At 63.4% G+C, this 57,671-nt stretch carries 33 protein-coding genes, 1 pseudogene and 1 riboswitch (1 of these 35 running past the window's edge); of the genes and pseudogenes, 23 read left to right on the top strand and 11 right to left on the bottom strand.

Annotated elements, in window-relative coordinates; all coding sequences use genetic code 11:
- The 3 genes from F8S13_07070 to F8S13_07060 all read right to left on the bottom strand — a co-directional run.
- A protein-coding gene (locus F8S13_07070; GenBank protein ID KAB8144624.1) for a peptidoglycan DD-metalloendopeptidase family protein crosses the window boundary here: on the bottom strand, positions 1–459 show its start. 729 nt of this gene lie to the left of the window's left edge; the window shows 459 of its 1,188 coding nt (coding positions 1–459); its start codon is at positions 457–459; its stop codon lies off the left edge, out of view.
- Positions 460–1,126: 667 nt separating this feature from the next.
- Positions 1,127–4,765, bottom strand: coding sequence for a methionine synthase (metH, locus tag F8S13_07065; GenBank protein ID KAB8144623.1), 3,639 nt, complete (start codon positions 4,763–4,765; stop codon positions 1,127–1,129).
- A 68-nt stretch (positions 4,766–4,833) separates the two neighbouring features.
- On the bottom strand, positions 4,834–5,448 hold the full coding sequence (locus F8S13_07060) for an NUDIX domain-containing protein (protein KAB8144622.1): 615 nt from the start codon (positions 5,446–5,448) through the stop codon (positions 4,834–4,836).
- A gap of 81 nt (positions 5,449–5,529) precedes the next feature.
- Positions 5,530–5,651, bottom strand: a riboswitch (SAM riboswitch).
- 1,259 nt (positions 5,652–6,910) lie between these two features.
- Between F8S13_07060 and F8S13_07055 the strand changes: the two genes are divergently transcribed.
- Entirely contained in the window at positions 6,911–7,999 is a 1,089-nt protein-coding gene (locus F8S13_07055) for an iron-siderophore ABC transporter substrate-binding protein (GenBank protein KAB8144621.1), read from the top strand.
- Positions 8,000–8,126: 127 nt separating this feature from the next.
- Here the strand turns inward: F8S13_07055 and F8S13_07050 are convergent, their stop codons facing one another.
- Positions 8,127–8,948: an arylamine N-acetyltransferase gene (locus F8S13_07050; protein KAB8144620.1), complete on the bottom strand. Its 822-nt coding sequence runs from the start codon at positions 8,946–8,948 to the stop codon at positions 8,127–8,129.
- Between the two features lie 147 nt (positions 8,949–9,095).
- On the opposite strand from F8S13_07050, the gene F8S13_07045 reads away from it, so the two are divergent.
- The 18 genes from F8S13_07045 to F8S13_06960 all read left to right on the top strand — a co-directional run bounded on the left by F8S13_07045 (position 9,096) and on the right by F8S13_06960 (position 40,639).
- Entirely contained in the window at positions 9,096–12,182 is a 3,087-nt protein-coding gene (locus F8S13_07045) for a PAS domain S-box protein (GenBank protein KAB8144619.1), read from the top strand.
- Positions 12,183–12,707: 525 nt separating this feature from the next.
- Positions 12,708–13,271: a DUF4255 domain-containing protein gene (locus F8S13_07040; protein ID KAB8144618.1), complete on the top strand. Its 564-nt coding sequence runs from the start codon at positions 12,708–12,710 to the stop codon at positions 13,269–13,271.
- Entirely contained in the window at positions 13,268–15,235 is a 1,968-nt protein-coding gene (locus F8S13_07035; protein KAB8144617.1) for an ATP-binding protein, read from the top strand. The genes F8S13_07040 and F8S13_07035 overlap by 4 nt, the downstream gene beginning before the upstream one ends.
- A gap of 31 nt (positions 15,236–15,266) precedes the next feature.
- Positions 15,267–18,020 carry a DUF4157 domain-containing protein gene (locus tag F8S13_07030; protein ID KAB8144616.1) on the top strand — a complete coding sequence of 918 codons (2,754 nt, stop codon included), beginning with the start codon at positions 15,267–15,269 and terminating at the stop codon, positions 18,018–18,020.
- Positions 18,021–18,034: 14 nt separating this feature from the next.
- On the top strand, positions 18,035–18,853 hold the full coding sequence (locus F8S13_07025; GenBank protein ID KAB8144615.1) for a DUF4255 domain-containing protein: 819 nt from the start codon (positions 18,035–18,037) through the stop codon (positions 18,851–18,853).
- A 15-nt stretch (positions 18,854–18,868) separates the two neighbouring features.
- A complete protein-coding gene (locus F8S13_07020; protein ID KAB8144614.1) occupies positions 18,869–20,425 on the top strand; it encodes a phage tail sheath family protein in 1,557 nt (518 codons plus the stop codon).
- Positions 20,426–20,520: 95 nt separating this feature from the next.
- The gene (locus tag F8S13_07015) at positions 20,521–20,961 is read left to right on the top strand and encodes a phage tail protein (protein KAB8144613.1); all 441 of its coding nucleotides are present in this window, start codon (positions 20,521–20,523) and stop codon (positions 20,959–20,961) included.
- Positions 20,962–21,031: 70 nt separating this feature from the next.
- Entirely contained in the window at positions 21,032–21,385 is a 354-nt protein-coding gene (locus F8S13_07010) for a phage tail assembly protein (GenBank protein ID KAB8144612.1), read from the top strand.
- 161 nt (positions 21,386–21,546) lie between these two features.
- Positions 21,547–21,981, top strand: coding sequence for a phage tail protein (locus F8S13_07005; protein KAB8144611.1), 435 nt, complete (start codon positions 21,547–21,549; stop codon positions 21,979–21,981).
- Between the two features lie 3 nt (positions 21,982–21,984).
- Entirely contained in the window at positions 21,985–25,605 is a 3,621-nt protein-coding gene (locus F8S13_07000) for a DUF4157 domain-containing protein (GenBank protein KAB8144610.1), read from the top strand.
- Positions 25,606–25,623: 18 nt separating this feature from the next.
- Entirely contained in the window at positions 25,624–26,277 is a 654-nt protein-coding gene (locus F8S13_06995; protein ID KAB8144609.1) for a LysM peptidoglycan-binding domain-containing protein, read from the top strand.
- Entirely contained in the window at positions 26,270–27,979 is a 1,710-nt protein-coding gene (locus tag F8S13_06990) for a VgrG-related protein (protein ID KAB8144608.1), read from the top strand. The genes F8S13_06995 and F8S13_06990 overlap by 8 nt, the downstream gene beginning before the upstream one ends.
- A 7-nt stretch (positions 27,980–27,986) precedes the next feature.
- A complete protein-coding gene (locus F8S13_06985) occupies positions 27,987–28,388 on the top strand; it encodes a hypothetical protein (protein ID KAB8144607.1) in 402 nt (133 codons plus the stop codon).
- A gap of 6 nt (positions 28,389–28,394) precedes the next feature.
- The gene (locus F8S13_06980; GenBank protein ID KAB8144606.1) at positions 28,395–28,790 is read left to right on the top strand and encodes a GPW/gp25 family protein; all 396 of its coding nucleotides are present in this window, start codon (positions 28,395–28,397) and stop codon (positions 28,788–28,790) included.
- Positions 28,791–30,788 (top strand): putative baseplate assembly protein, encoded by a 1,998-nt coding sequence (locus tag F8S13_06975; GenBank protein ID KAB8144605.1) that lies wholly within the window; start codon positions 28,791–28,793, stop codon positions 30,786–30,788.
- Positions 30,789–30,809: 21 nt separating this feature from the next.
- Complete coding sequence (locus F8S13_06970) at positions 30,810–31,709, top strand: FHA domain-containing protein (GenBank protein ID KAB8144604.1); 900 nt, start codon at positions 30,810–30,812, stop codon at positions 31,707–31,709.
- Between the two features lie 56 nt (positions 31,710–31,765).
- The gene (locus F8S13_06965) at positions 31,766–36,349 is read left to right on the top strand and encodes an FHA domain-containing protein (protein KAB8144603.1); all 4,584 of its coding nucleotides are present in this window, start codon (positions 31,766–31,768) and stop codon (positions 36,347–36,349) included.
- Between the two features lie 90 nt (positions 36,350–36,439).
- Positions 36,440–40,639 carry a protein kinase gene (locus tag F8S13_06960; GenBank protein KAB8144602.1) on the top strand — a complete coding sequence of 1,400 codons (4,200 nt, stop codon included), beginning with the start codon at positions 36,440–36,442 and terminating at the stop codon, positions 40,637–40,639.
- A 49-nt stretch (positions 40,640–40,688) separates the two neighbouring features.
- Here the strand turns inward: F8S13_06960 and F8S13_06955 are convergent, their stop codons facing one another.
- Complete coding sequence (locus F8S13_06955; GenBank protein KAB8144601.1) at positions 40,689–41,294, bottom strand: N-acetyltransferase; 606 nt, start codon at positions 41,292–41,294, stop codon at positions 40,689–40,691.
- Between the two features lie 68 nt (positions 41,295–41,362).
- Here F8S13_06955 and F8S13_06950 point away from each other — a divergent pair, with 68 nt between their 5' ends.
- Positions 41,363–42,706: an aminotransferase class III-fold pyridoxal phosphate-dependent enzyme gene (locus F8S13_06950; protein KAB8144600.1), complete on the top strand. Its 1,344-nt coding sequence runs from the start codon at positions 41,363–41,365 to the stop codon at positions 42,704–42,706.
- A gap of 267 nt (positions 42,707–42,973) precedes the next feature.
- Here F8S13_06950 and F8S13_06945 read toward each other — a convergent pair whose 3' ends face one another.
- The 5 genes and pseudogenes from F8S13_06945 to F8S13_06925 form a co-directional block, all read right to left on the bottom strand.
- The gene (locus tag F8S13_06945) at positions 42,974–44,977 is read right to left on the bottom strand and encodes an ABC transporter substrate-binding protein (protein KAB8144599.1); all 2,004 of its coding nucleotides are present in this window, start codon (positions 44,975–44,977) and stop codon (positions 42,974–42,976) included.
- Between the two features lie 737 nt (positions 44,978–45,714).
- Positions 45,715–46,716: pseudogene (locus tag F8S13_06940) on the bottom strand (hypothetical protein).
- A 303-nt stretch (positions 46,717–47,019) separates the two neighbouring features.
- On the bottom strand, positions 47,020–48,069 hold the full coding sequence (locus tag F8S13_06935; protein KAB8144598.1) for an SDR family oxidoreductase: 1,050 nt from the start codon (positions 48,067–48,069) through the stop codon (positions 47,020–47,022).
- A 46-nt stretch (positions 48,070–48,115) separates the two neighbouring features.
- Positions 48,116–49,297: a glutathione-dependent formaldehyde dehydrogenase gene (locus F8S13_06930; GenBank protein KAB8144597.1), complete on the bottom strand. Its 1,182-nt coding sequence runs from the start codon at positions 49,295–49,297 to the stop codon at positions 48,116–48,118.
- A gap of 48 nt (positions 49,298–49,345) precedes the next feature.
- Positions 49,346–50,206, bottom strand: coding sequence for a DUF2892 domain-containing protein (locus F8S13_06925; GenBank protein ID KAB8144687.1), 861 nt, complete (start codon positions 50,204–50,206; stop codon positions 49,346–49,348).
- Between the two features lie 274 nt (positions 50,207–50,480).
- On the opposite strand from F8S13_06925, the gene F8S13_06920 reads away from it, so the two are divergent.
- The 3 genes from F8S13_06920 to F8S13_06910 all read left to right on the top strand — a co-directional run bounded on the left by F8S13_06920 (position 50,481) and on the right by F8S13_06910 (position 52,713).
- Positions 50,481–51,014: a hypothetical protein gene (locus F8S13_06920; GenBank protein ID KAB8144596.1), complete on the top strand. Its 534-nt coding sequence runs from the start codon at positions 50,481–50,483 to the stop codon at positions 51,012–51,014.
- A gap of 127 nt (positions 51,015–51,141) precedes the next feature.
- A complete protein-coding gene (locus F8S13_06915) occupies positions 51,142–51,603 on the top strand; it encodes an SRPBCC family protein (protein ID KAB8144595.1) in 462 nt (153 codons plus the stop codon).
- Between the two features lie 63 nt (positions 51,604–51,666).
- Positions 51,667–52,713 carry a YihY/virulence factor BrkB family protein gene (locus F8S13_06910; GenBank protein ID KAB8144594.1) on the top strand — a complete coding sequence of 349 codons (1,047 nt, stop codon included), beginning with the start codon at positions 51,667–51,669 and terminating at the stop codon, positions 52,711–52,713.
- Positions 52,714–52,779: 66 nt separating this feature from the next.
- Here F8S13_06910 and gltB read toward each other — a convergent pair whose 3' ends face one another.
- Positions 52,780–57,453 (bottom strand): glutamate synthase large subunit, encoded by a 4,674-nt coding sequence (gene gltB / locus F8S13_06905; protein ID KAB8144593.1) that lies wholly within the window; start codon positions 57,451–57,453, stop codon positions 52,780–52,782.
- Between the last annotated feature and the right edge of the window lie 218 nt (positions 57,454–57,671).

Here is a 57,671-nt window from a genome sequence, read left to right as displayed (position 1 = left end):
GCCTCGGTCGCCCGCCTTGCCGATCTCATCGCCCTGGCGCACGCTGGCCCCTGGGCGCACCAGCGCCTTGGACATATGGGTGTACTGGGTGTAGAAGCCGCCGCCGTGATCGATGATCAGCGTGCCGCTGCCGCCCTCCCACACGAACACCGTGCCAGCGGCGGCGGCGCGCACCGGCGCGCCACGGGTGCGGCCCTCCTCGCTCACCAGATCGAGGGCGTAGCGGTCCCAGCTATTGTGGCTGCCGCAGCCATAGCCCTGCAAGATCTTCCAGCGCTCGCCAACTGGCGTGGGGAGCCAGAGCACCGGCGCAGCGTGGGCAACGGAGGGGAAGAAGGGAAGCAGTGCGAGGACGAAGAGCAGCGAGAGGGCAAGAGATTTGTTCAGCCGATACGTGGGCTGAGGGTGAACGCGCCGAACGTGGGCGCGTCGATCAGGTACCGCGCGCGGTCGCTCCATGCAACCTCCATGGGTTCATTATCTGTCGTGGATGCCCTCGCAACAGCCGGGTTGCAAGGTTGCGGGAGAATACCACGAGTCGCGGCATCCGTCAAATGGCGGGGTATGGGTACTCCAAAAGGATGAGCCATCTAGCCCAATAGGATGGGGAGAACCCTCTACCACGAAGGCTCGGAGACACGAAGGGGAAGGAAACCATTTACCACCAAGACACCAAGGCACCAAGATTCTTGAACTGCGAAGGCGCGAAGATGTGAAGGGGCGCGAGCATCTTAGAAGAATTGGGCGGAGCCAGCCCTACCCACCCGGCCCATGCGGCGAAGGTGCCGGTGATGTTTTGATGGCCATATGCACGAATGCCAGCAGCCAGTGAGCAGCATAGGAACGCCTCAAATTGGGGTTCCAAGGGGGCATCGCCCCATGGCGGGGTTGCTAGGGGCAGGCCCCTAGCCGCCGCCCGCGCAGGGCACGCACCAAACACCAACGAGGAGCCGCCATGATCGAGGCCGCAAGGGGTCGGCCCGACCGGGCAACGCTGCAAGCATTGCCTACGGTCAGGCCGACCAGCCACGAAGGCGGGGAGGCGCGAAGGGGAGCGGACAAGACGCCCGCCACAAAAAAGCCCCGGCCCCGCAGCAGCGCCGCAGGGCCGGGGCCGTGTGCCAGCCTAGCTGCTGGCCGCCACATCGGCCACATCGCGGGCTGCTCGCTCGCCCACCGACCCGATCGCAAAGTACTTCGCCTCGGGGTGGTGCACCACGATCGCCGCCGTCGACTGCTCGGGGATGAGCTGGAAGGCCTCGGTCAGCTCCACATCGATCCGCTCGGCGGGCAGGATGGAGAACAGCTTGGCGTGCTCATCCAGGTCGGGGCAGGCCGGGTAGCCCCACGAGTAGCGCTTGCCCTGCTCGCCGCGCAGGCCCAGGCCCTGCCGGATGATCCGGTTGGTCAGCTCGGCCAGCGCCTCGGCCAGCGACACGCTCAGGCCGTGGATGTAGTAGCTGCGGGTGTAGTCGCCCTCCTGCTGCAGCCGCTCGGTCAGGTCATCCACCGTGCGGCCCATCGTCACGATCTGGAAGGCCGCCACATCGTAGACGCCCTCCTCCACACTGCGGAAGTAGTCGGCCAGGCACAGCCGCTCGCGCTCGGGCTGGCGTGGGAAGGCGAAGCGGGTCAACTCGCGCGGGGTGGTGCCCGCCTTAGCCTCCGACCCCACCACGGTGGCCGGGTCGTAGACGATCAGCTCGTTGCCCTGGCTCTGCACCGGGAAGTAGCCGTAGACCACCTTCGGCTCTAGCCAGCCGTCGCGCTCGGCCTCGCGCACCAGCTCGCGCACCTTCGCGTCGAACTCGGCCTTCAGCTTCTCCCACTCGGGGCCTTTGGCGTTCTTTGCGCCCCACTGCAGGCGGTAGAGCGCGTTGCGGTCCAGGCAGTCCACCACATCCTGTAGCTTGATGCGGGTGGCCACCTGGGTGCCCCAGAACGGCGGTGTGGGCACGAGGTTGTCGCGGCGCGCGGCGGAGCGCACTTGCTCGCCCTCCTGCGAGGCCTTGCCTAGGTCGGCCAGGGCCATGCGCCCGCGCTGCTTCTCGCGCAGCGACAGCTCGGCGTCGCGCAGGGTCTGCTCGACGAAGTCGCTGCGGAACGCCGGGTCGGAGAGCTTGTCCATGGTCTCCAGGCCCTCGAAGGCATCGCGGCAGTAGAACACGCCCGCCTCGTACGGCTCCTCCTCGCCGATGAACGAGATGCGCTGGCCGTACTGCTTGTTGATCGCCGCGCCGCCCACCAGCACCGGGAACGACAGCCCGCGCTTGTGCAGCTCCTGCACGGCCAGCGGCATCTGCTTGGATGTGGAGACCAGCAGCGCCGAGAGGCCGATGGCGTCGGCCTGCACCTCCACCGCCTTCTCGATGATCGTGTTGATCGGCACCTGCTTGCCCAGGTCGTAGACGGTGTAGCCGTTGTTCGAGAGGATGGTGTTCACCAGGTTCTTGCCGATGTCGTGCACGTCGCCGTAGACGGTGGCCAGCACCACCTTGCCCTTGGTGCTGCCCTCCAGCTTGTCGAGGAACTGCTCTAGGTAGGCCACGGCCTTCTTCATCACCTCGGCGCTCTGCAGCACGAAGGGCAGGATGAGCTGGCCCGAGCCAAACAGATCGCCCACCTCCTTCATCGCGGGCAGCAGCACGCTGTTCAGCACGCCCACCGCCACCACGCCGCGCGGCGAGGACTCGGTCGCCTCGTCCTTCACGGCTACGGCGGGGTTGTCGGTGCGGTAGCCTGCTGCAGTCAGGCCCTCGGCCAGCAGCGTGTCGATGTCGGCCTCCACGCCGTCCTTCTTGCGGTGCACCACCTTCCAGTGCAGGCGCTCGGCGGCGCCCATGCCCGCCGTTGGGTCGGCCTTCTCGTCACCCTCCTCGGCGCTCACGTTCTCGAAGAAGCCGATGAAGCGGGCCAGTGCGTCCTCGCGGCGGTTGAAGATCAGATCCTCGCAGATCTCGCGCTGCTCCTGGGGCACCTCGGCGTAGGGCGTTATGTGGGCCGGGTTGATGATCGCGGTGTCCAGGCCTGCGTCCACCGCGTGCTTGAGGAACACCGAGTTGAGCGCGGCGCGGGCGTGCGGCGCGACGCCGAACGACAGGTTCGAGACGCCCAGCGTGGTGAAGCAGCCCGGGATCTCGCGCTTGACCAGCCGGATGCCCTCGATCGTCTCGATCGCGGCGCGGCGCAGCTCCTCCTGGCCGGTGGTGATCGGGAAGGTCAGCACGTCGTAGACCAGCGCCTCGTGGGGCACACCGTACTCATCCTGGGCGATCTGGGCGATGCGCTTGGCCACGGCCAGCTTGCGCTCGGCGCTGTGGGCCATGCCCTCCTCGTCGATCGTCATGGTGATGGTGGCAGCGCCGTAGCGGGCCACCAGCGGCAGCACCTTGTCGATCTTCGCGCCGCGCCCGCCCTCCAGCGACACCGAGTTGACTAGGGCGCGGCCTGGGTACATGGCCAGTGCGGCCTCCAGCACGTCGTGCTCGGTGGTGTCGATCACCAGCGGCAGCTCCACGTTCATGGTCAGCTTCTTCAGCAGCGTGACCATCTGCTCCTTCTCGTCGGGGCGCTCGGTCATGGCCACGCACACATCCAGCATGTGTGCGCCGCTGTCCACCTGCTCGCGGGCCACCTCGGCCACGCCGTCGTAGTCATCCTTCAGCAGCAGCCGCTTGACCTTGCGCGAGCCGAGCGTGTTCACGCGCTCGCCGATCAGGGTGAGCGTGATGTCCTGGTGCAGCGCCGATGCCTTGATGCCGGAGGAGAGGCTGGGGATGTACTCGATCTGGCGCGGTGTGGGCGCGCGGTCGTAGCCAACCACCTCGCGCAGCTTGGCTAGGTGGGGCGGGCGCGTGCCGCAGCAGCCGCCCACCACGCTCACGCCGTACTCGCTCACGAACTCGCCAAGGATGCGCGAGAACGAGTCGGGGTCCATGGGGTAGACGGTCTCGCCATCCACCTCGATCGGCAGGCCCGCGTTGGGGATGCACGAGATCGGCAGGCGCGAGTGGCTGGTCAGGTACTCGATCGCGGCGCGCATGTGCTCGGGGCCGGTCGAGCAGTTCAGGCCGATCACATCCACCGGCATGGCCTCCAGCGTGGCGATCATGGCGGGCACCTCGGTGCCCAGCAGCATGCGCCCGGAGAGGTCGAGGAACACCTGGGCCTGCACGGCCACGTGGTCGGCCTTGGTCTCCTGCTTGGCGCGGCGGATGCCGTCCAGCGCGGCCTTCACCTCCAGGATGTCTACGCTGGTCTCCACCAACAATACATCCGCGCCGCCGGTGATCAGGCCCACCGCCTGCTCGCGGAAGATCTCGGAGAGCTGCTCGAAGGTGATGTCCGAGAGCGCGGGGTCGTCGGATGAGGGCAGCTTGCCGGTGGGGCCCATGGAGCCAGCCACATAGCGCGGTCGGCCATCCAGCGCCTCGTAGCGGTCGGCCACCGAGCGGGCCAGCTTGGCGGCGGCCACGTTCAGCTCGTGGGTTCGCTCGCCCAGGCCCCACTCCTCTAGGCGCAGCCGGGTGGACTGGAAGGTGCAGGTCTCCAGCACATCCACCCCGGCCTCCATGAACCAGCTATGGATCTGGCCGATCACATCGGGCCGCGTGATCACCAGGTAGTCGCGGTTGCCGTTGGTGCGCTCGCCGCCATAGTCCTCGGCGGTCAGGTTGAAGGTGTCGATGCTTGTCCCCATCGCGCCGTCGAAGATCAGCACGCGCTCTTTGAGCGCCTCCAGGTAGGTGGGCTTTGTGTTGCGCATTCCTGTAGAACCCCTATGAATGATGCAAGGCCTACCCGCCGCGCCAGGTGGCGGCGGGGCGTGTCCGATCACAAAAACGCAGCCTCTACCCGTTGCCCCTCCCACGCGCGGGCGGCGTCGCCGATGCCGGTGGCCTGGCCGGGCGCGAGCGGCGGCAGCTGGTCGGTCGCGAAGTAGCGCGCCGCCAGGGTCTCGTCGATCACCACCGCCTGCGACTCGGCCTCGGCTGGCTGGCAGAGGAACACGATCTGGAAGCTCTGGCGCGGGGCCTGCATGGCCAGCCGCCGCGAGTCGTAGATGCCCACCAGCAGCAGCGGGCGCGCCACGATCCCGGTCTCCTCCCAGATCTGGCGGCACAGGCCCTCGGCGGGCGTCTCGCCCAGGGCGATCAGGCCGCCGGGCAGGGCCCACAGCGCATCCTCGCGCCGCTGCACCAGCAGGATCTCGCCCTGCCGGTTGAAGATCGCCCCGCTGGCGCACACATCCGGCGAGCCGCCCTGGCCGGGGATGCGGGCCGCCGCCAGGGCCTCGTGGGCCTGGGCGGTGGCGATGGCCTGGGCCACCTGGGCCACGCTGGCGTAGCGGCGGGCGTGGCCGGCCTCGCCGCCGGCGGCCTGCGCGCCCTCGCGGGCGATGGCGGAAAGCTGCTCGGCCCAGATCCGAAGCTGCTGGCTGAGATCCATCGTGGTGTCCTGCTGTTCAGCGCATCCACAGGCTGCAAAAAGCCCCCACGCACAGGGCGTGAGGGCTAGACTTCAGTATCCACCTCATCTCCCAGCTCGTGCTGTCGGAATTGGCACCATACACAGCCTGCGGCGCGTGCGCCGTGCGGCTGGTGGTTGCCGGGGTTTCGCCGGGCCGATCCCTCCACCCCTCGTGATGAGCGCTCTTCACTTGATAGGTGCGCAGTATAGCATGGATACCGGCCTTCGGCAATGCTGCGCGGTCGCGCGGCCAGAGCTTGTGTGGCTCTCGCTCGGCGGCATGGTCTTACCACCAGGACACTAAGGGAACGAATACCACGAGGACACGAAGGCACGAAGCCGTGAGCGCAATCTGTCGCGTGAGGGCGTAGAGCCTCACATCGTGTCACTTTTTCGAGCAGGGACTCTGGATGCGGCAGATAGTATGATCCGGCGTGCCGGGATATGAACAAGAAGGGCGTAGCACCAACCATATCTACCAGCCCATGCGGCGAAGGTGCCGCTGAGGTTTTTATGGCCATATGCACGAACACTAGCTGCCAGGAGACGTCGTTGGAAGGCCTCAAATTGGGGTTTTCGAAGGGGGTAACCCACCAACCACGAGAAACCGCTATCGTGGTTGGGAAACAGGCCCAGCGCAGATGCTAAAAGTAACACCATGTGCGTTTACGCCGGAAGCGAGCCATCCATCAAATTTGCCGTCTCTGGCGCGCTATGGTTGCGATTCCCACAAGCACCAAGTATATGAAGAACGACTGGATCAAAAGCATGCCCAGCTTGATAGATAACGGCGCATCTACCGAGATTAAAGGAAGTATAAGCGCGGTACCAAAACCACAGAAGCGAAAGTCGTCGACAAAATTCTGGGAACAGGTGTCCTGTTCATGTGTGACGATCAAAAAGGAGCCGAATGTGTATAAACCCGTCAGTATCCCGGCAGTCCAAGAACGGGGAAAGGAACGAAAGAAAGCGTGTATCGGAAAACCTCCGCTAAAGGAAAGGTGTTTCATGCCAGATGCGAAAGCCCTGCGTGTTCACTCCGGAAGGCGCGCCATCCTTTAGGAAAACACTGATCCCAGGCCTATTTGAAATGTATCATTTGTTAAGATCCTAGCATAGCATTTTTTAGAACATCGGATATAAAACACCCAAGCTTGGGTATTATCCGATGTCTTTAAATGATAGCGATAAACGTGTTCTAGGTATGGGCTACCAGCGCTGATAGCATACAGGCTCATTATTGGTGGTGAAGCGACAGTGCATGTGCTGCAAGAAGTTGAATCTATTTTGACAGTTATAACTTGACAAATTGTAGGTATTAGCCTATGCTAACCGCCGACTGATGCAAAAGCTAATCCCTGTCCGCGCTCTGTCTCTGGCCCCTGCTCTGCGCCTGGGCCTACCTTGCTGTGTGTTTTGCATGCCTGAAGGAGCTTTTCAGATGCTCAAACGCCCCTCGCTGATCGTGGCCGCGCTGGCCGCGCTTGCGCTGGCCGCGTGCCAGTCGGCGGCCCCCACCGCCGCGCCCACCGCCCCCGCCGCCACGGCAGCCCCCGCCCCGACCGAGCCTGCGGCCACGGCGGCCCCCGCCGCCACCACGGCCCCGACCGAGGTCGCCACGGTCGCGCCCGCCCCGACCGCCGCCCCCGCCGAGACCACCCAGGCCGCCATCGGCGCGACCAAGGTGATCACCGACGCCAATGGCGCAAGCCTTGAGGTGCCTGCCGACCCCCAGCGGATCGTCGTCGTCACCCAGGAGGCGCTCGATGTCCTCCTGACGCTGGGCGTCAAGCCCGTGGGTATCACCAACGGCCAGGGCCAGACCGCCCCACCCGCCTACCTGGCCGACCAGGTGGCCGGGATCGAGGTGGTGGGCGACATGATGCGTCCCAACATCGAGTCGGTGGCCAAGCTCAAGCCCGACCTCATCCTGGCGGGCGACATGACCGAGGAGTACCACGGCGACGCGCTCAAGCAGCTGCGCGCCATCGCCCCTACGGTGATCACCACCGTGTACGGCGAGACATGGCAGCAGCATCTGCAGCGTATTGCCACCATCACTGGGCGTGAGGCCCAGGCCCAGCAGGCCCTGGATGCCTACGCCAAGAAGGTGGCGGATGTGAAGGCTAAGCTCGGTGCGAACGCCGGTGCCGAGGTCAGCATCGTGCGCTGGAATCCTAACGGCCCCAGCTTTATGGACAAGGACCAGTTTGCCAGCGCGGTGCTGGCCGATCTGGGCTTGGTGCGCCCGGCCAACCAGCGCGTGGAGGGCCACGCCCACTCGGCCCCGCTCAGCCTGGAGAAGATCGGCGAGATCGACGGCGATTGGATGTTCATCGGCACGCTCAGCCCTGCGGGCGAGGATGTGGATGCCATGAAGAGCGCCATGGACTCGCCTCTGTTCCAGCAGCTCAAGGCTGTGAAGAACGGTCACGTGGTGCCGATGGATGGCGCGGTGTGGAGCACCCTCGGTGGCCCAGTCGCCGCCGACAAGGTGGTGGATGCCGTCGCCGCCGCGTTGGCCAAGTAGCGCTTCCCCACGCGGGGTAAGGCGGCCAGCGTCGCCCGCCATCGCTGCGATCAGCATGAAAATCAGCCGCCCGCGCCGATCAGCGTCGATCGGCGCGGGCGGCTTTTGTGTGCATCGAGCGATGATCTCACAGCTGCGGCTGGGCCTCGGCGAGCGCAGCCTGCCACTCTTGGTGTGCCTGCCACACCTTCGGCCACAGCGCCGCCGCCTCGGGCATGGCCAGCCCGAAGCGCGCGCGCAGCACCTGGGCGTACTCGGCCCCGCTCTCGATCACATGGGTGGACTCGCCATCGGCGGTGAGATCGGCCAGGGTCGCCCCGCGCAGCGTTGTGATGCCGTGGCCCGTGAAGCGGATGCAGCAGGCGGTGCGCCGCTGCCCCGAGTCTGGCGCGGTCTGCAGATCGTGGCAGGGCGCGGCGAAGTCGCCCAGCTCACGTGGCTGGAGCGTGAAGTCGAACCCTGGCCCGCCATAGGGCTGGTTCTGGAAAAACCAGCGCTCGCCCTCGCGCCGCAGCCCATAGCTCAGGAAGCCCTGCTGGTACTGCCCTTCTTCCAGCGGCAGCGGCTCGATGATCCCATTGCCGAAGCCCACATCGACCATGTAGGGCCGATCGAGCTGGACCAGCAGCAGCATATGGTTGCCCTCGGCGCGCTCGCCCAGCCGCTCACGGTTCACCGCGCTCGCGATCAGGCGTACCTGGAAGCCCAGCTCGCGTAGCGCCCATGCCAGCAGCCCATTCATCTCGTAGCACCAGCCGCCTCGCCCCTCCTCCACCAGCTTGCGGAAAAAGAACCCCTCATCGAGCGGCAGGCTGCGGCCCTGGTGGATATACAGATTCTCGTAGGGGATGGCCAGCAAGTGCGCGCGGTGGATGGCGTGCAGCACCTCGCGCGTGGGCTGGCGCGGGCCGCTGTACCCGATCCGGTCAAGGTAGGCCTGGAGCCGCATAGTGACCTCTCTATCTTGCTATAAATTGCACCGTAACTGTAACAAACTTGAAATAGCGAGCGCGCGACAAACTGCGTACCCTACCTAGCAGAGCGCCTATGCCCACGTTGTGCATAGGCTGCAGCTATAAGGATATGCGAGGCGTGCATGAGCACCTATCTGTCTCCCAATACATACGACCCACCAGCTCATATCAGCGCCGCGCTTCGCCAGATCTGCGAACGCACCGCCCGGATCGCCGATCGCGCGCTGGGCGGTGCGGCGTGCTCTATCTTCTTCACCAACAGCGATACGCTGTTGGACTACCCAGTGCAGGGCCAGCCGCTGCTGCCCAGCGAGCAGGCCTTCGTCGGCTGGATCTGCCGACAGGCGGCACGCAGCCACTCGCCCCTGCTGCTCGATGGCACCGGCCAAGATCCCCTGCTTGCCGTCTACCCCGAGCCGCTTCCCGCGCTGCCGCGCTCCATCGCCGCGCTTGCGCTGCGCACCGTCGATCAGCCCACCATCGGCGCAATAGCGGTGTGCAGCGCCCAGCCCCGCACCTGGGCCGACGGCGATCTTGCGCTGCTCGATGATCTTGCCGCCGCGCTGGTGTCGGAGATAACGCTGTACCACCAGTCCCGCGCCTACAGCATGCTGGCCGATCATATCCAGCGCTCCGAGCACTTCTTGCAGCTGGCCCTCGATGCTATTACCGATGAGGTGATCATCCTTAACGAGCAGGGCGTGATCATCGCCATGAACACCGCCGCGCAGGCCTCGTGGCGCTCCATGGCTCCGCAGGTGATAGATGTGGGCCTGGGGCGCAGCTACTTCTCGCTGTGGGCGGGCGCGCCCCCCGAGTACGCCACTGCGGCGATGGCGATTGCCACCGGCATCCATAGCATCCTGGCGGGCGAGGAGCGGTTTTTTACGCACGAGTACGCCTACCCCTACGCGGGCGAGATGCGCTGGTATAGCGCGCGGATCTCCGCCTTCACCGATGCCGATCGGCGGCGGGTGGTGATCGCCCACCAGGATATTACCGCGCGCAAGCGCGCCGAGGCCAAGCTGCGCGAGAGCGAGGCGCTTTACCGCACCGTGATCAACTCGCTGCACGAGGGTATTTTAGTCCATGACAACCTGGGTGAGATCCTCACATGTAACCAGAGCACCGAGCGGATTTTAGGTATCCCCCAAGAGCAGTTGCTGGGGAAAAATAGCCTGAAGCATACGTGGGCAATGTACGATGTGGATGAGCGCCCGTTTCCCATGGAGGACCGACCTGCGCTGGTTGCGCTTACCACTGGCCGCGCGTGTACTGATGTGGTGATGGGGCTAGCGCCGCCTGGGCGCGATCGGATCTGGATCTTGATGAACGCGTACCCCTTGTTTCGCCCTGGCGACCCCGCCCCCTACGGGGTGGTCGCGTCGTTTAGCGATATCACCGAGCGCCGCCGCACCGAGGCCGAGCTGCAGCAGCTCTCGCTGGTGGCCAGCAAGGCCGAGTCGGGCATCTTGATCTGCGACAACCTGGGGGCGGTTGAGTGGTGCAACGAGGCCTTCTACCGACTTACCGGCTACACCCTAGACGATATCCGGGGGCGTCGGCCTATTGAACTGCTCCATGGTGCCGATTCCGATGCCCAGACTGGGCCGCACATGATAGCGGCGCTGCGGGCTGGCTCGCCGGTGCTGGAGGAGATCCTGCTCTACCGCCGCGATGGCACGCCGTTCTGGGCGATGGTCAACATCACCCCGATCTTCGACTCGCGCGGGGTCTTGACCAAGTTTATCGTCATCCAGAACGATATCACCTACCGCAAAGAGCTTGAGCAGATGAAGAACGACTTTGTGGCGCTGGTGAGCCACGAGCTGCGCACGCCGCTTACATCCATCCGCGGGGCCTTGGGCCTGCTGGTTGGCGGCCTAGCTGGCGAGCTTCCGCCCCAGGCCCAGGCCATGATCGACATCGCCACCAATAACAGCGATCGGCTCGTGCGCCTGATTAACGACATCCTCGATATTGAGAAGATCGCATCGGGGCGCATGAGCTTCGCCATCCAGCCCCTGCCCATCCTGCCGCTGATCCGCCAGACGATCGATGCCAACCAGCCCTATACCCAGCAGTATGGCACTTGGGTCGAGCTAGAGGGCGATCTGGATGAGGATGCCCTGGTCTATATCGATCCTGACCGGATCATCCAGGTCTTCACCAACCTGATCTCGAATGCGGCCAAATTTTCGCCGCGCGGCCTGCCGATCACCATCACGCTCAGCCGCCATGACAGCACGATGCGGGTGGCAGTAGCCGATAGTGGCCCCGGCATCCCGGCTCATTTCCGCAGCAGCATTTTTCAGCGTTTTGCCCAGGCCGACTCGTCGAGCACGCGGCAGAAGGGTGGCTCGGGGCTGGGGCTGAGCATCTCGAAGGCGATAGTCGAGCAGCTGGGCGGCAGCATCGGCTTCGAGAGCGTTCCAGATGTGGGCACAGTGTTCTTCGTCGATCTGCGGATGCAGCCTGCTGATCCGGCTGCGGCGCGGCAGCGCCTGCCTGCCCGGCTGCTGGTGTGCGATCCCTCGCCCACATTGGCGCAGCCGGGCGCGGCTGCCTTGCCCGGCTCCTACCATATCGACCACGTGCGTACGATCGGCGAGGCGCGGCTGCTGCAGGCCCGCTACCTCTACGATGCGGTGCGACTGAAGATCGATGTGGACACCGATGAGGGACGCGCATGGATGAGCGAGCTGCGCGATAGCCAGCGTACGCGCCACATGCCGATTATTATGGATGCCCCATACGCTGCTGCCCCCGATGCCACCGCGCTGGCCTTCGATCCGTCGACCCTGCTGCAGGCGATCGCCCAGCCAGCGCAGCAGAACGATGCCGAGCAGCCTTGGATCCTGCACGTGGAAGACGATCCGGACATCCGCCAGATTGTCGATGTACTATTCCAGGATGTGGCCCAGGTGCGCACCGCCACTAGTGTCTCCGAGGCCTGCGGTCTGCTGCTGCGCTATCGCTTCGATCTGGTCCTGCTGGATCTGAGCCTGCCCGATGGCTCGGGCGAGCGCGTGCTACGCTTCATCCACGAGCTGCAGCTGACGCCAGTGCCGGTGGTGGTGTTTGCCGCAGGCGATAGCGACGAGTTGCTGGATCCATCGTATGCGGTTGCCGCATTCTTGGTGAAATCGCGGATTACGAACGAGGCGCTGCGTGACACAATTCGTCAGGTCATGCAATTTCAGCGCTAGCAAGCAGGTTAAGCCCGCTTAATACAGCTACTTGCAGTACGCCGCTAGGCGCGGAAATGATGATCTAACGCCCTGGGAGCCCTTCCCGGGGCGTTGCTTTGCCTAGAGCGCAGACTGGGCCGTACGAATGCCTATCGTTTTTCTCCTCAGGAGCGCTCGCGATGCGGTAAATAATGGCTGGTGGGTAACCAGTTCCTATGGTTAAGAGAATGTTATCTCGATACCCTCTTTTTTACTATTTTTTAGTGGTGGTTTGGGGTTTACCCCAATATGACCGGGATAAAGGCTGTTTTATGCCTAACCGTATTTTTGTCGATTGATGAGGAATCGCAACGAAATTGCAATCAAGATGTATAAATTGTGATAATTTCGTGGTCGCAAGGCAATTGCATTGTCCTTTTTTCTATGGTAACCTTTGGGCTGTTCAGACGGTGTTCTCCAAAGGTAAACATCTCGTAACGCACCTTCATAGTGTCGGTCAGTTGTCACCATGGTCGCCCAGGTAGTGCATAGAAGGACCTGGCAGTGTTAAGCGCATTCACGATCGCTATTGTTTCTGCGGTCCTTAAGAGCCAGATCGAAAACTGGCTTGTGCAAGAGAATATAGGGGCGTATCTGGGGGCCGATGTGGTGGTATCTGCGTTACCGCCGGATCGCATTACCACGGGTGCCGACGAACGACCCCAGGTCAATATCTACCTCTATAGCCTGACGCCCAGCCTATCGCTGCGGCGCAGCGTGCTGCCGTTTGACCTCCACTATCTCATCACCGCCTATGGCAGTGGTGATCTTCAGCATGAAATGTTGCTTGGCTGTGTTATCCAGTCGTTCGCCAGCGCGGTGATCGACCAGCAGTCGATCCTGGTGGCCCTGGAGGCGCTATCGGCCCGTGGCTATGGGTTTTTGCCCTCCACCATGTTGGGTGAAGACTCGCCGGTGGCCCAGATCAAGCGCCTGAGCATCACGCCGCAGATTCTCAGCCCCGAAGAAGCCTCGCGCATCTGGTCGTCGCTGCAGGCCCGTGGCCGCCCATCCATTGCCTACCGCATCTCTGCCGCAGCGTCCCCGCGCGAGGAGTACGCGAAATGAGCGTGCAGCATTCCCCCTGGGAGCTGGCCAACCAGCAGCATCTCATGGTGTCGATCGAGCATGTGCGCGGCGTGCTGCGCAGCCATATCGACGCCGCCGAGCTTCCCCCCGAGCCAAAATCGCCCGCCGAGTCGATGCTGCTGACGCTGTGCCGCCTGTTTGGCCTCACCTCGTTCGAGCGCGACCTGCTGCTGATGTGCGCCGGGGTCGAGCTGGATGGCAGCTTCGCCGCGCTGGTGGCCGAGGCCCAGGGCAACCCGGCCAACCTGTCGCCCACCTTTGGCCTGGCGCTGGCCGCCATGCCCAACGCCCACTGGGATGCTATCTCGCCCACGCGCCCGCTGCGGCGCTGGCGGCTGGTCGAGCTTGGCTCGGGTGCGGCGCTCACCAGCAGCCCGCTGCGCATCAGCGAGCCGGTGCTGCACACGCTTACCGGCATGCCTATGCTCGACGAGCGGCTGCTGCGGCTGATCGAGCCAGTCGCGCCCAGCGATTTCCTGGTGCCCTCGCACGCCGAGATCGCCACCAAGATCAGCGGCCACTGGCGGCAGCACCACAAGGGCCGCATCCCGCTGGTGCAGCTGACAGGCGTTGGCTTTCACGCGGCCCGGCATATCGCCGCGCAGGCCGCCGCCGACCTGGGGCTGACGCTCTACGCGATCTCGACAACCTACCTGCCCGCCGCGCCAAACGATGTCGAGATGCTGGCCACGCTCTGGCGGCGCGATGCGCTGCTGACCGGATCGGCCCTGCTGATCGAGTTCGATGATATCGACCATATGAGCGAGGAGCAGCAGCGCGCCGCCCACCGCTTTGCCGAGCAGGCCGATGGCCTGACCTTCCTGGCCACCCGCGAGCGCCGCCCGCTGCGCCGCTCGCATATTGTGATCGAGGTCGAGCGCCCGCTGCCCAAGGAGCAGCGCACGCTCTGGCACCAAGAGCTCGCGCCCCTGCACCTGCCGCTGGAGCCGATGATCGAGCAGCTGAGCGCCCAGTTCAACCTGAGCGCCAATATGATCACTCAGATCAGCTCCGAGACGATCGCGAGCAACAATGGCTCGTCGACGGTGCAGAGCATCACTCAGTCGGTGTGGCGCGCCTGCCGCGTGCAGGCCCGTGAGCGGCTAGATGATCTGGCCCAGCGTATCACCCCAACGTTTACGCTGGAAGATCTGGTGCTGCCCGATCAGCAGCGCAGCGTGATCCAGGACATCGCCGCGCACGTGCGCCAGCGCGTGAAGGTGTACGAGCACTGGGGCATGGGCGGCGCGCAGGCGCGCGGTCTGGGCATCAGCGCGCTGTTCGCCGGGCCGAGCGGCACCGGCAAAACTACTGCCGCCGAGGCGCTGGCCAACGCGCTGGATCTCGACCTGTACCGCATCGATCTGTCGGGCGTGGTGAGCAAGTATATCGGCGAGACCGAGAAGAACCTGCGGCGGATCTTCGACGCCGCCGAAGAGAGCGGCGCGCTGCTGCTGTTCGACGAGGCCGATGCGATCTTTGGCAAACGCAGCGAGGTGAAAGACAGCCACGACCGCTACGCCAACATCGAGGTCGGCTATCTGCTGCAGCGCATGGAGACGTATCGCGGGCTGGTCATCCTGACCACCAACCTTAAGCACGCGATCGATAACGCCTTCCTGCGCCGCATCCGCTTCGTTACCCAGTTTCCTTTCCCGGATGCATCCCAACGAGCCGAGATCTGGCGGCGCATGTTCCCGCAGACGGTTCCGACCGACGGGCTGGTGTTCGAGCAGCTGGCGCGCCTGAATGTGGCCGGCGGCAACATCCGCACCATCGCGCTAAACGCCGCCTTTATCGCCGCCGATGCTGGCGAACCTATACGTATGCCTCATGTTCTGCGTGCGGCCCGCGTAGAATATGCTAAACTAGAGAAGCCGCTCACCGAATCGGAAATATCGGGTTGGGGATCGCCGTCGGGTACTGTCAAGACCGCGAACTAGCGCACCTGCTTCGTTTCGCAGAGGGATACGTATGAGCCGCAACCAGCGTCGACTCGAACACCCCGCACCGGCTGCGAATGCGCCGGAAATGCTGGCCCAACGTTCATTTGGCCCCCAGGGCGGGCAGCCTATGGCCCTGCCGCACCGCATCGGCAACCTGGCCATCCAGGCCAAGCTGACGGTGGGCGCGGTGAACGACCCTGCCGAGGCCGAGGCCGACCGCGCCGCCGATGCCGTGATGAACCGCGGCACGGTCGAGATCCAGCGGGCCTCGGCTGGCGCGCCTAGCGCCGCCGCCCCCGAGTCGGATGCGGTCAGCGCCAGCACCGAGCAGTCCATCCAGCAGGCGCGCGGCGGCGGCCAGAGCCTACCCTCGCAGGTGGAAGAGCAGATGGGCGGCGCGTTTGGCGCAGATTTCAGCGGCGTGCGGGTGCACACCAACCCCCAGGCCGACGCGCTGAACCAAACCCTGAGCGCGCGGGCCTTCACCACCGGCAGCGACATCTTCTTCCGCCAGGGCGAGTACCAGCCAGGCAGCAGCGAGGGCCAGCGCCTGCTGGCGCACGAGCTGACCCATGTGGTGCAGCAGGGCTCGGCGGTGGCGCGCAAGCCCGCAGTGGGCGCGCACCAGTCGGCCTGTGGCTGCGACACATGCACGGTGCAGCGCCAGGTGACCAGCGACGTGGGCGCTCGTACCGTCCAGCCCTCGTCGGCCAGCCACGAGTCGGCCTGCGGCTGCGACACGTGTAACATCCAGCGCAAGGTGGTGACGAGCGCGGCCCCATCCATCCAGCGCTGCTCGGGCGGCCATAGCGGCGGCCACCAGCACGGCTGCGGCTGCCCCACCTGCGCGCCCACGCCCACCTCGCAGATCCTGCGGCGCTCGCCCGCAAGCACGGCTTCGGCGCAGACCCTGCGGCGCTCGCCTGCGGCGATCAGCGTGGGGGCCTCGCCCAGTGTCATCCGCCGCCACGGCTCGGCAGAGCACATGCTGCTGGGCCAAGTGAAGCCCAGCGAGCTGGCGGGCGTGGCCGACACATCCATCAAGGCCGAGCACCGCCTGCACGTGCTGCGCGGCGAGCAGCGCCGCGTGCGCAGCTGGCACGAGCGCGGCCCCGAGGCGATCACCGAGAAGGATGGCGACGGCCAGCGCATGGTGGCCGTGGGGGCCGACAAGAAGCTGTGGGTGACCTACGGCGAGCTAAACGCGATGCCCGACTATGTCGGATCGCCCAAGGATATCGACGAGGGCAAGGCGAATCTCCTCGGCCCGATCATCCAGCACATCCGCTATGAGGCCAGCAAGTACATCGAGAAAAAGATGGTCGAGGTGGCCAAGAACGAGATCGCCGAGCTGAAGCGCAAGTATGCCGAAGATCACCCGATCTGGAACATGGTGCCATTCAGCGGCTACGACCCCGAGACCGAGGCCCGGATCAAAGAGCTGAAAGAGCTGAAGGACGAGCCTGCGGTCGCCAACGAGTGGAAAGAGTGGTTCCCAACGGTCGGCGGCGTCAGCACCAAGGGCATCCAAGAGGTGCGCGAGATCAACGCCCTGACCGAGGGCGAGGGCACCAACCACTATGCCGAAGTGCTGGCCCGCAACGCCTGCCACTTCGCCCCGTTCAGCTGGGATCGCTGGCGGCACTTCCACAACGAGGCCCGCGCGATCGCGCTGCAGGCCCGTGGTGAGAAGTCGGACGCCAAGAAGAAAGAGCTGACCAACCTGGCCTGGATCAACAACGGCTACGCCGATCACTTCCTGCAGGACTCCTTCGCCGCAGGCCACCTGATCAACAAGACCCTGATCATGCAGTGGTATGTGGACTGGATCGAGCGCAAGAACACCGAGATCGAGGCCGAGAACCGCGCCATCCAGGCGCGCAACGCCGCCGAGTTTGCCAAGCACGGCGAGGATGGCACCTTCGAGAGCGAGAAATCGACAATCTCGACGCCGTGGGCCTGGAACAAGGTCAAGACCATGACCCAGGCCAACCAGCCGAATCTCTCGGCGCCGCAGGCCTACGCCGGGCCGCACCGCCCTGGGGCCGAGCAGCAGTCGGCAGACCCGCAGACCGCCGAGGAGCAGCCCACCCGCCAGCAGCGCATGAACAAGTCGGGCGTGCAGGCCGACCCAGCCAATGGGCTCAGCCAAGACCAGGCCTACATGAACTACCTGACCTTCCTGCAGACCGGTGCGGTGCAGTCGATCACGGCAGCGCTGCACGATATGTTCTGCAAAGATGGCCTGCGGGTGCGCTCGAAGCAGAGCGGCGACGAGTCGTTCTACATCTACGGCGACTACGAGATGCTGAACCAGTCCAGCAAGCCCGGCATTGTCGAGGGCGTGCTGGCGGCGGCCACCGCGGCCCAGCTCTCGCAGAAGGCGGTCGACGAGACCCTGAAGAACGGCGCCACGCAGATCAGCGTTGAGCAGATCTTCAACTATATGCCCACCGCCGTCGAGTTCAAGTCGGGCGACCGCAAGCAGTGGTTCACGCTGGATGCCTGGCACGGTACCGCCCAGCACCCTGGCCCGCTGCGCGAGTTCGCCGAGAAGAACATCTTCGAGCCGAACTGGCACACGGTGAAGAACTGGGCCTCGCCGCTGCTGCTGGACATGCCGCAGGTGTCGCAGGATATGCCCAAGGGCTACAACGCCGCCACCGATGCGATCGGTGGGGCGGTTGACACCAAAGTCAATGCAGCCCAGAACTGGCTCAACCAGCAGCTGGAGAATCTCAAATCCAAGCTGCCCCAGAAGCCCTCGCATGATCCGTTTTAGCTAGTTAGAGATGTATGCTCGCAGGCATTCACACAACTTTCTTTCGGCTGCTACACGATCGGGGCAATATCAACCCCGCCGAGATCGATGTGCGCTTTGATCGCCCGACGCGCGAGTGGTCTGAGTCGCTCATGCGCCCAACGATCAACATGTTTCTATTTGAGATGTCGGAGAACACCGATAGGCGCTCGGGCGCGCCCCAGGTGTCGCGCGGCAGCAACCAGGCGCAGTTCCGTGTGCCGCCGCGCCACTTCGATCTTTACTACCTAGTGAGCGCATTCGCCAGCAGCACTGAGGATGAGCATACCATCCTCTGGCGGGCGCTGGCCACGCTGCTGCGCTTCTCGCCGCTGCCCTCCGATCTTCTACCCAAGCAGCTGGCCGCGCTGGAGACACCCTTCAGCACCCATATCGGCGGCACCGAGGGCCTGCCCCGCCCGATCGATCTTTGGGGCGGCTTCGACCTGCCCCCGCGTCCATCGGTCATCCTGAAGCTGATCATGCCGATGGATCTGGAGATCGAGTTCAATGTGCCGGTGGTGCTGAGCAGCAGCGTGCGCACCAGCCAGCGCGATAACAATGCTGTGGAGGAATCGCCGACCCGGATCGGCGGCACCGTGCGCATGGCCGACGGCACCCCCGCCGAGGGCGTGACGGTCGATCTGGTGGGCACCGCCGAGAGCAGCATCACCGATGAGCAGGGACGCTACGCCCTCCGCATCTTTATGCCGGGCACCTACACTGTGACACTCACTCGTCGCGATGGCACTGCCTCGACCGCGACGCTGTCTATACCATCTGCTTCCTACGACCTGGTTATTGAAGAGCCTTAGTAAGGAGCCACTTCCATGCCCGAGTACTTGTCTCCCGGCGTCTACATTGAAGAGGTTAACACTGGTCCGCGTCCGATCGAGGGTGTTGGTACAGCTATGGCGGCCTTCGTAGGCTTCGCGCCCGCTGGCCCGGCCAACAAGCCCCAGCTGATCACCAACTGGACGCAGTACGTCGAGACGTTCGGCGCACTTGATGAGAGTGGTCTGCGCAACCCGCACATCCCGGGGGCATTTCTCTCGCATGCAGTCTACGGCTATTTCATGAACGGTGGCTCGCGCTGCTACGTGACCCGCGTGGTCCCGCCCGGCGCTGGCTCCGCCGCCGATGCCAAGCCAGCCCAGCTGCAGCTGCCCAGCCGCTCGTCGAAGGCCACCCCCTCGCTGACTTTCAGCGCCAAGGACTCGAGCGCCCCCGACATCCAGGTCGAGGTGCTTCCGCCTACCGGCGAGGCCCCGGGCGAGGGCACCTTCACGGTGCACGTCAAGGCTGGCGATATCGAGGAGACCTACGAGAACGTCAACCTGGGTCGCAAGGGCAAGCCGGTGACGGACACCATCAACCAGGCATCCAAGGTTGTGGCGGTCGCCGAGGCTACCGGCACCGGCTCGCTGGTGGATCGCATGCCCGAGGCTGGCAACTACCTGATCAAGGCTGCCCCGGCCCCGGCCCCCACCGCGCTGCAGACCAACCACCTGATCGGCAACGTGGTTGATCGCTCGGGCCTGGAAGGCCTGGAGATCGCCGAGGACGCCACGATGATCTGCTGCCCCGACCTGATGTCGGCGTACATCTCGGGCGCGATCGATCGCGACGGCGTGAAGGCGGTGCAGCTGGCCATGATCGCTCACTGCGAGCGCATGGGCGACCGCATGGCCATCATCGACCCGCTGCCCAACCTGACCCCGCAGGAGGTCAAGAAGTGGCGCGAGTCGGAGACCAACTACGACTCGAAGTTCGCCGCGCTGTACTACCCCTGGCTGATGGTGAACGGCCCCGACGGCAAGCCGCTTGCGGTTCCGCCCAGCGGCCACATGGCCGGCGTGTGGGCGCGCAACGACGTCGAGCGCGGCGTGCACAAGGCCCCCGCCAACGAGGTCATCCGCATGGCGCTCAACCCCGCCATCGAGATCACCAAGGGCGAGCAGGATGTGCTCAACCCGATCGGCGTGAACTGCATCCGCAGCTTCACGGGCCGCGGCGTGCGCGTCTGGGGTGCCCGCACCCTGTCGAGCGACCCGGCCTGGCGCTACGTCAGCGTCCGCCGCCTGTTCAACTACGTCGAGAAGTCGATCGAGAACGGCACCCAGTGGGTGGTGTTCGAGCCGAACGACCCCGGCCTGTGGGCTCGCGTCCGCCGCGATGTCAGCGCGTTCCTCACCACCGTGTGGCGCGATGGCATGCTCTTCGGCCTCTCGCCGCAGGAGGCGTTCTACGTGCGCTGCGACGCCGAGCTGAACCCGTCGGAGACCCGCGACCAGGGCAAGCTGATCATCGAGGTCGGTCTGGCCCCGACGAAGCCCGCCGAGTTCGTGATCTTCCGCTTCAGCCAGTTCTCTGGCGGCGGCTCCTAAATAAAGTGGTTGTCTCAGGGGCAGGTGAGGTGCTATCATATACCTCGCCTGCACCTGGATCGTGGTATTCGTTTTACTAGGCAAGGAGTACAGTCATGCCCGAAATCGATGCATTCCTTTCACCCTGGTTCGCCCTTGAGTTCCAGGGCAAGATCACCGGCGCTTTCCGCGAGTGCTCGGGCCTCGGCAGCGAGAACGAGGTTGTTGACGACAAGGCTGTGGGCCCGGATGGCAAGTATCGCCTGAAGAAGCTGGCCGGCAACCTGAAGATCAACAACGTCCAGCTCAAGCAGGGCATCACCGACGACATGGACATGTGGAAGTGGCGCAAGGTGGTCGAGGAAGGCAAGATCAACGAGGCCCGCAAGAACGGCTCGCTGGTGCTTTACTCGCACGATGGCCGCGAGATCGCCCGCTGGAATTTTGTGAACGCCTGGCCCTGCAAGCTGAACGGCCCTTCGGTGAACGCGACCTCGAACGAGATCGCGGTCGAGGAGCTGGAGCTCGCGATCGAGGCGTACGAGCGCGTGATGTAATAGGGGTGCGGCGTAGGGCAGCGGATCGCTCGTAGGAGCGCCGCTGCCCTATGCCGCATATACCGCCACTATGCTGCAAACAGAATTTGACTTCACGCTGCCCTGCGGATTCGTCGATGAGCGGGGCACCCTGCATCGCCAGGGCGTGATGCGTCGGGCGACCGCGCTCGACGAGATCGAGCCACTCGGCGACCCGCGGGTGCGGACCAACGAGGCGTATCTGCCAGTGCTGCTGCTGGGCCGCGTCCTCACCAAGCTGGGTACGATCAATCGCCCAGGGGTGGCCGTGGTTGAGCAGCTCTTTGCGAGCGATTTTATCTATCTTCAGCAACTCTATAGTCGAGTGAATAGCAGCGGCGGTAATGTGGTCGAGACGGCATGCCCTTCCTGCGGCACTCACTTTATGCTCGATCTGGATTCATAAGCTATGACGAAGCAGCCACCCAGCTCAAACAGCGCGCAGCCGAAGGCCGATCAGATCGATGTTAAAAAGCTCGCCGAGAAGGTCTACCGGCTGTTTCAAGAAGATGTCCGGCTCTCCAATGCGCGCACCGGACAGGTGAAACAAGGTGGAAGGAAACGATCATGACAAGTGTTTCGGCGAAAAGCTATACCAACAATCGATTTTATGTGCTGATCGATGGTGTCGCACACGCGGTCTTCACCGAGGTGAGCGGCCTGCAGGTTGAGACCGAGGTGATGGAGTACGCTGAGGGTGGCAACAATGGCTTTGTCCACCGCCTGCCTGGCCGAACCCGCGTGGGGAATATCACGCTGAAGCGCGGCGTGATCGGCAAGAGCGATATGTTCAAGTGGTATATGGACATCGTTGGGGGCAAGAAGATCAAGCGCCGCAATCTCTCGCTGGTGATGTATGACATGGAAGGCAACGAGATCGCCCGCTGGAACTTTCTCAACGCCTTTCCGGTGCGCTGGATCGGCCCTCAGTTTGATGCGAAAGCGAACTCGGTAGCTATCGAGACTCTTGAGCTGGCCCACGCAGGGTTGCAGATTGGATAAATCATGAGAGATCAACTGCTGCTCAGTCGCATACGCCACCAGCGCGAGCTGGCGCGGTCGCTGATCGCGCGCCACCCGCTGCTCGGCTCTCAATCATCTCTACCTCAAGCCTCCGAAGGCCAGGTGCGCTTTGTTGCGCCCCAGCTGATGCCCCAGATGCAAGCATCTGATGCTCCTGTGGCGGCGATGGCAGCCCCGCTGGCGACTATGCCGTGGGAAGATGCTGAGCAGCCGCTTGAGCCTATGCGGGAGCTGCCAGTTGATTTCTCGGGCGATGCGTTTGCCCCCTCGCCCGATGTGCTGCCCGCCATCGAGTCGCTCTTCGGCGAGCCGTTGCTACAGCCCGATCTGCCACAGCAGGCCATGCCACCTCTGCCTCAGTCCGATCTCGCCGACTACCGTGCCTCGGTGCAGCCGCCGAGCGCCGTGCCGCAGCAGGTGGGCCAGGATGTTGCGCCGAGCCAGCAGGCGGCTCGGCCGCCGAGCGTGGTGCAGCCGCCGAGCGCCGTGCCGCAGCAGGTGAGCCAGGATGTGGCTCCAAGCCAGCAGCTCGCGCCGAGCCAGAATGTGCCAGTAGCCCAGCCAACCACCGCGCCACAGCAGGCGGGCCATGATGTGGCTCCAAGCCAGCAGCTCGCGCCGCAGCCAACTACCACGCCACAGCAGGCGGGCCAGGATGTGGCTCCAAGCCAGCAGGTCGCGTCGCAGCCAACTACTGCGCCGCAGCAGCTAGGCCGTGATGTGGCACCAAGCCAGCAGGTTGCGCCGCAGCCCACTACCGCGTCCCAGCAGCTAGGCCGTGATGTGGCTCCAAGCCAGCAGGTTGCGCCGAGCCAGAATGTGCCGGTAGCCCAGCCAACTACCGCGCCACAGCAGGCGGGCCAGGATGTCGCACCAAGCCAGCAGGTCGCGCCGCAGCAGGCAGGCCGTGATGTTGCGCCGAGCCAGCAGGTTGCGCCACAGCAGTCGAGCGCCGCACCCCAAGCTGATATCTCATCTGCGATCCAGGAGCCGAGCGCAGAGGCCGCTCCTGCGGCTCCGCGCCCGCGCGCACGCGTCCCCATGGGCCGCCGCATGAGCGAGGCCCACGATGTGGATGTCCAGCCCTCCTCGCCGGTGGTGCCGGAGGCCGCATCGCAGCCGAGCGCGGATACCGGGCCGAGCCAGCAGGTGGCCGCATCGCAGCCTGATGTGAATGCAGAACAGCTTGATTCGGCGACATCGCCTGATTCGACAAAGCCGCGCCAGCGCTCATCGGGGCGGCGGCAGCCAAAGGCTGATCTGCGGGCGGTGGATAAAGAGGCTCCGACTGATGAGCTTGAGCCGTCAGGCGAGCTGCAGGTCGCACCCCCTGAGATGGCACAGCCGAGCACTGCACCACAGCAGGTGGTGCAGCCGCAGGCCGATGCGCCCGCGCAGCAGCAGACCGCCCAGCCGCAGGCCAATGCGCCTGTGCCGCAGCAGACCGCCCAGCCGCAGGCCAATGCGCCTGTGCCGCAGCAGACCGCCCAGCCGCAGGCCAATGCGCCTGTGTCGCAGCAGACCGCCCAGCCGCAGGCTGCGCCTGCGCAGCAGACCGATGCGCCCGCGCCGCAGCAGGTTGCGCCGCAGCAGGCCGATGCGCCAGCAAATAGCTTCCCCGAGATCGCCCCTGATGTTCCCGAGCAGGTGCGCAAGGTGATGGAGCGCATGCGCCGGAACATGACCCAGGCTACCGACCAAAATAATCCTGCGCTGGAGAACCGCCCGGTGTCGGCAGAGGCGCAGCGGTTTATGGAGCGGATGCGCCAGCGCGCCAACAGCGCCCCTGAGCAGCCGAGCTTTTGGGAGAACCGCCCGGTGTCGGCAGAGGCGCAGCGGTTTATGGAGCGGATGCGCCAGCGCGCCAACAGCGCCCCTGAGCCTGCTCCCAGCACAGCCGAAGAGCGCCCGGTGTCGGCAGAGGCGCAGCGATTTATGGAGCAAGCTCGCCAGCGAGCCAGCGAGCCAGCGAGCCAGCCCACAGCGGCACCGGATGCAGCGCCGGTGTCGCCTGAGGTGCAGCGTGTGATGGAGCGCATGCGGCGCGATCTGCGCCCAGGGCCTGCGCCCACGCCCCTACAGGTCGATCCTACAACGCTGGACCCCGACTCGGCCCAGGCGTGGGCGTTGCGGATGCAGCGCCACCAGCGCCTGACAAGCGCCCCAGATGAGCCAGCGCCTGCAGAGCTAGCAGCACAGCAGCCGGTGCCAGTGAGCCAGCCACCTACACCGGAGGCTGCGCCGCAGGCCGCCGCGCCCAGCGCAGCGCCTGAGCCTGGATCTCCCGCCGCATGGGCGCGCCGCTTCCAGCGGCACGAGCGCCTCAATGCTGGCCTGCCCGATGAGCCAGCCGCTGCCGTAACGCCTGCGCCGCAGGAGCCATCAGCTGCTGGCCTTCCCATCGACCAGCAGGCTGGGCTTGCCCAGAGCGCTGAGCCGCCTGTTCAAGCCGCCCAGCGGCAGCAGACCGCGCCGGGTCAGAATGCGCCCACGGCCCAGCCGCAGCAGGCTACCCCGGGTCAGAATGCACCCACGGCCCAGCCGCAGCAGGCTGCGCCGGGTCAGAATGCACCCACGGCCCAGCCGCAGCAGGCCACGCCAGGCCGGAATGCGCCCACAGCCCAGCCGCAGACCGCGCCCACGGCCCAGCCGCAGCAGGCCGCGCCAGCCCCAAGCCAGCAGGCCTCCGATGCAGGACCGATCGCAAATGCGCTGGCTGGAGTGGCTCCCACACCGCTTCGCGAGACCACGCGCCGCTTCCTGCAGCCTATTCTTGGCTTCGATCCTGGCGATGTGCCAGTTTATCGTGGCCCGCAGGCCGCGCAGTTGGCCGCCAGCTACCAGGCCGAGGCCCTCACCGACCAGCAGTCGGTGGTGATCGGGGGGAATGAGAGCGAGACAGCGCCGCGCGCTATGGGCCTGCTGGCCCACGAGCTGACCCACGTGGCCCGTGGCCAGAACCCCCGCTTTGTGCCGCCCACGCCCCGCGTGACTCGTCAGAATGCAGTTGCGGCCAACGAGGAGACTATCGCGCGCTCGGTTGAGGCCGATGTCGCTGCCGCTGCTCAGATCTACAACCAGCAGCCATCGGTCGCCTCGACCCAGCCGACCAGCACCCAGCGCCTTGGACAGACCGTCGCCTCAACCCCAAACGATCCGGCCATCCCGGCGATGAACATCCGTGGCCAGCAGCCAGGTGCCGCAACGCCTTCGAGCCGAACGCCTACCGATTGGGGCAACCTGCCCGCACCGTGGGAGCCGCTGCCCACATGGCTCGACCAGTCTTTTGCGCAGCCCGCCGACCAGGCCGCGCCGCAGCCGCAGGCACCGAGCCAGCCCGATCGCTCGACTCGCACCGTGATGCCCTCGGCACCGCCCGCGCCAGCGATTGCCGCCCCTGCTGCCAATGGCGCAGGCCAGATCCAGCTGGCCTCGGAAGAAGGGCACATCGAGGCTGCCAAACCCGCAACGGAGTCCTCGCAGTCTGGCGGCGACTCAAGCGTGGCCCAGCCCGATGTCGATCTGGATACGCTCGCCCGACAGGTCTACAGCGCACTCAAGCAGCGTCTGGCCGCCGAACGTCGTCGCGGCGGCGGCTGGTAAGCGCAAAGGAGAATTGCCATGCCCGGTCTCAGTCTTACCAAGGCGCTCATCATCAATATGGAAACGGGCGCATTCATCCCATGCATGTTCAACCCGACCGAATATAGCTTCAGCAAGAAGAATTCGTGGAAGGTCGACAACTCGACGGGCAAGGATGCGCCGCCGATCAGCTTCACCAGCGGCGACCCCTCGACCCTGACCATGCAGCTCTTCTTCGATACCTATGCGGAGAAACGCAATGTGCGCATGTATACCGAGCCGGTCTGCATGCTGATGGAAGTGCTGCCCTCGCTTGTGGATACCAAGACCAAGCGTGGACGCCCGCCCATGGTGCGCTTCCAGTGGGGCAAAAGCTGGACCTTCGATGCGATCATCACCAGCATCACCCAGAAGTTCACGCTCTTCCTCGACGATGGCACGCCGGTGCGCGCCACGCTCGATGTGAGCTTCCAGCAGGTGAAGGATCGAAAGCAGCTGGAGAATCAGAACCCCACCTCGGGCGGCGAGGGTGGCGAGCGCGTTTGGACCGTGAGCGCTGGCGATACGCTGGCGTGGATCGCCTTCAAGATGTACGGCACATCCACCAACTGGCGTCCGATTGCGCGGGCAAACAATCTGACCAATGTTCGGCGCTTGACGCCGGGAACGGTGCTGGTGATCCCCAATGACTAATAGCACCAAACATATCAACCAGTTCTATGTGAAGGTTGGCGGCAGCGATATTCAGCCGAACATCGCCAGCGCCATTGAAGAGGTCCGCATCGAGGGCACGCTCCACATGCCCAGCATGGCCACGATCATCTTCAGCGACCCACATCTGGCTATCACCGACAGCTCCACCTTTGAGCCAGGGGCCGACATCCAGGTGCTGATGGAGAAGACGGTGGTCTTCGATGGCGAGATCGTGGAGATGGAGCCGGAGTTTGTCGATCGCACCCAGCGCCTGATCGTGCGCGCCTTCGATCGGCTGCACCGCCTTGCCCACGGCACGCACACTCGGTCGTTCCAGAATGTGAAGGATAGCGATCTGGTATCGAAGATCGCATCCGAGGTTGGTCTCTCGCCCGATGCCACCGCTACATCCGAGGTGCACCCGCATGTGCTGCAGACCAACCAGTCAAACCTAGAGTTCCTACAGCAGCGCATCGCGCGGCTGGGCATGTGGCTCTACGCCGATGCCAAGAAGCTCTGCTGCAAGGCCCCCGCCAGTACCCAGGAGGCCGAGGTTAAGTGGAACGATACCCTGATGACCTTCCAGCCGCGTCTGGCGGGCAAGGGCCATATCGGTAAGGTCACGGTGCGCAGCTGGGACATCAAGAAGAAGCAGGAGATCATCGGCCAGGCCGAGAAGCCCACTTCCGATGTGACCCCCAAGATCGGCGCAGCTTACAAGAAATTCTACTCGTACAGCGCCGAGACCCAGATCAGCGACTGCCGGATCGAGACGCAGGATGCCGCCAAGAAGATGGCCCAGGCCGCGCTCGACCGCCACACTAGCCAATATGTCGAGGCTGAAGGCTCGTGCGCGGGCAATCCGGCCATCAAGGCGGGCACCAAGCTCAAGATTACCAATGTTGGCACGCGCTTCAGCGGCACCTATATTGTCACAGGCGTGGTGCATCGCTACGATGGCAAAGAGGGCTATGTCACCGAGTTCCAGGTCTCGGGCATGAATGCTGCTGCGCTGCTGGCCAAGCTGCTCCCCGAGCGCGAGACGATCTCGCCGATGCAGGGCCTGATGATCGGCATTGTTACCGACAACATCGACCCTGACAAGATGGGCCGTGTGAAGGTGAAGCTGCCCTGGCTCACCAACGACCACACTACTTACTGGGCGCGCCTGGTCAGCACGGGTGGTGGCAACAACCGCGGCACCCACATCCTGCCCGAGATCAACGATGAGGTCCTGGTGGGCTTCGAGCAGGGCGATCTGGATCGCCCGTTTGTGATCGGCGGCCTGTGGAATGGCAAGGATGCCCCGCCCAACACCACCGACAAGGCAGTGAGCGGCGGCAAGGTCATCCAGCGCACCTTCTACTCGCGCATCGGCCACAAGTTCATCATTGATGATAGCGATGGTGCGGCTGGTATCTCGATTATCGATAAAGATAATAACTCGATTATCATCACTACCAAGCCTGGCACTCTTGAGATCACGATGAAGGGCGACGTAACGATCAAGACCGACAAGAGCCTGATCGTCGAGGCCAAGAAAGATATCACTATGAAGGCCCAGGGCAACATGTCGCTGGAGGCCCAGGGCAACGTGTCGATCAAGGCCAACGGCAAGGCCGAGCTTTCCAGCAGCACCGGCACCGATGTCAAGTCCTCGGCGGTCACCAACATCAAGGGCTCGATGATCAATCTGAACTGAGGCAACCATGGGCAAACCAGCAGCAAAGCAGAACGATCTAGCGGTGGGCATCGATACCCATATCGTCATGGTTCCGGCGGGCACGAGCCTCGTGCCCACGCCGCTCCCGCACCCCTTTTCTGGGCCGCTGGATACGAACCTCAGCCCCACCGTCAAGATCGACGGCCTGCCCGCAGCGGTTCTGGGCAGCATCGCCCACAATATGCCGCCGCATATCCCTACGCCTCCTGGCGTGTCGTTCCAGCGCCCACCCTCCAACCAGGGCTCGGTGAGCATGGCCAGCACCACGGTGAAGATCAACGGCAAGCCGGCGGCGCGGATCGGCGACCCAGTGACGACATGCAACGACCCTGCCGATGCCCCCACCTGCCATATCGTTGGGGCATCTACCGTGATGATTGGGGGATAGCGGCTGATGAGCGATTTCCTTGGATCGGGCTGGGCCTTCCCCGTGGGGACCGATGCGCGGGGGAGCATGGCCCTGGCCTACCACGAGCGCGATATTGAGCAGGCCATCCGCATCATCCTGCTGACCCCCAAGGGCCAGCGGGTGATGCGGCCAAAATTTGGCTGCCAGATCCACGATCTGATTTTTGCGCCAAACGATACCACCACCGCAGGTCTGGCCGAGTACTATGTGCACGAGGCGCTGGAAATGTGGGAGCCGCGTATCTCGGTCGTCGAGGTGCGCGTCGAGCCAGACCCCGCGCAGCCAGAGCGCCTGCTGATCGAGATCGACTACGAGATCAAAACCACACACGACCGACGCTCGCTCGTGTTTCCCTTCTACCGCATTCCTGGGGAAGATTAAATGCCTCTGCCGACTGCCGACCTTGACGACAAAAAATTTCAGGATATTGTGGATCAGGCTAAGCGCATGATCCCGCAGTTCTGCCCTGAGTGGACCGATCATAACGTGAGCGATCCGGGTGTTACCCTGATCGAGCTTTTTGCGTGGATGACCGAGATGCTGCTGTACCGGGTCAATCAGGTTCCCGAGAAGATGTACATCACCTTCCTGAACCTGCTGGGCCTCCAGCTTGAGCCGCCGCGCGCCGCAAGCGTGCCAGTCACCTTCTACCTGGCCGCACCACAGCCGATCGATGTGGTGATCCCCGCCGACACCGAGTCGGCCACCGTGCGCACCGAGACCACCGACGCGATCATCTTCACCACCGAGGCCGACCTGGTGCTGCGCCCGCCGGTGATCAAGGGCCTGTACACCCGCGCTGCTGGACGCGGCGGCACCTGGAACATGCACGATATGCGCGCGATGGGCTTTGGCGGCCAGGGCGCGGTGATGTTTCCCTCGGCACTGAACCCAGGCGATGCCTTCTACATCGCGTTCGAGAAAGATCACGGCAACCATGTGCTGGCCCTCGTGATCGAGTGCGACACTGCCGGTGGTGCAGGTGTTGACCCCAAGAACCCGCCGATCGAGTGGCAGGTCTGGCAGGGTGCGCTCGATGGCCGCTGGGTGCCGTGCGAGGTTGAGTTTGATGGTACCGGCGGCTTTAACCAGAACGGCGAGATCATCCTGCATCTTCCGCCGATGGTGGAGGACGCCATCCAGGGTGTCACCGCCTTCTGGCTGCGCTGCCGCCTCACCGAGGCACAGCGCGAGGGTAACCGCTACCGCGTGTCGCCCGAGATCCTCTCGCTGCAGATCGAGACGCGCGGCGGCACCTCGGTGTCGCGCCACGCCACCACGATCACCGACGAGCACCTGGGCCGCAGCGATGGCACCCCAGGGCAGATCTTCCAGCTGAGCCACACGCCGATCCTCTCGCGCGATACCGCCCGCGACCACCTGCTGATCGTGCCGCCCGGCGGCGAGCCGCAGCAGTGGCAGGAGGTGCTCGATTTTGCCGACTCGCAGAACGAGGATCGCCACTATACGCTTGATAACAACGATGGCACGCTGACGCTTGGCCCGGCGCTGCTGCAGCCCGATGGCTCGGTGTTCCGCTTCGGTGTGGTGCCGGTGAAAGATAGCGAGCTGATCTTCAGCCGCTACCAGTATGGCGGCGGCATAGCGGGCAATGTGCCGCGCGGCGCTATCTCGATCCTGAAAACATCCATCCCCTACGTGGCGCGAATTATCAATCGCATGCCTGCCACCGGCGGGCGCGATGCGCAGACGCTAGAAGATGCCAAGCTGCGCGTGCCGCAGTACCTGCGCACACGCCAGCGCGCTGTCACCGCCGATGATTTCGAGTACCTAGCCGAGCAGGTCAAGTTTGTGGCGCGCGCCCGCTGCCTCGCGCCAGGGGCGCAGCCCGGCCAGCCTGGCGATATCGCCCCCGGCCACGTGAGCGTGCTGGTGCTGCCCGAGAGTCGCAACGAGGACATCCAGGTGGTGCCCGAAGAGCTGCTGCTCTCCGCCGAGCTGCGCAGCGCGGTGATGGCCCAGCTCAGCGAGCGCTGTGTGATAGGCACCCAGCTCGATGTGCGCGCACCCGAGTATATCTGGGTTTCAGTCCAAGCCAAGCTCCAGGCCCGCGTGCGGAACGATGCCACCATCCTCAACGAGATCCAGCGCAGCGCCGAGACAGCGCTCTATCGCTACCTCAACCCCTATATCGGCGGGCCACATGGCAAAGGCTGGCCTTTTGGCCGCCACCTGCACATCTCCGAGATCTATGGCCTGCTGCAGGGCGTGCCCCAGATCGAGTTTGTCGAAGACGTGCAGATCCTGGTGCGCGAGCCTGGCCGATCTGGTGGTGGCCAGCCGGTGATCGGTCGGCTGGATGTGCCGCCGCAGGCGCTCATATGCTCATATCAGCACGCGGTTGAGGTTCATGCCTAGTGCTGGACAGATAGCAGAATCATGACGACAGAAAACCTACATCTTATCGTTCGGCTTGAGGGCCAGGTCGTCCATACCTTGCCGCTTGTCCAGTCGGTTATTCTCATTGGCCGCACCCCCGACAACGGGCTGTCGCTGCCGCACCCCCAGGTGTCGCGCCAGCACGCCGAGCTGCGCATCGACGAGCTGGGCCTCACCCTCACCGATCTCGGCAGCAGCTCGGGCACTTTTATCGGCGGGATGCAGGTGCTGCCCCACCAGCCCCAGCCGCTGCTGCCCAGCGCGGTGGTGCGTATTGGCCCCTTCGAGATCTCCTTCGATGGCCCAGGTGTATCCGCCGAGGAGAGCCAGCCCGTGATCGGGGGCGAGAGCGCCGCCCGTGGTACGGTGGCCCCGCCCGCGCCGCTGAAACCGCCGCGGCGCACCTTCCCGCCGCCGCAGCCGTTTGGCCCCTACAGCCGCTACCTGCGCGACCTGCCGGTGATCTACCACGACAGCGACTTTCTGGGCCGCTACCTGCAGATCTTTGAGGCGATCTGGGAGCCGCTAGAGCAGCGCCAGGATCATATCGAGATGTACTTTGATCCCGATACGGCCCCCGCGCGCTTCCTGCCCCTGCTGGCCCAGTGGCTGACTATACCGATGGATATCCATAGCCCCGAGTCGCGGCAGCGAGATCTGCTTAACGAGGCCATGGATATGTATAAGTGGCGCGGTACCCGCTATGGCCTGGCGCGGATCATCCAGCTGGTGATCGGTGTAGTGCCGGAGATCAGCGATGAGCCAAACGCGCCGTTTACGATACGGGTTCGTGTTCAGAACGCGCCCGATCAGCCGATCGATAAAACCCTACTTGAGCAGACGATCCTACTACACAAACCGGCTCATATCGGCTATATTATTGATGTTATTTCTGAGTAGTTCTGCTATATTGTTGTCACGGAAATTATTGCGCATTTGCGCTGGAGTGATCAGCCATGACATATCATTCTGCAGTTGATACTAACGCGGCACGTGATGAGTATGACGATACTTCAGCGCCTCGGCTCGATATCTTTGGCTCCCGTGGCGAGACGGTGCAGAGCGCATCGCTCACTGATGATATCCTGACCATCGGCCAGGCCCCCAGCAATCAGGTGGTGCTGAGCGGCGATGGCGTGGGCCGCTTCCACGTGCGCATCACCCGCCAAGGCGATCAGGTGATCGTCACCGATCTGGGCAGCCGCGGCGGCACCCAGATCAACGATAGCCCGCTTACGCCCAATACGCCGCGCGCGTGGCCCATGGGCAGCACCATGCGGATTGGCCAGTACCGCATTCGCCTGACTGACCCACGCACTCAGCAGGGCCAGAACCAGCCGCTTGCAGCTGCCGTACCTGTGGCCGCTGCCGCCGCGCTCAGCAGCAAGCCCAATGGCATCGATATTGCGATCGATGGCGGTCGATCGACCCTTGAGCTGAACCCTGGGCAGACCGAGCTCGCCGTTCTGATCCTGTCGAATCGACAGGCCTTCGAAGAGGTGCGCACGCTTGCGGTGGAGGGCATCCCTGCGAGTTGGCTGAACCTGCCCAACCGCGAGCTGAGCGTGCCCGCCAACGGCCAGATCAGCGTGCCTATCAAAATCATCGTGCCAAAAGAGGCCAGCGCGCGTGCCGGGCTCTACAATGTCATTCTCAAGGCCATCTCGCCACAAGACCCCGAGCTGTTTAGCTCGGTCGAGGCCTCGTGGACAGTGCAGCCCTTCCCCGGCGTGGCGCTTGAGCTGAAGCCGCGCAAGCAGTCGGTGCGCGGCATCCGGCCTGCTAGCTACATCGCCATTGTGCAGAATGCAGGCAACGAGGCCGAGACCTTCTCGCTGCGCGCTGGCAACGACCAGCCGGGGCTGGACTATCAGTTTGATCGCACGCGCTTCACTATCGAGCCTGGCGCTTCCGAGCGGGTGACCCTGATGGTGCAGCCGCAGGAGAATCCCACCAACAAGGTTCAGAACTACTCGTTCTCAGTCTACGCTCAGGCTGGCGATGGCCCAGAGACACTTGAGAGCGCCCAGTTGATCCAGAGCGCGCCGCGCCCTGCCTGGATTCTGCCAGTTGCGATTGCCATCCCGCTGCTACTGGTGGCTGGCATGTTCTTCTTGCTCAACAACGCCAAGGCCACACAGGCCTCTGCTAACGAATATGATTTGTCTAATGCCACTCCTGTGTCTGCAACACCAGGGCTGATCCCATCCCCTACATTCGATGATGCTCTTGCGATCTCGCTGCCAGAGCCGACGAAGGATGAGAGCCGCTCGAAAGACGAAGAGGAGCAGCAGTCGATCAAAGATGCTGCGGCTGATGCGGTGAGCAGTTCGGTGGAGCAGATGCAGACCCAGGTGGCCCAGGTGGTTTTGTTTGCGAACGGCGGCGCTCCATTGACAAGCAATGGTGTGGCATCCGCTGGCAATACAAATGGCTCAGGTGGCGCAAACGGCGGCAACGGCAGCAACGGCAGCAATGGCAGCAATGATGATAGCAGCGGCAACGGTAGCAGCGGCAACGGTAGCAAGGACGAGGATGAAGATCCAACCGCTACCACCGCGCCGACAAATACCCCTACCTATACCCCGAGCGCCACACCAACGCCGACGCTCACGCCAACACCTACCATCACGCCCACGCCTACCCAGACGCAGGTGGTGCTGCCTCCTGGCACGAGCACCCCTACCCCGACGTTCACGGTTACACCCACGCCGAGTATCACGCCCACGCCGAGCAACACGCCGACAAACACGCCGACCGCGTCTCCTACCTTCACACCTACGCCGCTTCCTGCCAAGAAACTGGCCTTCTTGGATGTGCCCGGTAGCGCGATCGCTGGAAAGACGATGTCGCAGATTGCGGTGCAGGTGCAGGATGAAAAAGGCAATGTGGTGAAGACCAAGACGGGCGATCTCATCAAGATTGAGATAAATGCGGGGAATTGCACAGATGCTACGCTTTTCTCGACAGCTACTCTAACTGGTACGATAAGCGTGCCCGTTAATGCCGAAGGAAGTGCTATCTTTACAGATCTCCGTATTGATTGCGCAGGTACGGGCTTTATCTTGCGTGCTAGCTCTCAAGAGGGCAATTTGGTCCAGGCGTTGAGCAACCCTGCATTCCAGGTTGTCAAGGGTCAGGCGGCTGCCCTGCGGTACCTGACTGAGCCGGAAGATACGGTTGCGGATGAGAAGATCAAAGATGAGAATAACGGCGACATCATTGTAGCTGTTGTTGATGCTGGCGGTAATATTGTCGATGGATGTAACAATAAACAGCTAAAGATGACTAAGAGTGGTGGCCATGCTTCCGCTACTGTATCTGGCGACACTGCCACAGTGCAAAATGGCAAGGCTACATTCAATAATCTGTCGATGGCGTATGTTGGCTTGGACTATCGATTGATTGGCGATGTGCAAAATGATAATGCTGGCTCTTGCAATAATATAGCTACTCAGCAAAGCTCAGCTTTTAACATAACGGCTAATCAGCTTGAATTTTACTCTGAGGTTACGAGTAAAGCTGCTGGCGCTTCGCTTGGGTCTATTAAAGTACGGGCTGTTGATGATTTCTCAACAACCGATACAACCTTTGATGGGACTATTAAGCTGAGCCTTTCGGGCGGAAACCCCGCTGCTACTATAACAGTTCCCAATGGCGAGAGCCTTGAGAAGAAGGCTGTCCAGGGTGTTGCGACATTCTCAAGCTCGCTTAGCATCGCGAAGATCGGTCAAGATTATCAGATCCACGCAAAGGATAAAGATAATAAGTTTGACATGCTGGATGGTGCGAAGTTCAATATTACAGCAAATCAGCTGCGAATTATTGGTGGCACGAAGACTATCAATAATATTAAGGCAGGAACTTCTTTCGCACCAACCGAGACCGTGCGTGTTCAAGCAACCGATGATGAAGGTACCGAAGATACCACCTATAAGCAGCAGATAAAGCTCAACCTAGCTTTCCCCTCGGGTACCATAGTCTCTGTCTCCGATCAGAATGGCTTTGAGCTAACGAAAACACCAACTGGCAACGGTGCTGTAGGTGATGGCACGGTGGTGTTTGACCTGTCGGATATTCAGAAGAAGATCAAGTGGACAGACGCTGACTATAGGTTTATTGCAAGCAGTGGTTCGCTAACTAATGCTGCAACTGATCCTTTTAATGTCACAGCGAATAAGCTCTTTTTCAAGCAGCAGCCGTCGTCTAACTCATTTAAGTCAAATGAGGCCGTTGGCACGGTCATCATTGCAGCGACTGATGAGTTCAATACCGTTGATGCGACATTCGACAACTCGCAGCTTGACCTTGATGTCGATAGCCCGGGTTCGATAGTAGATGGCTTTGGTCCTGGCAAGAGCGGGGCGGATAAAACCACGCCTCCAGATGGCTTGGCTATACCTGGCCAGCGAAAATTTACTATTACCTCGTTCCCCACCGCCGACGATGGCTATAAGTTCATTGCGAAGGATCTCAGCACGGCTGGGCTTGCTGACGTGGCCAGCAACGATTTTAAGATCACGGCAAGCAAGCTGGTGTTCCTCGAAGACGAGGTGAAGAATACTCCGGCGGGAGCGTATATCACGGATAAGAATGGTTTCAACCTGAAGGTGGCTGCTACTGGAGAGGATGGTAACCCTGATCCTAATTTTTCTACGGCAATTAAGATCACAACAAATAAAGGTACACTCCAGGATAATGGCGCAGATAAGACCTCTGTAAGCCGAACTCCCCTGAGTGGTGTGTCTACATTTGATAAGCTCGGTATCAAGAATGTTGGCCAGAATGTGAAACTGACTGCTAATGTTGATGGTTTGGCATCTGCATCTACGCAGGAGTTTAATATAACAGCCAACCGCTATGCCTTTGTTGTTCAGCCAACTACTAGAAAGGCAATGGAACCGTTTTCGCAGATAAAGGTCATTGCTACAGATTCGTCAAACAGCAATGAGGAAGATAAGACCCTCAATACTACTTTGACCTTATCTATTAATAACGGCGGGATACTTTCCGTAACAGATTTTCCGGTGATCAATGGTGTTGCACTGATTAACGGCCTATACGTGGAAAATCTTCGTTCGGAGTATAAGCTTACTGCTGAGGCTGTGCCTTCTTTAGGGATTGTTAAAGGCGAAAGCGCCACATTCTCTATTACGGCAAATAAGCTGAGGTTTCTTGATAAAACTATTGAGATCTACCCAGCTAACAATAATTACAATTTTGAGTATAGATTTACTTTGCAGGTGCAGGCTACTGATGATGCTGGCCATGTGGATAACTTTACAAGCTATAACATAGAGTTGCTAGCTCAGCCTAATACGCATTTCCATCGAAACTCCACTATTACGAAAACGCGTACTCCAGAACCCTGGAATGGCAATAGCTATCTTGAGTTTGGAGGTCTGTTTGTGAACGGAGATTCGGGAGATGGTAGTACCGATCCTGTTCAGGGTGTTGAATATAAGGTCTGTGCTCAGACTACCGATCATTCAATAGAAGTTCCTGCCGCTGATTGTGCGACGATAACCTATCCTAATTAACAAGGTGTCTCAGCGAAAACAGGGGCTGTGCGTGCTCTCTGACGGCCCTAAGTCTTTCCGTATCCCTATAGCCATGATTGCAGTGTGCCCATGCTAAAGGACCAGATAACAACGCTCGGCGGTTACGAGCTTGAGGAACTGATCGATCATGGCGAGATTGGCGACACCTACCGGGCGTTCAGCGCATCGTTCGAGCGCCCGGTGCTGCTGACTCTGCTTCATGAGTCTCTCGCCCAAGATCCCTCCTTTCGCGCATCGTTTCGCTTCCAAGGCGCGGCGGTGCGCGCCCTGCGCAACCCGTACTGCACCGAGGTGATCGACACAGGCATCTATGATGCCTCATGCTTTGTAGCCATGGAGCAGCTTGAGCATGGCACGCTGAGCGGCATGCTTGACGATGGGTCGGCATTTCGACTTGCGCCCGCCGCGCGGGTGGGTATCATTTGGCAGGTGGCCAAAGCGCTGGAGTATGCGCATAACCAGGGCTTTGTCCATGGTAGCCTCACCCCCCACAGCATCTTCATTGCCCAGAACGGCGATGTCCCTCGAATCAAGGTTTCCGACTTTGGCGTTGCCTGGCTGGCGCTGCATAGCGATGGTGCCTCGAACCTCTGGAGCGACTCGCTGACCTACGCTATGGCACCGGAGCGCTGCCAGGGTGTGGAGCTAGACGAGCGGGTGGATATCTACGCGCTTGGCTCGCTGCTCTATACCTTGTTGTGTGGCCAGCCGCCCTTCCAGGTTAGCACGGTTGATGCTGCGGTGTTTCGCCATGTCTACACCCAGCCCCTGCCACCCCGCCAGTTGAATGATCAGATCCCCGAGGTGCTTGAGCAGGTTGCCCTGCGCTGCCTAGCAAAGAGCCCCGCCGATCGCTTTGCTGCGATGGTGGATGTTGCAAATGCTCTCGCACCATTTATCCCCCCCGAGCTGCTTGCTAGTCCCATTCGGGTTCCTCGGCCTGGCCTTGGCGGCGCTGCTCTCGGTACTGCCGGGTTTGGTGCTGCCGGGCTGGCTGTCCTCTCCTCTGAGCAGACCCAGGCGCTGAGCGGGCAGACCCAGGCATTGGCTGAGCAGACCCAGGCGCTCGATGCTACGTCTGGCGCGGCTGCCGAGGAAACTCAGGCGCTGAGCGGACAGACTCAGGCATTGGCTGAGCAGACCCAGTCGCTCGATGCCACGTCTGGCGCGACTGCCGAGCAGACCCAGGCGCTGAGCGAGCAGACCCAGGCGCTGGAAGCTCAGGATGCGCAGCCGGACGTGGGGTCTGATCGTAGCGATAGCGGTGACGATACCCTGCCTGGGTCAGCTGCCGCAGTATCAGTTTCAGATGAGACCGTGCTAGATGAGCTGCCGCACGACACGGATGTGCAGGCTGCGGCCCACGGCGCTGCTGCGCCCGATCTTGTGGCGGAAACTGTGGATCTGGCATCTGACGCTGGACAGCCGCCCTCGGCGACGGGGAGCACTGTGGCCCTAGCGGCTGGTATGTCTGCGCTGCCTAGCGCTGCTGCTGCTGGTGCTGCTGCGCTTGATTTTACCCTGCCTGATCGCAAGCCGCTGGTGCGGCGTGCGCCGATGGAGCTTGTGGGCAAGACGATCGCTGGCTATAAGCTTGAGACCTATATGGGCGAGAGCGAGACCGGCGATGTCTATCGGGCGCTCCATATCGAAAATGATACGGTCGCGGCGATGAAGATCATCAGCGATGATCTTGCCTACGAGCCATTTTTCGCCGCGAACTTTGCCGAGCAGGCCGATTCGCTGAAGGTGCTCAAGCACCCCAACATTATCAGCGTGCTGGATGCGGGCCGAGTGGATGACTTGTGCTATGTGGTGATGGAGTGGCTGCCCGACGGCACGCTGCGCAATCTGCTGCAGCGGCGCGGCGCGGCGGCTATCCCGCTCCGGCAGGGCCTTGATCTGGTGCGCCAAGCTGCGGTAGGCCTTGAGTACATTCACGCCCAGCACCTGATCCACGGCTCTGTGAAGCCAGCAAACCTGATGCTGGTGCAGTACCAGAATCAGAGCGATACCGACTACACGCTCAAGATCAGCGATGCAGGGTTCGCCTGGGTGGCGCTACGCACTATGTCGGAAGAGCAGATCTGGCCAGACTCGCTGATCTATGCCATGCCGCCCGAACGCTGCCAGGGCCTTGAGCTTGATCACCGCGCTGATATCTACGCGCTGGGCGTGATCCTCTACGAGCTGACCACAGGCAGCCCGCCCTTTGAGGCCAAGTCGCTTGAGGCCGCGATCTACCGCCATGTGTACACCCCGCCGACCCCGCCCCGCCAGCTGGTGCCGACGCTGCCGCCGACCCTTGAGGCTATCATTCTGCAGTGCCTCGCCAAGCGCCCTGCGGATCGTTTCCCGACCATGTCGGTGCTGGCCGATCACCTGACGGCGCTGCTGAACAGCCCCTCGTTTGCGCCGCGCGTGCAGGCGCGCCCCAAGGCGGTGCGCGCGGCGGCCACTGCCAGTGCTCCGGCCATCAGCGGGCCGTTTGTGCCCCAGGTGAGCGTGCTTGACCAGTATGGCCGCTCGGTGAAGACGGCTGATCTGACGGGCGAGGGGATGCGCATTGGCCGCGCACCCAATAGCGATATCGTGCTTTCCGACCCGACGATGGCCCCGCTGCACGTTCAGGTGGATTGGGATGGCAGCGCTGCGGTGGTCTCGAACATGTCGCAGCAGAACAATGTGCTGGTGGGCAATGCGCCGCTCGCACCCGAGCAGAGCACGCAGTGGAACTGGGATTCGCCTATCCGCCTTGGCTCATATTGGCTGCGGCTAGAGGCCGTGAGCCTTGAAAAGGTTGCTCCTGCCACTGCTACACCTAACCTAATAGTTGATGATGGGCTGCGGGCCGCTGCTCCGGCGGTGGCGGCAAAGGCGGCAGCGGTGGTGAGCAGCACCGATGAGTCGCTCAGCTACCGGATCGGCATTGCGCTTGATCAGGATACCCTGGTGCTGACGCCAGGCAAGCCAGGCACCTTCCGCATGACCCTGTCCAATATGGGCAACACGGTCGATCACTTCACTGTGACGGTTGAGGGTGTGTCGCCGAAGTGGATCGTGGGCGACCCGCCGATGGTGCAGCTAAACCCAGGCGTGCAAGCCACTGTGAGCCTGAATATTCTGGTGCCCGCCGTGCCCGAGTATGAGGCTGGCGACTACCCGGTGAACATCCGCGTCCGCTCGCGCGAGAATCCTCTGGAGTCAAATATTGCCCCGGCGCTGTGGACGCTGCTGCCCTTCTTGGGTAGCACATTCGACATGCGGCCCAAGCGGGTGAAGCGGCGCTATAAGGGGCGCTACCGCATCAGTATACGCAATACGGGCAATACTACCACCAAGTTTGCACTCAGTGCCACCGACGACGAGGAGGCGCTGAACTACCAGTTTGCGCATGATGTGATCGAGATCAAGCCCGGCATGGTGGCCAAGACCGATCTGTATGCGTGGCCGCTCCGGCGGCGCTGGTATGGCCAGTCGATCACCCACCGCTTCAACGTGCATATGAAGACGGTGGGCACCGATCTGGAGCCGCTGAGCACCCCCGCGCAGCTTGAGCAGCTTGCGATGATCTCGCGCTGGTGGGTTGGGGCGCTGGCCCTGCTGCTGCTTGCCTTTGCGGTGCTGCTGTGGCTGCATTCCCGCCCGTATATCGATGTGCTTGAGACTGCGCCAGACCGGCCTCTGCAGAATGAGCCGTTTATGCTCAACTGGCGGACGCGCAATTCGCCAATCCTTGAGCTGAAGATCAACAATACGCCGGTGGCGGTCCAAGCGGGCAGTATCGGTCTTCCATTCCGTGGGGCTGGCGCGCCAGCGCAGGTGCAGTTGGTGGCACGCAACTATATGCTCGGCTATGCCGAGAAATCGCTGCTCATCCGCCCGGTGGTTCCTACCCCCACCCCGTCGCAGACGCCAACTGAGGCCCCAACGCCCACGGCTACCATCCCGCCAACGCTGACGCCCACCATCCCCCCGACGCCGACGCTGGTGCCCCCAACCCCGACGCCGACGCCGGTGCCCTCGCCCACCAGCCAGACGCTATGCATGGCAGGCAGCACTTCCGACCTAGTTGTGACTGGCAGGAAGCGCGAGTCGTATCTGGTGAACTTCGACGGGCGCGTGATCAGCGGCGGTCAGCTGGATGATCGGGGCTTTGGTATCATCCACCTCGGGCCGTTCCACGAGCTGCCGGGCACCTATAAGGTGGAAGTCCGCAGCCGCATCACTGGTCGGCTGTTGCTGGGGGTCACATGTATTGTGCCGTAGCGTAGCAGCGTCGCTGCGCTGGCAAGACGCGTACCGAAACCCACGGGCCCTAGCGCTCGTGGGTTTTTGCTATGATCTGCTCGCCTGCGGCGATGGCGGCATGCCAGGCTGGGGTGCCTACGATCTGCCCGATGGGGGTGGGGTCGGCAGGGTTCTCTTGGCGCGGCTGAATATCGCGCTGCCACCAGCCCACGTCGTGCCAGGCCCCGGCTTTAAACCCCACCTGGGTGTAGACCCCGATAGGCGTGAACCCCATGGCCTCGTGCAGGCCTACGCTGCCTGCGTTGGGCAACGTGATACCCGCATATGCCGCGTAGTAGCCCTGCGCGGCCAGCACCCCAAACAGTGCGGTGTAGAGCGCGCGGCCCAGGCGATGGCGTCGCCACGTTTGGTCGATATAGACTGAGACAGTGGTGGCCCACTGGTACGCCTTCCGCTCGCGGTGCTCGGAGGCGTAGGCGTAGCCGCAGATGGCGCTGCCGTCGGTGCAGACAAGCCAAGGGTGCTGCCTGATCGTTTTGGTGACCCGCGCTGCCATTTCCTCGACCGAGGGCGCGGCCAGCTCGAATGAGATCGGTGAGTGTTCGACGGACGGCGCGTAGATTGCCTGAATCTCGGCTGCGTCTGATATCTGGGCAAGGCGAATCTGTAGCATAATAGCGTATACTCCTATGCGATCGGTCTGGTTGCGGTGATTGTAGCATAGGAGAGAGGGAGAACCCCGTGAGCATTCTAGACACCTATCGATCGCGGCATGCCCGCTCACTCGCGCTAGCCGAGCAGGCCCAGCGGCGCTTCCCCAGCGGCCTCACGCACGATGCGCGCCAGGCCAGCCCTTTTGGGCTGTATGTCGAGCGCAGCCAGGGCAGCCGGAAGTGGGATGTGGATGGGAATGAGCTGATCGACTATTGGACCGGACACGGCTCGCTGATCTTGGGCCACGGCCACCCAGATGTGGTGGCGGCGGTGCAGCACCAGATCGAGCGCGGCACGCACTATGGTGCCGAGCACGAGCTGGCGCTGCGCTGGGCCGAGTTGGTGCAGGGCCTCTTTCCGAGCATCGAGGTGCTGCGTTTCACCGCATCGGGCACCGAGGCCACCATGATGGCCATCCGGCTCGCCCGCGCCTACACTGGGCGCAGCGCGATTGTCCGCTTCAGCGGCCACTTCCACGGCTGGCACGATGGCCTGGCCCATGGCATGACCGCTGATTCCACCCCGCCGCCCGGCGTGCTTCCGGCGGTCGTTGATGCCACCGTGGTGCTGCCCACCGACCTGGCGGTGGTGGAGCAGACCCTGCGCGCGCGGGCCGACGTGGCCGCCGTGATCCTAGAGCCGACCGGTGCATCCTATGGCATGGTGCCGCTGCCCGAGGGCTTCCTGCGCGGTCTGCGCGCCCTGACCGAGCGCTACGGCGTGCTGCTGATCTGCGACGAGGTTGTGACAGGTTTTCGGGTCAGCCCTGGCGGCGAGCAAGCCCGCGCAGGCGTTGCCCCCGATATCACCACGCTGGCCAAGGTGCTGGCTGGCGGCCTGCCGGGCGGTGCGCTGGGCGGGCGCGCCGATGTGATGCGCTTGCTCAGCTTTGGCGATGCGGCTTGGAATCGCGAGCAGAAGGTGCGCCACAATGGTACCTTCAACGCCAACCCGCTCTCGGCGGCGGCGGGCGTGGCCACCCTGCAGCATGTGGCCGATGGTGCGGCCCTGCAGGCAGCGCAGGAGTCGGGCGTGGCGCTGGTGGCTGGCATGAACGAGGTGCTGCGGCGACGCGGGTGTGCGGGCTGGGCCGTGTATGGCGATGGCTCGATCTTCCATGTGCTGGCCGGGGCGAGCATCCCCTTTACCCCCGGCGCGCTCGACCCTGCGCTGCCGCTGGCCGAGCTGAAGCGCGGCGGCAGCCCGCAGGCAATTGGCCTGCTACGTATGGCACTGGTAAACCATGGCGTGGATCTGATGCGTGGGTCAAGCGGTTTTTTGTCGGCGGCGCATACACAGCGTGATCGCGAGGAGACACTGGCAGGCTTTGATGCGGCGGTGGGCGAGGTGCTAGCGGAGCTTGGAGCCTAACACCGCGAGGTGTGGGCGGCTGCCAGCCGCCCACACCCCACGGCTGCTACTTCCTGAACATGCGGGGTTGCGGGGAGAGCATGATGGCTGTGCTGGGGCTTTGCGGTGTGCGAACGTGGCACATCCAGATCGGGGACCCAACGCGGTAAGAATACTTGATGCCACGAACCATTTGGGCACCGTAAGGTTTTGGTGTGCTGGCAGAGGAACGGGGTTGAGGGCAACTGCCCTCAACCCCGTTCCTCTGCCAACATTGGTGCGGGTGCGCTACTGTGCCTTAATGTACCATTGCTCGGGGAGAATGATCTTCTGCACGCCGTAGAGCCAGCCCGTTGTCCACTCGTTAGGGATGTTTCCGACCCGTGTGCTGAAGACATCGTAGCTTGCTGATGGGCGGGCGATGCCGATCACCCAGAAATCCTCGGCAGACTTCTCAAGGAGCTTTTTCATGGCTTCGACCTGCTGCTCCTGATCGGGCAGCGCGATCACCGCGTCGTATTCGCCGCGCATGGCAAGCACATGGGCCGGGGGGATGACCTGCACGCGGCTGGCGCTCTTGAGGCGCCATGCCGACCATCCGTTGCCGAAATAGCCGTTGTATTCCATCGGCACCACATTGCGGGGGTCGAGCATAGCCGAGATGCCCGCGCCGCCCTCGCCGCTGCCGAGCACGCCTTCGACGACGTTCTGATCGACAAGGGTATTGAACTCGGCCTCGGGGATCGAGCGCAGCTTGACATCGACGCCAACGTTGGCCCAGTCGTCGATCAGCATTTCGGCGATCTGCACCCAGCCGCTGCCGTAGCTCAGATCGTTGCGCACAAATAGGTCAAAGGTGAAGCGCTTGCCGTTTAGACCGAGCCGGTAGCCATCGGCATCTTTCTTCGGCATCACCTTGTCGAGGTACAGGTTGGCCTGCGCGACATCATATTCGATATACTGCTTGGCCAGCTTTTCGACATAAAGCGGAGAGTTTTCAAGCGGACCTACCTGGGCCGGGTCACCCTGCCCAAAGTAGGCCAGATCGATGATCTGCTGGCGGTTGATGGCATACGACATACCGACACGGAAGTTCTTGTCGGCAAAGATGAACGCCTTCACCGTGTCGGAGATCGTCTGATTGAACTGGATAGAGAGCGTGTTTGCGCCATCAGAGTGGTTGGTATAGACCCGGATGGGCTTGTCCACATCCATGGCCGAGATATAGGTGAGCATGTTGGATGCGCCTGGGTCTTTGATCATATCCAGGTCGCCGTTGCTCATGGCAAACGTGCGGTTCTCGTCATCCTGGTAGGAAAATCCCAGCAGTTCGTCGATATAGGGCAGCTGGTTGCCCTGCGTATCCACCTTCCAGTAGTAGGGGTTGCGGGTAAGCGAGATCTGGTTGCTATCGCCTAGCGGCTCGGTCACAAGCCACGCGAAGAGTGAGGGCCGCTCGGGGTCGTCCCAAATCACGTCGTTGGAGGCCTTCTGGTTGAAAAGCTCGACCCAATTTTCCTTGCCTGCTGCGGCGACTAGCTCATCGACGTTAGGGTTATACTTCTTATGGAACTGCTGCAGGTAGTGCTTGGGGTAGAACGGGATCTGGCGGCCCGAGAACGATGCGAGATTGTAGAGGAAGGTGCCGTAGGAATGCGGGAAGACAAACTTGACCGTGTAGTCATCGATCTTCACCGCTTTGAACTGGTCGGCATCTTCTTGCGGCAGCCAGTCGGCGATCGGCCCATTGGTTGTGATCTCGGGGTTAAACAGGATATCGTCGATGTAGAACAGAATGTCGTCGGCGGTAAAAGGCTGGCCATCCGACCACTTCATGCCTTTGCGGAGCTTAAAGGTGTACTCGCGCGTATCGGCGCTGGACTCCCAGCTCTCAACGATATTGGGCTGCACGCCCGACAGATCGGATTTCCAGCTGACCATATTCTCCCAGCCGTCGATGAACCAGAGCGCGCCCCAGCTGGGTGTACGGCCCACAAAGCCGAAGCGCAGCGTTCCACCGTAGCTGCCGACCTCGTTGCTAGGCCGCACCACCACGGGCGACCCTGGGATGCGCTGGGCCACTGCTGGCAGCGAGCCAGCCTGGCTCAGCTTCGATAGGCTTGGCGCTTCGGCAAAGTTTGCTGGGATGGCAAGCGGCTCGGATGCCTGGGTCGCCTCGACGGTAGCGACGCCGGTGGTCGCAGGGTTGGCGGGCACCTGGGCCGCTGGGCTACATGAAGACAGAAGAGCGGCGGCGAGCAGCACGCTGCTCCACCGATAAGACATGCGCATAGAAACCTCCTTAGGGGAACGCGGGACACAGAGCGCGTTTGCTGTGGCGGGATGTTGCGATAGCTGGGTGAGCAGGACACGCGATGTTGTTAGGAGTACGCATGCCGTTTATGCCCTTGGTGACACGATGTAGGCCGAGCTTGCTAGGCAGGGCATGAGCTGCCCCCTATAGCGCGATCGATGATGATCGACGGTGGTTTTTGTGCGGGGGAGGGCTGGAAGTGCAGGGTGTAGCCATAGATTTTGGTTCTCGCCTAGCGATGATGTACGGGTATGTTGCGATCACCTTTTAATACTAGTCCAAAGCCTTTGGGGTGTCAAATAAAAATGAGTTCATATGCAAACAGCGCGGAGCACTTCTGAAGTGCTCCGCGCTGTTGTTAGGATACGAGGCGATGCTACTTGGTGACCTCGAAGTAGGCGATCGCCTTGTGGTGCGACTTCACGCCCTCAAACGACATCGCGTAGACACCGGGCGTCCACGAAGAGTCGGTCGTGATGGTCACGACGTTCGAGGTGCCAGAGTCATCGGCGGTGGTCTGGAAGGGCGCGCCAAACACGCTGCCATCGGGCGCGGTAATATATACGCCGATGTTCTCGCCAGGCTTGAAGCCCGTGCCCACGGTGACAAAGGTGGTGCCCTGCGGGCCGCTCACCGGCCTGACGGCGGCATCCTGCGAGGCGGGCACGCCTGTCTGCGGGGCGGTGGTGGGGGCAGGAGCTGCGTTGCCCTCGGCCAGCACCTTGAAGTAGATGATCGCCTGATAGCCGGTCTTGGCGCTCTGGAACACCATCGAGTACTGGCCAGCGGGCAGGCTGCTGGTGCTGATCGGCAGGCCATTGACGCCGCCGCTCGGTCCGATGCTCACGGTCTGCTCAGTGCCGATCATCACATCACCGGGGGCGTTGATCCAGTAGCCGATCTGCTCGTTTGGCTGGAAGCCATACACGTCGATCTCGATCTGGGTGCCCTTGGTGACGCACTTGGCCGGGCGGATGCGACCGTTGACCGGGTCGTGCACGTCGGCGCAGGGGTCGGCGGTCGGCGCGGTCGGCTGCGCAGCCGCGCTGCCGCCATCGCGGATCTCGTTGCCGAGCAGGCCGAGCTGCACGTTGTAGGGGGCCGCGTTCTCGGGGTGCAGCTCGAAGCGACCGCGCTCGAACCACTGCACCTGGCGCTGCTGGCCGTCGGCCATGGTCTCGGTGTGCAGGTCGCTCAGGGGCAGCCCGAACAGCGCGAGGTTCTCGGCCTCGGTCTTGCCACCCTTGCCATCCATCTCAAGGCCGCTGGCGCGCCAGGCCGTCAGGATCTCGCCGCACACGTTGTGTCCGGTCTCGGCGAAGAAGCGGCAGCCGGGGGCCGCGCTCGACTTGGCGAACTCGGCCTGCCAGTCGCGGCCCTGCTGGGCCAGGCGATCTGCGCCCAGGCGACCGAGCAGCACATCGTAGGGGCGTCCGTTCTCGGGGTGCAGCTCCAGCCGGTTGCGCTCGAAGCGCTGCACCTGCAGCGACTTACCCTCGATCGTCTCGGCCTGCTGCGGGCCGATTGGGAGGCCAAACACGGGCAGCCCACCGTTCTGCTCCCAGAACTCGCGGATGCGGCCCTCGATGCAGAAGCCGGTCTCGCTGAAGCAGCGCTGTGCGGTCTGTGCCTGGGCCGGAGCCGTAGGCAGGATGGCAAGGCCAGTGGCGACCACGACGGTGGCGCTCAGGATCTGGCGCTTCCAGAGTGCGAACATGTCACATCTCCATACTAGTAAGACAAAAGGCACACATATGGTCACCAGCACACGATAGGCACAGCAAAGCTGCGGTCTACTGTGGCTGAGACCAGCGAAAAATGCAAGTAAACTACGCGGAAAGCCTGGTGCTAAGAGAAGGTTTCTAACGCTTGGCGATTATAGCATATCTTTTGCGCTATTTATCCGCCTTACGCCGGATCCTTTTCTCTTTTCCTCATAGGGCATGATGATTGCTTCGACCTGACTCTATGTGCTCTGGTGGATATGCACCATACTCTACGATGCATCGGCCGAAAGGTTTCAGGCTTCTGCGGAATTGCCAAGGCTCAGCTTACCATGCTGATTATTGCGCTCTGCAGCCCGGTCGTTAAGCGATGTGAGCACCGATGGTGCGATCGGCGATTCGCTCTCGCGGCCGGTCTTCTGCACATCGCCCTCGGGGCCCGCGTACCCTGGGAGCGCCTGCCCAACGATGTTCATAGCCTGGGCCAGAAGGTTGGGGGCGACTCCGCCCAGTGCGCCAAGCAGCTTGGCCTGGGGCGAGATGGTGAGGTGCGGCGAGCCGTGGCGCACCGCTCGGATGATCTGGGCGGCCGCGTGCTCGACCGCCACCGAGGTGAAGGGCAGCGCATCGATCACCGAGAACCACGCGTACTCGGCCTGGTGGTTGCCCTTCACCTGCGCGTTCACGTGCGAGCCAGCGCGCATAAGGCCGGGGCAGATGGTCGAGACCTTGATGTTATCCTTCGCAAGCTCGGCGCGCATGCCGTCGGAGAGGCCCACCAGGCCAAACTTGCTGGCCGTGTAGGGGATGAGATGCGGAACCGCCACTCGCCCGCCGACCGATGCGATGTTGGCGATGCGCCCCTGGCCCTGCTGGCGCATATGCGGGATGGCGGCCAGCATCATATGCAGCGGGCCGTAGATGTGGGTCTGGATGGCGGTGTCAAAATCTTCGAGCGTGAGATGCTCAAGCGGCCCCACGCCGATCACGCCCGCGTTGTTGATCAGGATATCGAGCCGCCCAAAGTGGGCCACGACGCGCTGCACGCCGAGCGTGGCGGCCTCGTGGCTGCGCACATCGCAGGGGAAGGCCAGCACATCGCCGCCGCGCGCGCGCAGGTCGGCCTCGGCCTGGGCCAGCTCCACCCCGTCGCGCGCCACGATGGCCACACGTGCGCCCTGGGACACCAGCTGGCGCGCCAGCACCAGCCCCAGCCCGCGCGAGCCGCCCGTGATCAGCGCTACCTTGCCCTCAAGCTCGTAGCGCTGCTGCGAGCGCCGCAGGGCCAGGGCCACGCCTGCGCCCAGCCCGGCCAGCACAAGTGCGCGCTGTGTCTGCTGGTTCATGCTTGCCTCCTTATATGCGCTCTCCGCTTTGGGGTGCGCTGATTCGCTAGGCCGCCATGCCGGGCTTCAGCACAACTTTGATGCAGCCATCCTGCTTTTTCTTAAACAGCTCGTATGCCTCGGGGGCCTGCTCAAGCGGCACCTGGTGGGTCACAATAAAGGAAGGGTCGATCTTGCCTTGCTCGATCAGGTCGAGCAGGGGGCGCAGGTAGCGCTGCACATGGGTCTGGCCGGAGCGCAGGGTCAGGGCCTTGTTGACAAATGCGCCCAGCGGGATCTTGTCGCCCAGGCCGCCGTAGACGCCGGGGACCGATACCGTGCCGCCCTTGCGGCAGGCCTGGATGGCCTCGCGCAGCACCAGCGGGCGCTCGGTCTCGGCGCGCACGGCCTGCTTGGTGCGGTCATACCAGAACTGCGGCCCAAACCCGTGGGCCTCCATGCCCACCGCGTCGATGCACGAGTCCGGCCCACGCCCGCCAGTCAGCTCCTTCAGCACCTCCAGCACCTGGCGCGACTCCTCGTAGTTGATGATCTCGGCCCCGGCCTGCCGCGCCAGCTCTAGGCGCTCGGGGAAGCGGTCGATCGCGATCACGCGCTCGGCCCCGAGCAGGAAGGCGCTGCGGATGGCGAACTGCCCGACTGGCCCGCAGCCCCATATGGCCACGGTGTCGCCCGGCTTGATATCGCAGTTCTCGGCGGCCATGTAGCCGGTGGGGAAGATGTCGGTCAGGAACAGCACCTGCTCGTCGCTGAAGCCCTCGGGGATCTTGAACGGGCCGACATCTGCAAAGGGCACGCGGGCGTACTCGGCCTGGCCGCCCGCGTAGCCGCCCAGCAGGTGCGAGTAGCCAAACAGCCCGGCGGGAGAGTGCCCCCACAGTGCCTCGGCGGCAGGCGCGTTGGGGTTGCTGTTGTCGCAGAGCGACCAGAGGTCGTGGCTGCAGAAGAAGCAGCTGCCGCACGAGATGGTGAACGGCACCACCACGCGGTCGCCGGGGCGCAGGTTGGTGACGCCCGGGGCCACATCCACCACCTCGCCCATGAACTCGTGGCCCAAAATATCACCCTTCTGCATGCCGGGGATGTAGCCATCGTAGATATGCAGATCCGAGCCGCAGATCGCGGTCGATGTGATCTTGATGATTGCGTCGCGCCGGTTGAGCAGGGCCGGGTCGGGTACCTGCTCAACCGCCACATTCTTGGCTCCGTTCCAGACCAGCGCTTTCATCCTTTGCTCCTTTGCTACGGCTGCTCGCGTTTCTGGCGAGAGGCGCACCTAGTAGATCTTCTTGCCAAGGCCTATCTCGCGCTCATTCGCGTCGATGCCCTGCTGCTCGCTGGGGGTCTGGGTGACCGCGAGCGGATCGCTGGCGGGGAAGGTGTCCTCAAGCGCCTTGGTGACGGTGTTGCGTGGGCCAAGCTGGTTGGGTTTTGCCGCCACATCGGCGCTGGCGGTGCTGCCGTGTGCCTCGCCGTGTGCCCGGCCGGATGGCTGGCCTTCCACGGTTGGGATCTCGCCAGTCTCCAGCAGGCTCTTCAGCCGCTTCAGATCGCTGTGGATCTGCATGCTTGGCTCCTCGCCAGACAGCTTGGCCAGCAGCACGCCAGCTGGGCCAGCGGGCGGCTGGTAGGACATGCGCACCTCTAGCTCGGTGCCGCGGCCTTCGGGGGCGGGCCGGAATCGCACCTCGCCGCTATTTTCCACCTGTGCGCCGGGTAGCGAGCGCCAGGAGATGCACTCGTTCTCCACATCGTCGATGATCTCGGCATCCCATTGGGCTGTTGTGCCGCCGGGGGCCTTGGCGGCCCAGTGCGAGTGTCGCTCGCCGCTGACCTTCACCGACTCAAGGTGGCGCATAAACTTGGGCAGATTCTCGAAGTTGCGCCAGAACTGGTAGATCTCCTCGGGGGGCAGGTTGATGGTGATCTGCTCGCGCACCGGCACGCGTGGCTTCTGGCCGCCCTCGTCGGTGGTGTCGATGCCCAGCGCCGAGTAGACCGCGCAGCTGCCGCTGAGGCCACGGTAGGCCACCGCGCCGCCTAGCAGTGCGAGCACAAGACCAGCAGGATTGCGCCGGGTTAGGCCGTAGATTGCTACTAGCCCACCGGCAAGCGCCGAAAGCTTGCGCTCGGACATGCCAACATTAATCCGTTTGGTGCCAACTTGTTGCAAATTGTCGAGAATACGAGTATGTGATGCCATGATCTCTGCTCCTTTTGTAGGCTACAATGCACGGTAGTAGCTGAAGGAAAGCATACGCTGACATTCTCCATAGCACGTGGTGTGCCAGACCTCTCGTAACTAATTGCAACATAGTTCGGTATCATAAATGTTCCTTGTCTGAAATAATCTACCTTCGCCCCATTCCATGTTGAATGCGTGTGCGAATGAGACGCATGGAGTTGCCGCCATGGGTTACCAGATCCCTAGTCAGGATGCCACCGAGGTCATTCGGCTGCTGCACACGGTGTATCGTGCCTCGCCGCCACCGAACCAGGGCCAGCCGCTGCTGCCGTTGCTCAATGGCTATGCCCAGCCAATTGGTACGTACCTCGTCACGCTGGGCTACATCTCACCGCGCCAGCTGGTGATGTCGCTGGCGACCCAGCGGCGCGAGCGCTATGCTGGGCACGCTACGTTTTTTGGCACGCTGCTGCTCCGCGAGCAGCTGATTTCCCCCACCATCCTAGCCACCATCCTCACAGTGCAGGCCGTCGACCGCCTGCTCGACCCGTTTTATAAAGAGGCGCTGCGATTTGGCGAGATCCTGATCGCTCAGAACAAGCTGCGCCCTGTGCAGCTGGCCGCCGCGCTGGAAGATCAGCTCTCCTCGCAGGAGCAGGGCGCGCCAGTCCCTATTGGCCAGATCTTGATGCGCCAAGGGGTTATCTCAAAGCATGATCTCGACGTGCACTTTGGGCGCGTCGAGCGTGCCCGAGGGTAGCAGTCGAGGCGATATTCTCGGCTCAGGCAGGCCGCACAGTCCATGTGCGGTCTGCTTTTTGTTTGCGATGCGGCACAGATCTTGCCTTGCCAGCCCTAGAACGTGGTAACGCACAAAGGAGGTCGCTATGGCAGATCAAGTGACGCGATCACTGACGATCAACGCACCGATTGAGACGGTCTACCAGATCTGGGCAAACTTTGAGACGTTTCCCCATTTCATGCAGAACATCGAGCGGGTGATCAAAACGGGCGATGGCCTGAGCCACTGGGTGATGCGCGGGCCGCTCGGCACGCAGCTGAGCTGGGATGCTCGCACCACCCGGCTGGATGAGAACGAACGGGTGGCGTGGAACAGCTTGGATGGCGGCGATATCAAGACGAGCGGGCAGGTGATCTTCCACGAGAATAGCGATGGCAGCACCGAGATCACGGTGACGCTGCTGTATGTGCCGCCGTTTGGCAAGCTGGGCGATGCTGCGGCGCACCTGTTCGACAACCCCGAGCAGAAGTTGGAAGAAGACCTGCGGAACTTCCAGCGCTACGCCGAGTCGCAGCACAGCGGGCGCTCCTATGAGGTGGGCGCATAAGTGCGGTGCGCGTAGGTGGGGTGCTATATGGCCTCGCACACCATAGGAAGGGTGACATAAGCTATGGATGTGAAACGACTGTTTGGCGTCTTCAAGGATGCCTTTGCCGAGTGGAATGAGGACAAGGTACCGCGTCTCGCCGCCGCGCTGGCCTACTTCACGGTGTTCTCGATCGCGCCGCTGCTCCTGATCACGATGACGCTGGTGAGCTTCTTCTACGCCAGTGCCAACGAGCAGATCCGCGATCAGCTGGGCACGGTGATCCCGGGCGGCGGCGAGGCCCTCGGCCAGCTGCTCGACAGCGCCGACCGCTCGGGCAGCACGGGCATCGCGGCGGTGATCGGCATCGTCACGCTGCTGTTTGGCGCAAGCGGCTTCTTCGGGCAGCTTCAGGATGCGCTTAACACCATCTGGGAAGTGCAGCCCAAGCCGGGCCAGGGGCTGATGGAGACGCTCAAGCAGCGTTTTTTCTCGTTCACCATGGTGCTGGGCAGCGCCTTCCTGCTGCTGGTGTCGCTGGTGATCTCCACCGCGCTCTCAATCGTCGTGGGCTACTTCCACGACCTGCTGCCAGGGGCTGACTTTATCTGGCCTGCAGTGAGCATGATCGTCACCTTTGTGGTGGTGACGGGTATCTTCGCCCTGATCTTCAAGGTGATCCCGGATGCGAAGGTGGCGTGGCGCGATGTCGGCGTTGGCGCGGCGGTCACGGCCCTGCTGTTTATGATCGGCCAGGTCGTGCTCAACATCTACCTCTCCAACCAGAGCAACGCCTACGGCACGGTGGGGTCGCTGATCGTGCTGCTGCTGTGGGTGTTCTACTCGGCACAGATCTTGTTCTTTGGGGCGGAGTTCACGCAGGTCTACGCGCGCACGTTTGGCGCGAAGATCGAGCCTGCCTCGAATGCGGTCTCGGTGAGCGAGGCCTCGCGCGAGAAGCAGGGTATGCCGCGCACCGGCGAGACGAGCCAGCACCCGGCGGCGGAGCCAGCGCCGCGCGCGGTGCCGGTGGCAGGCAAGCCCAGCCTCGGCGCGCTGGGCACGATCGGCCTGTTTCTAGTGGGGCTGGCCCTGGGCAAGGGCCGCAAGCGGGCCACACAGGGCAAGTAGCGCCGCAGGGCGACATAAAAAAGGCGCGGGTGGCAATGATGCCACCCGCGCCTTTTTGCGTAAAAGTTAGACCAGCGCCTTCTCGCGGATGCGGATGAGGGTCGGCGGCAGCGTCACCACCTCCATCCCACGGGGGCGCACCGCCCAGAAGCTGCCGCGCACATCGGCCCAGCCCGAGAGCAGCTGCGCCGCGCGGACGCTGCCGGTGAGCGATCGGTGCCGCGCCAGCAGCGCCCGCACGTTCTCCTCATCCTGGGGGGTGAGCCGCATGCGCTCGACCATGTCGGTGTTGCAGCGGGTCTCGAAATCGCCAGCCTCGTCGTAGATGTAGGCGATGCCGCCCGACATACCCGCGCCGAAGTTGCGGCCTGTGGAGCCGAGCACCAGCACCACGCCGCCGGTCATATACTCGCAGCCGTGGTCGCCGATGCCCTCGACCACCGCCACCGCGCCCGAGTTGCGCACCCCGAAGCGCTCGCCGGCCTGGCCTGCCGCGAACAGCTCGCCGCCGGTCGCGCCGTACAGCACGGTGTTGCCGATGATGGTGTTCTCGTGCGCGGCGTAGCGGGCCGCGCGCGATGGGCGCACCACGATGGTGCCCCCGCCCATGCCCTTGCCCACGTAGTCGTTGGCCTCGCCCTCAAGGATCATCCGCACCCCGGCGGCGTTGAAGACGCCGAAGCTCTGGCCAGCGCTGCCGGTGATGCGGATGGTGATGGTGCTGTCGGGCAGACCCGCGTCGCCGTAGCGCGCGCCGATCGCGCCCGAGAGCGTCGCGCCAAAGCTGCGGTCCACGTTGGTGATCGCGTAGCTCACGTCCACCGGCGTGCTGTGCTCCAGCGCGTCGAAGGTATCGGCCACCAGCTGCTCGTTCAGGGTCGATGTGGAGACTAGGCCGTTGCACGGCTCGGTGTTGTGGATGGGCTGGCCGGGCTGGTGAACCTGCGCCAGCAGCGGCGAGAGGTTCAGCCGGTCGGAGTCGGCGAAGCTGCGCGGGATCTGGGCCAGCAGCTCGGTGCGCCCGATCACCTCGGTGAGGCTGCGCGCGCCCAGCGCTGCCAGGATCTCGCGGATCTCCTCGGCGATGTTGGCGAAGAAGTTGACCACCATGCGCGGGGTTCCGGGGAACTTGGCCCGCAGCTCGGGGCGCTGGGTGGCGATGCCCACCGGGCAGGTGTTGTTGTGGCAGGCGCGGGCCATAATGCAGCCCTCGGCGATCAGCGCCGCTGTGCCAAACGAGAACTCGTCGGCACCGAGGATGGCGGCCAGCACCACGTCGCGCCCGGTCTTCAGGCCCGCGTCGGCGCGCAGCCGCACGCGCCCGCGCAGCCCGTTGATCACCAGGGTCTGGTGGGCCTCGGCCAGGCCAAGCTCCATGTTCACGCCAGCGTTCTTGATCGAGGACAGCGGCGAAGCGCCGGTGCCGCCCGAGTTGCCGGAGACCAGCACCACATCCGCGCCGCCCTTGGCCACGCCTGCGGCCACGGTGCCCACACCTGCCTCGGCCACCAGCTTCACCGAGATGGCCGCGTTGGGGTTGACCTGCTTGAGGTCGTAGATCAGCTGGGCCAGATCCTCGATGCTGTAGATGTCGTGGTGCGGCGGCGGCGAGATCAGCTGGATGCCCGGCGTGGTGTGGCGGTAGCGGGCGATCTCCTCGGTGACCTTGTGGCCGGGCAGCTGGCCGCCCTCGCCGGGCTTCGAGCCCTGGGCCATCTTGATCTGCAGCTCCTTGGCGTGCGAGAGGTAGGCGGGCGTCACGCCGAAGCGGCCCGAGGCCACCTGCTTCACCCCGCTGTCGGCCTCGGTGCCGAAGCGGTCGGGGTCTTCGCCGCCCTCGCCGCTGTTCGACATTGCGCCGATGCGGTTCATGGCGATCGCGAGGTTGCCGTGCGCCTCGTGGCTGGTCGAGCCGAGCGACATAGCCGCCGTGCTGAAGCGCCGCATGATCGCCTCGATTGGCTCTACCTCATCCACCGCGATGCCCCGGCTCAGCGCCTCGCTGGTGAAGTCGAGCAGGTCGCGCAGCTCCATCGGCTGGCGCGAGTGCACCAGGTTGGAGTAGGCCTTGTAGTCGGCGTACTCGCCGCTGGTGGCGGCCTTCTGCAGCGCGTGCACCACGGCGGGCGAGAAGGCGTGGTACTCGCCATCCTTCTTGAACTTGTAGAAGCCGGGGTGGGTCAGCTGGGTGCGCGCGGCCACGTGCGGCAGCCGGTTGGCGAAGGCCTCGTCGTGGCGGGCCAGCACGCTCGCGCCGATGTTGCGGAACGAGATGCCGCCGAGCCGACCGGGCACGTCGCGGAAGCAGCGGTCCAGGATCTCCTGGGCTAGGCCTAGGGTCTCGAACACCTGCGCGCCGCAGTAGCTGTCCACGGTGGCGATGCCCATCTTCGACATCACCTTCAGCAGACCCTTCTCAAGGGCGTGGATAAAGTTCGACTCGGCCTCGTCGGCTAGCTCCTTGGCGGGGCGGGCCTCCTTGGCCTCCTCGCGGGCCTTGCCCTTCACCTCCTCGCGCTCGACGGCCAGCGCCCGCACCGTAGCCATAGCCACGTAGGGGTTCACTGCCTCGGCACCCAGGCCCACCAGGGTGGCCAGGTGGTGCACCTCGCGCGGCTCGCCGCTCTCGACGATCAGGCTGACGCTGGTGCGCAGGCCCAGGCGGATGAGGTGCTGGTGCACCGCGCCGAAGGCCAGCAGCGCCGGAATGGGGGCGTTCTCCTCGTTCACCGTGCGGTCGCTGATGATCAGGATGGCCTTGTTGGCGGCTACGGCAGCCTCGGACTCGATGCACAGGCGGTCGATCGCGGCCTGCATCGCGTCCGCGCCCTCGGCGGCGGGGAAGGTAGCCTGCAGCGTGATCGAGGCGAACACCGGGTCCTGGTGGGCGCGGATCATCGCCAGATGCTCGTCGGTGAGGATGGGGCTGTGCAGATGCAGCAGGTGGGCGTGGTCGGGCGTCTCCTCCAGCAGGTTGCCACGGCGGCCCAGCGCGCACGAGAGCGACATAACCAGATCTTCGCGCAGCGGGTCGATCGGCGGGTTGGTCACCTCGGCGAAGCGCTGCTTGAAGTAGAAGTACAGCAGGCGGTTGCGATCCGAGAAGACGGCGGGCGGCGTGTCGTCGCCCATCGAGCCGATCGGCTCCTGGCCATCGCGCGCCATCGGGCGCAGCACCACGGCCAGCTCCTCGGATGTGTAGCCGAAGGCGTGCTGCAGCTCGCCCAGCAGCGGCGACTTCGCGCCCTTGGAGGACGAGGTCTCTAGCTCCTCGTCGTAGCTGACAATCGGCGCGCCTGCGGGCGCGAGCACCTGCGACTGGTTGGCCAGCCACTTGGCGTAGGGCTGCTGGCGGGCTAGGCGGGTCTTGATCTCGGCGTTGGTCTCGAACTTGCCGGTGCGCAGGTCGGCGGCGATCATCTGGCCAGGGCCGACCTTGCCCTTCCTGATGATGCTGGCCTCATCCACTGGCACCACGCCTACCTCGGAGCCGACCACCACTAGGCCATCATCGGTCACGAGGTAGCGCGCCGGGCGCAGGCCGTTGCGGTCAAGCGCTAGGCCCACCACCTCGCCATCCGAGAAGCACAGGGCGGCGGGGCCGTCCCATGGCTCCATCAGGCCCGAGTGGTACTGGTAGAACGCGCGCCACTCGGGGTCCATGTCGTGCACGCGCTCCCAAGCCTCGGGCACCAGCATGGTCAGGGCATGGCGGATGTCGCGCCCGCCCATCACCAGCAGCTCCAGCGTGTTGTCGAGCATGGCCGAGTCGCTGGCCTTCAGGTTGAGCACTGGGCCGAGCCGCGCGACGTAGGATGCTAGGGGCGGGCCACCGGCGAGGGCCGCGCTCTTCATGTTCTCGGTGGTGGGGCGGCGCTCGCCGTTGACCCACGGGCCGTCGCCGCGCCGCCACTCCGACGCGCGGGCGCGCATCCAGGTGATGTTGCCGTGCAGCGTGTTGATCTCGCCGTTGTGCGAGACCATGTGGAAGGGCTGGGCGATGCTCCAGGCCGGGAAGGTGTTGGTGGAGTAGCGCTGGTGGTAGAGGGCCAGGGCGGTCTCGTAGTCGGGGTCGGCTAGGTCGAGGAAGAACTCGGGCAGCAGTGGCGAGATCAGCATGCCCTTATAGATGATGGTGCGACAGGAAAGCGAGGGGATGTAGAAGTCATCGAGGCCCTGCTGGCGGGCCAGCGCCTCGGCGGTGCGCCGCGTGAGGTAGAGCGCGCGCTCGTAGACCTCGGGGGCGATCGAGGGCAGCGGCGAGCCAGCCACGGTGCGCCGCCCGATCAGGGCCTGCTGCATCACCGGCTGGAGCTTGCGGGCGCGCTCGCCGAGCGCATCGGAGTTGACCGGTACCTCGCGGATGCCCAGCAGCTCTAGGTCGTACTCCGCCAGGGCCTGCTTGATGATCTGGGTGGCCTGGGCGCGTCGTACGTCGTCCTGCGGCATGAACAGCATGCCGACAGCCAGATCCTCGATCGGGTAGCTGATGCCGAGGCGCGCCAGCTCGCGCGCGAAGAGCTTGCGCGGGATCTGGGTGAGGATACCAGCGCCGTCGCCCGTCTTGCCATCGGCGTCCACGCCGCCGCGGTGCGCCATGTTGCCGACGGCGGTCAGCGCCATCTGCACGATCTCGTGGCTTGGTGCGGCTGACAGGCGTGCGACGAACCCGATACCACATGCGTCGCGCTCGAACTGCGGATCGTACAGGCCGCGCGGCTGAAGCTCATTTCCACTCATAGCGACACTCCCTAAAGCGTTCAGGGCGGGCCGGACGGCACTGTACGGCACCCGCAAATTGACAGCGGACAATTTCGCGGTATAGCAAGCGAGAGATTCCGCACTCGCGGGACCTCTGCATGGCTGCCTGGCACAAATTTAATGGCGGTTGAGCTGAGTTGAAGTATAAAAAAGCCCACCAAGCCATCCTCGGACAATGAGGATGCGGTGGGCAACAT

This window comes from Chloroflexia bacterium SDU3-3 (assembly GCA_009268125.1).
Taxonomy (GTDB): domain Bacteria; phylum Chloroflexota; class Chloroflexia; order Chloroflexales; family Roseiflexaceae; genus SDU3-3.
This window is presented reverse-complemented; position numbering and strand designations above follow the sequence as displayed.

Excerpts from the sequence above, each read along its gene's own strand:
- metH (KAB8144623.1), bottom strand. The coding sequence starts at position 4,765 with ATGCGCAACACAAAGCCCACCTACCTGGAGGCGCTCAAAGAGCGCGTG.
- F8S13_07060 (KAB8144622.1), bottom strand. The coding sequence starts at position 5,448 with ATGGATCTCAGCCAGCAGCTTCGGATCTGGGCCGAGCAGCTTTCCGCC.
- F8S13_07055 (KAB8144621.1), top strand. The coding sequence starts at position 6,911 with ATGCTCAAACGCCCCTCGCTGATCGTGGCCGCGCTGGCCGCGCTTGCG.
- F8S13_07050 (KAB8144620.1), bottom strand. The coding sequence starts at position 8,948 with ATGCGGCTCCAGGCCTACCTTGACCGGATCGGGTACAGCGGCCCGCGC.
- F8S13_07045 (KAB8144619.1), top strand. The coding sequence starts at position 9,096 with ATGAGCACCTATCTGTCTCCCAATACATACGACCCACCAGCTCATATC.
- F8S13_07035 (KAB8144617.1), top strand. The coding sequence starts at position 13,268 with ATGAGCGTGCAGCATTCCCCCTGGGAGCTGGCCAACCAGCAGCATCTC.
- F8S13_07030 (KAB8144616.1), top strand. The coding sequence starts at position 15,267 with ATGAGCCGCAACCAGCGTCGACTCGAACACCCCGCACCGGCTGCGAAT.
- F8S13_07025 (KAB8144615.1), top strand. The coding sequence starts at position 18,035 with ATGCTCGCAGGCATTCACACAACTTTCTTTCGGCTGCTACACGATCGG.
- F8S13_07020 (KAB8144614.1), top strand. The coding sequence starts at position 18,869 with ATGCCCGAGTACTTGTCTCCCGGCGTCTACATTGAAGAGGTTAACACT.
- F8S13_07015 (KAB8144613.1), top strand. The coding sequence starts at position 20,521 with ATGCCCGAAATCGATGCATTCCTTTCACCCTGGTTCGCCCTTGAGTTC.
- F8S13_07010 (KAB8144612.1), top strand. The coding sequence starts at position 21,032 with ATGCTGCAAACAGAATTTGACTTCACGCTGCCCTGCGGATTCGTCGAT.
- F8S13_07005 (KAB8144611.1), top strand. The coding sequence starts at position 21,547 with ATGACAAGTGTTTCGGCGAAAAGCTATACCAACAATCGATTTTATGTG.
- F8S13_07000 (KAB8144610.1), top strand. The coding sequence starts at position 21,985 with ATGAGAGATCAACTGCTGCTCAGTCGCATACGCCACCAGCGCGAGCTG.
- F8S13_06995 (KAB8144609.1), top strand. The coding sequence starts at position 25,624 with ATGCCCGGTCTCAGTCTTACCAAGGCGCTCATCATCAATATGGAAACG.
- F8S13_06990 (KAB8144608.1), top strand. The coding sequence starts at position 26,270 with ATGACTAATAGCACCAAACATATCAACCAGTTCTATGTGAAGGTTGGC.
- F8S13_06985 (KAB8144607.1), top strand. The coding sequence starts at position 27,987 with ATGGGCAAACCAGCAGCAAAGCAGAACGATCTAGCGGTGGGCATCGAT.
- F8S13_06980 (KAB8144606.1), top strand. The coding sequence starts at position 28,395 with ATGAGCGATTTCCTTGGATCGGGCTGGGCCTTCCCCGTGGGGACCGAT.
- F8S13_06975 (KAB8144605.1), top strand. The coding sequence starts at position 28,791 with ATGCCTCTGCCGACTGCCGACCTTGACGACAAAAAATTTCAGGATATT.
- F8S13_06970 (KAB8144604.1), top strand. The coding sequence starts at position 30,810 with ATGACGACAGAAAACCTACATCTTATCGTTCGGCTTGAGGGCCAGGTC.
- F8S13_06965 (KAB8144603.1), top strand. The coding sequence starts at position 31,766 with ATGACATATCATTCTGCAGTTGATACTAACGCGGCACGTGATGAGTAT.
- F8S13_06960 (KAB8144602.1), top strand. The coding sequence starts at position 36,440 with ATGCTAAAGGACCAGATAACAACGCTCGGCGGTTACGAGCTTGAGGAA.
- F8S13_06955 (KAB8144601.1), bottom strand. The coding sequence starts at position 41,294 with ATGCTACAGATTCGCCTTGCCCAGATATCAGACGCAGCCGAGATTCAG.
- F8S13_06945 (KAB8144599.1), bottom strand. The coding sequence starts at position 44,977 with ATGCGCATGTCTTATCGGTGGAGCAGCGTGCTGCTCGCCGCCGCTCTT.
- F8S13_06935 (KAB8144598.1), bottom strand. The coding sequence starts at position 48,069 with ATGAACCAGCAGACACAGCGCGCACTTGTGCTGGCCGGGCTGGGCGCA.
- F8S13_06930 (KAB8144597.1), bottom strand. The coding sequence starts at position 49,297 with ATGAAAGCGCTGGTCTGGAACGGAGCCAAGAATGTGGCGGTTGAGCAG.
- F8S13_06925 (KAB8144687.1), bottom strand. The coding sequence starts at position 50,206 with ATGTCCGAGCGCAAGCTTTCGGCGCTTGCCGGTGGGCTAGTAGCAATC.
- F8S13_06920 (KAB8144596.1), top strand. The coding sequence starts at position 50,481 with ATGGGTTACCAGATCCCTAGTCAGGATGCCACCGAGGTCATTCGGCTG.
- F8S13_06915 (KAB8144595.1), top strand. The coding sequence starts at position 51,142 with ATGGCAGATCAAGTGACGCGATCACTGACGATCAACGCACCGATTGAG.
- F8S13_06910 (KAB8144594.1), top strand. The coding sequence starts at position 51,667 with ATGGATGTGAAACGACTGTTTGGCGTCTTCAAGGATGCCTTTGCCGAG.
- gltB (KAB8144593.1), bottom strand. The coding sequence starts at position 57,453 with ATGAGTGGAAATGAGCTTCAGCCGCGCGGCCTGTACGATCCGCAGTTC.